The organism is Parabacteroides chinchillae, assembly GCF_900108035.1.
In the GTDB taxonomy this organism is placed as follows: Bacteria; Bacteroidota; Bacteroidia; order Bacteroidales; family Tannerellaceae; genus Parabacteroides; species Parabacteroides chinchillae.
Genome location: NZ_FNVS01000013.1, coordinates 1 through 57671, shown reverse-complemented (window position 1 = coordinate 57671; position 57671 = coordinate 1). Strand labels below are relative to the sequence as shown.

Below are 57671 nucleotides of genomic sequence, written 5' to 3'. Positions count from 1 at the left end.
TTTCCTATTCGTACGAACTATCTATTCCCTTATGAAGGACAGTATACCTTTAGCTTCAGGCAAGGTATGAGGAATGAAGCATTGCCGGGTATTCAGGAGATCGGTATGAGGGTAAAAAAAGCCGAATAAGATCAATGTTCTTTACGGGAAGCATCTAACCGAAGAAATATAAACAACAGGATAGTGAAACCCCACAAAGAAGATCCTCCATAGCTGAAGAATGGCAACGGAATACCAATTACAGGAGTCAGTCCTGTAACCATTCCCACATTTATCGCTAGATGGAAGAAAAAGATGGATGCAACACTATATCCATAAACGCGTCCGAATGTATTACCCTGTCTTTCGGCCAATACGATAAGGCGTAAAATAAATATTCCAAACAAAATAAGTACGGCAGCAGAACCCAGAAAACCCTGCTCCTCTCCTACAGTACAAAAAATAAAGTCAGTATCTTGTTCGGGGACATATTTCAATTTCGTCTGTGTTCCGTTCAAAAATCCTTTGCCGGAAAAGCCACCCGAACCAATTGCAATCTTTGATTGATTCACATTATAACCTGCACCACTAGGATCATCCTCCAATCCCAAAGATACTTTAATACGAACCTGTTGATGCGGTTCCAATATATTATCGAACACATAGCTCACTGAAAACAGGAAAGCTAAAGACCCTAATGCAAAAAGAGCTATCAAGACATAATGCCAGACCCAATTCCTTATCGACAAATATATCAAATACAACACCGATAATAACACAAGCCCTTCGGCTATAAAAGCAAAATTAACCGGAGTAAATATAGATACTATATATCCTACCAAATAAGCACATGCCGTGCCTGCCAATATACAAAATATGGCTTTGCCATCCTTCCGTTCAATTTGGATCAAAAGCATCGTTATAACTAAAATCATGCATGAAACCAATAGCTCGCCAACAGGAGTAATCCCTGTAATTACTTCTGAATATTTCATCCCGGCAACAAAGAAAACTACAGCACAAACTCCCGCCAAAAGTATATAGCCAGACATTCCTTCCCGATAAAGCATCAGAAAAAATGCCAGGTAAACCAAAGCAGAACCAGTTTCCTTTTGTAGCAGAATACAAACCATCGGTAAGAAAATCAGCAACAATGTTATCATGAAATTCTTAGGTGTAGTAAGCTTAAAGGCATACGTATTCATCAGTTTGGCGACAACCAAAGCCGTAGCAAACTTTGCAAACTCGGCAGGCTGCAAACGAACCGGCCCCAAAACAAGCCACGAATGCGATCCTTTTATATTAGGAGCAAGGAAGATAGTAGCTATCAACAAAAGAATTACAGCTATATAAATCAGATTGGCAAAAATATCGAAAAAGTTGCTATCCAACATGAGTATTACAAAAATGATCACAGCCGACAGACCAATCCAAATTAACTGCGAACCAGGACGACCTGACGGATCAAACAGCCCCACATTATCAAACTCATAACTGGCACCACAAATACTAAACCAACCGGCTATTACCATTACAACATAAAGTATAATAGTAAACCAATCAACCGACTTCCATATTTCTGTTTTTCTATAACTCACGATCCGGTAATGATAAAATATTAGGTGACACTACTGCATTGGCCATTGTTTCTTCCAGCAGTTTATCCGCTTCCGAAATAGTTCCGGTCAGGTACTTCTCCATCATCAATTTTCCTATAGGAACTCCATAAGTTGCACCAAACCCTCCGTTTTCAACATATACACAAATGGCAACTTTAGGATTCTGATAAGGAGCAAAACCGATAAACGCCGAATGGTCTTTTCCATGAGGATTTTCCGCCGTACCGGTTTTTCCACAGACTTCTATGCCCGGAATAGCAGCACGCGTACAAGTTCCACCTAGTACGGCATTGCGCATACCTTCGGCCACAATTTCATAATTCTTACGCTCTATCATTGTATAACGCTTATTGGTATAAAGCGTATCCAGCGGAGTGTCTTGTATTTCCTTCACCACATGAGGAGTAATAAAATGACCTCTGTTTGCTATAGTAGCAGCCAAATTACAAATCTGTAATGGAGTAGCAAGTATTTCTCCCTGGCCTATTGCAATCGAAATAATCGTACTGGAATTCCAACGTCCACGATAATATTTATCGTAATATTTACTATTAGGAACAAACCCTCTTTTCTCTCCCGGCAAATCAACTCCTAATTTATAACCGTATCCCATAGAAATAAGGTAGTTTTTCCATACTTCAAAAGCTTCTTGAACTGTAGAATACCGTTTACGGCTGTCTATCATATCATGTAATCCCCAACAAAAATACGAATTACAGGAAGTAGCCAGGGCATATGTAAGATTCAGTGGTGAAGCATGCCCGTGACAAGCTGGTTTTCCACCTCTAAACGTATAACCATGGGCACATGTGTATTGCGTTTCTTTTGTAATGACTCCTTCCTGCAGAAAGGTCAGAGCCTGAGTAGGTTTAAAGGTCGATCCTGGAGGATAAAGCCCCATGATAGCTCTATTAAGCAATGGTTTGTCGGGATTCCTTTCCAGCAATTTATGATTTTTACCCCTTTGGCGGCCGGATAACATTCCCGGATCATAAGACGGAGTTGAAACCATACATAATATCTCACCCGTCTCCGGTTCAATCATCACTATGCTTCCCCTTTTATTTTGCATTAACCTCTCCCCAAGCTCCTGTAATTCCATATCGATAGATAAGGTCAGATTCTTACCCGAGACCGGAGCCACGTCAAATTTACCCTCTTCATAACGGCCCTTGATGCGGCCATGCGCATCACGCAGCAGGATTTCCACGCCTTTCGTACCACGCAAAACGCTTTCATAAGACTGTTCTATACCACTGCGGCCGGAGTTGTCGCCCTGAACATAATAATCGTCATTTTCTATATCCTTGCGGTTTACTTCCCCAATTGTACCCAACACATGAGCTGCATAAGGATATTCATACTCACGGATTGTACGGTTCTGGATATAAAAGCCGGGGAATTTATATAATTTCTCTTGTAATACACCACACTCACGGGCAGATAACTGGTTCATAAAAACCTGTGGCACATACGATGAATAACCGGGATTCAACCGACGGTCTTTAACGTCTGCCATACGCTTGACAAACTGCTGCTTGGTTATCCCCAAGATATTACAAAAGTCCAACGTATCGAAGGGTTGTATTTCACGCATGATAAACATCACATCATAAGCCGGTTGGTTATACACCAGCATCTTACCATTCCGGTCGTACATAATTCCGCGGGAAGGGTATAGAGTTTTCTTCAGGAACGCATTACTATCGGCCCATGCTTTATAGTCGCTATCTATAATTTGCAAAAAGAACAGACGAACAATAAAGATGAGTACCAATAAAATAACAGCCCCGCCAATTACATAACGTCTGTTTTCGAGTGTGTACTTAGTATTACTCTCCACTTTTCTGAGACTCTATATTGAATGCTTCTACCGTACAAACTAACAATGTTGTCATTGCTACACTTGCAAAAATACGAAGGGCAAGAAACACCGGATCAAAGAATGTCAATGATTCTAATAAAAATAATGCCACATGCTGTATTATTATGAACGTAACAGCATATCTAAAAAAGCCGCCATATCCAAATGTTTTATATGACGGATATATACCTTCCGGAAGATCCTTCCCCATATAAAACCGTATCAGAGGCTCGCGTAGAAATCCGGCCAATGTACAAGCGGCAGCATGCATTCCCGGGGTATTCGAAAACATATCAATAGCAAGACCAGCCAAAAAAGAAAAAAACACGACTTTGGTTTGAGACATTCCCACCGGAAGTTTAATAATAAAATAAAGGTATAGAAATGGCGTTGCAATCCTAAGGAAGTGAATGTTATTCAAGACCAATACCTGAATTAAGACAAACACAACAAAATAAAATAAGCCTCGCAGTAGATTAATCATTTCTTTTCGCCTCTAATTCTAAACTTAGCTGTTCCGCCTGGCGGTAGTTCTTTATAATCCTGACATCGTTCAATGCCTGGAAATCTGTTGCCAATAATACTTCCAACGAATAGAAGTTATCATCATGTTGCTTCTTAAAATCCGAAACCGTACCTACAATAATTCCCGCAGGAAATACGGCCGAATAGCCACTTGTAACAATTGTATCTCCCTTATCAAACTGCACATGGCGCGGTAATTCGTCCAGATTTGCATAGCGGGAGTTACGCCCATTCCAGCTCAAAGAACCAAAATAGCTGCTTCCCAATACTTTGCAACTCAACCGGAACTTTGGATTCAACAAAGGAATCACCACTGCAAAATGATCCGAAACAGCGGATACAATCCCAACCACTCCACGCTCGGAAACGACTCCCATATCCCGGTCTATACCATCCTTACGCCCTTTATTTACCGTAATATAATTAGACAAATGCGTCACACTGTTGTTTACAACCTCTGCCATCACACAACTATATGGAAACTGTTCTGTCGAATCAGGCGCAAAGCCAGCGAAGGCAACTGTGTCTGCCATCATCATGTCCAAACGATCCTGCATTTCCAACATTTGAAGTTCCAACTGCCCGTTACGTTCCAACAACTCCTTATTAATCTCCCGGAGATTCAAATAAGAAGTTACATAGCCGGAAACAGAAGCAATGTGTCCTGTTACTACATTTGCCGAACTAAACATGATATTCCGTTGATACGCATTATTATGATAAATGAGTATCAAAGAAAGTACTTCGAGCAACAAAAACAGAAACCAATGCCTCTTCCTCACCAGGAAATCAAGCAGTTTACGCATAGTCTTTAACAGTTGACAGTTGACAGCTTACAAATGGCAGGTAGATAGTAAATTACTTGTCATTTGTAAGCTGTCAACTGTCAATTATCTAATAAGGAAATTAAATTTATCGATATTTTTCAGAGCCACTCCCGTACCTTTAGCAACTGCATGCAACGGGTCTTCGGCTATATGGAACGGAATATTGATCTTATCAGTCAAACGCTTGTCCAAACCACGCATCAAAGCTCCACCTCCGGCAAGATAGATACCATTACGTACAATATCGGCATATAATTCCGGCGGTGTTTGTTCCAAAGCACTTAAAATTGCAGCTTCCATCTTAGAGATCGATTTCTCCAAACAATGAGCTATTTCCTGATAAGAAACAGGAACTTCCATTGGCAAAGCCGTCATCTGGTTAGGGCCATGAACAACATAATCTTCAGGCGGGTTATCAAGAAACGTAAGCGCCGAACCGACATTTATTTTAATCAATTCAGCCGTACGTTCGCCCACCTTAACATTATGCTGACGGCGCATATATTCCATAATATCTGCAGTCAGATCATCACCGGCAATGCGGATAGACTTATTCGAAACAATTCCACCCAGAGAAATCACGGCAATTTCCGTCGTACCACCGCCTATATCTACAATCATATTTCCTTCCGGAGCTTCCACATCGATACCTATACCAATTGCAGCGGCCATCGGTTCGTAAATCATATACACATCACGACCACCGGCATGCTCGGCAGAGTCGCGCACGGCACGTATTTCCACTTCAGTACTACCGGAAGGTATACATACCACCACGCGCAAAGAAGGAGAAAACCAGTGATTTCTCTGGTTTATCATTTTTATCATGCCCCGCATCATCTGCTCGGCAGCATAAAAGTCGGCAATTACACCATCACGTAACGGACGAATCGTACGAATATTTTCATGCGTCTTTCCGTGCATTTGCCGAGCCTTTTCTCCTACCGCCAATACCTTATCTGTCCGACGGTCAAGAGCTACCACAGACGGTTGGTCTACCATAATCTTACCATTGCTTATAATAATAGTATTGGCAGTACCCAGGTCTATCGCTATTTCTTGAGTGAAAGAGAATAATCCCATTATAATAATTCTGTTAATGTGTCAATATGCCAATTCGAAATTTCATAATTGGCATATTAGTATTTGTTAATGTTTAAAGTGACGTATACCTGTTTTAACCATTGACAAGCCATGTGCATTGCAATACTCAACAGATAATTTGTCATTAATAGAACCTCCCGGTTGAATTACAGCAGTAATACCTGCATTATCAGCAATTTCCACACAGTCAGGGAACGGGAAGAAAGCGTCGGATGCCATCACAGCACCGTTCAAATCAAAGTTAAATGATTTAGCCTTCTCAATAGCTTGTTTCAGAGCATCTACACGCGAAGTTTGTCCGATACCACTCGCGCAAAGCTGCTTATTCTTCACCAATGTGATTGCATTAGACTTGCTGTTCTTCACCAGCTTATTGGCAAATAACAGGTCTTCTATTTCCTGCGTTGTCGGTTTTTTATCTGTCATCGGTTCCAGATCTCCGGCTACCTGAATACTCAAATCTTTTTCCTGCATCAAAACGCCGTTCAGTAATGAACGGAACTGCACCGGGCAAGTTTTACATTCCTTACGGATCAGAATGATACGGTTCTTCTTCTGTTTCAAAACTTCCAAAGCATCAGCATCATAAGCCGGAGCAATGATAATTTCGAAGAATATTTTGTTAATTTCTTCAGCCGCTTCTTTATTGATTGTTGTATTGGTTATTAAAATACCACCAAATGCAGAAACCGGGTCACCGGCCAAAGCATCTTTCCAGGCATCCGTCACATTTGCACGCGAAGCGATACCACAAGCGTTATTATGTTTCAGTATAGCGAAAGTCAACTCATCGAACTCATCAATCAAATTAACCGCTGCATCAATGTCTAATAAGTTGTTATAAGAAACTTCTTTTCCGTGAATCTGTTCGAACATATCGTTAAACTTTCCATAGAACTTGGCAGCCTGATGAGGATTTTCACCATAACGCAAGTGCATAGGCTCGTCTACACCTGCACGGAAGTAAGAGCCATCACATCCGTCAAAGTAGTTAAAGATAGCAGAATCGTAACCGGAAGAAACAGCAAATGCTTCTTTAGCAAACCAGCGGCGGTCTTCAATTGTTGTTTCCGCACCTTTTTCATTTAACAAATTCATCAAAGGTTGATATTGTGCTTTGGAAGCAACGATTACCACATCCTTAAAATTCTTTGCTGCAGCACGTATCAAGGAGATACCGCCTATATCTATTTTTTCAATGATAGCTTGTTCTTCTGCGCCGGAAGCAACAGTTTCTTCAAACGGATAAAGGTCTACTATGACCAAATCTATTTCCGGTATTTCATATTCTGCAATCTGAGCCTTATCTCCTTCATTATCTCTACGGTTCAAAATCCCACCAAATACTTTCGGGTGAAGTGTTTTCACGCGTCCCCCTAAAATCGAAGGATATCCGGTCAAATCTTCCACGGCATCACAAGGAATACCTAAAGACTCAATAAATGTTTGTGTTCCACCTGTAGATACAAAGCTCACGCCTTCATTGTGGAGTTTCTTTAAGATCTCATCCAATCCCTCTTTATGGAATACTGAGACCAATGCACGTTTCATTCGTTTCGTTGCAGCCATCTTTGTTTCGTTTACTTTAATGTTTTAGAGCACAAAATTAGTCATTAATTATTTGGGGCAAAAGAAATTTGAGTAAAATAATATTTAAGGTGTGAATTAAAAACAAAACCCTACTTTTGATCAGACTCATTATTCACCGGCTACTACTGCCCCTCATCTTCATTAAAAAGTTCAACATCAACATTTTTAATATTCCTATACACACATCTGCCTTTGTTATTTTTGTCTGCATAAACATTTTCTTATTGTTTTAACTTCCCAATAAACAGCACATTATTGTCATCTTCGGTAAGGCTATTATTTAATTTCATCAATTTATCCTTCATCTCAGGTGTCATTTTCTCTGATTTTGATAACGCTTTTTCTAATTGCTCTTTAAGCTCGTATGGGAACATATTGGCAATGCAATAGCCTCTGTTAAAAGTCACATAGGAAGGGCCATCAATATTTCCTAGCATATTAAATTTCAGGTTGGCATAACATCCCCGCAAATTGTTTTTATCGACTATAATCAGCGGATAACGGGGCACACTGCCATCCCAACTCGCTCCTTCACCAACTAATCTGGTAAAATAATGAGAAGATAATTCTGTGTAAATATGACGTAATATATTTTCGTCTTTCCATTTGACAGTAAAAACAGGTTCCAGAACATTATTTTGTTCACTATAATGATAGATAGAATCCATAATAGGCATCCAATGGAATAAAGAAAAATCCAATAAAGCTGTGTTTTGCGACTCATTTACCTCATTACTGTAATCCCCCGGATCTATAACAAAATGTCCGGCATCGATACTTTGGAGGATATTTCCCTCAAAATCCTGTCGCCAGACAACAAATGGTGTATCAATAAAAGGCAAGGCCATCATAGTCAATTCTTTTTTCTTTGCATTAATTCGGAAACGTCCTTTATGAACTGGAAAAGGGAAAGGAATGTGTTGTAGTGGTTTTCCCTCCAAATCAAAAACCAATAGTTTATTTGCCCTATAAGAAAGCAAATAAACCCTTCCGTTTTCTTCATCGATATAACTGTCATAGATTGCTATATAATATTCATCAGGTCCTTGACCAGCTGATGATATAGAGCGAATGTATTTGCCTTTCCGATTGAATAGTTTGTAATCTTTGAGGTTACTGTTATAAAGACCAATGTAATTTTCACTTACAGCAAAAGCATAGGAATGACCAACCAGCGCTTCTTCCGAATTTTCCAACCGGATTATCTCATAATCGGACAAAAAAAAGACTTAAGGGAACATTAAACGTATCTCTAACCGATGAAAAATCCAGCGTTATTAAAGAGTCTGTTTTATGTGCAATTACAGGACAGTCTGCCAATGTCAACCGTTCTTTTTGCTTGTTGTTACAAGAGAAAAAGAACGGAACAATAACGAATAAATAAAAGAGAATTTGGTTCTTCATAATCATTATCTCCATCTGTTTATTTTACACTTTTAAATTTTCTGACAAAATAGCTTTATTTAATAAGACCATTAATTCTTTCTTATTCTGAACAAAGGATATATCAAATTGATTGATTTCCCCCAAAGATAATAAAAAAACATTATCAACCAGCCTATTCCGAATATTTAGTAATAAAAAAAGAACAAGTCCACATCTGGTAATAAAAGAATATTTAAAGAAATCGCAACAACCCTCCCGTTTAATTCATCTCGATCTTTTTACAAAATCATCGGGAACATTTAAAAAAATCATCCCGATGATTTATTCCGGTATTGACATTGAAACGATTTTTAGCAAGGTCTCCATAATATTTTTCGTACCTTTGCAGCCTCTATAGCAAATTAATAGGTATTATAAGATATGATTACAGTAAACAATCTGGACGTACAGTTTGGAAAACGCATCCTGTTTCAGGATGTCAACATGAAATTTACACCGGGCAACTGCTACGGTATCATCGGAGCAAACGGTGCAGGAAAATCTACTTTCTTACGCGTTATCAGCAAGCAGCTCGATCCAACGCGCGGCACTGTTAGCTTGGGTCCGGGCGAACGTTTATCCGTATTAAGCCAGGATCACTTCGCTTTTGACGAATATACGGTAATGGACACTGTGTTAATGGGACATACTACCCTTTGGGAAATAATGAGTGAAAAAAACGCTCTTTACGAGAAACCGGACTTTAGCGATGCCGATGGCATCCGCGTTTCGGAACTGGAAGAAAAGTTTGCAGAAATGGAAGGATGGAATGCCGAAAGCGATGCTGCCAGCCTATTGAGCGGCTTAGGCATCAGCGAAGAGTTTCACTATAGCATGATGAAAGACTTAAGCGGTAAGCAAAAGGTCCGCGTACTTCTGGCGCGTGCACTTTACGGTCAGCCGGATAACCTACTACTGGATGAGCCTACCAACGACCTCGACCTGGAAACCGTAAGCTGGCTTGAAAACTACCTGTCAAATTTTGAACATACCGTATTGGTAGTAAGTCACGACCGCCACTTTCTGGACTCGGTATGTACGCATACCGTCGACATCGACTTTGGTAAACTGCAAATGTTTGCCGGCAACTATAGCTTCTGGTACGAATCGAGCCAGTTAGCGCTCCGTCAGCAACAGAACCAGAACAAGAAGGCGGAAGAGAAGAAAAAGGAACTGGAAGAATTTATCCGCCGATTCAGTGCCAACGTTGCCAAGTCCAAACAGACAACCAGCCGCAAGAAGATGCTTGAGAAACTGAATATCGAAGAGATCAAACCATCCTCACGCCGCTATCCGGGTATTCTGTTCTCGCCGAATCGCGAGCCGGGCAATCAAATTCTTGAAGTAAAAGGATTAAGCAAAAGCATCGAAGGCAAAGTCTTATTCAAGGATTTAAATTTCAACATAGAGAAAGACGACAAAGTCGTCTTCATCAGTCGCGACCCGCGTGCCATGACAGCCCTCTTCCAGATTATCAACGGGGAAGATAAAGCCGATGCAGGCACCTATCAATGGGGACAGACCATTACTACCACCTACCTGCCTCTGGACAACTCGGTGTATTTCAATTCCGATTATAATCTGATCGACTGGCTTAGCCAGTTCTCACCCGACACCAACGATGTATTCTTGAAAGGTTTTCTGGGACGTATGCTGTTCTCCGGCGAAGAATTACTAAAAAAAGTCAGTGTGCTATCCGGAGGTGAAAAGATGCGCTGCATGATTTCGCGAATGATGTTGACAGACGCCAACTGTATCATTCTGGACACCCCGACAAACCATCTGGACCTGGAGTCCATACAGGCATTCAACAATACGTTGCAAACATTCAAAGGAAATATCCTGTTCTCCAGTCACGACCACGAGTTTATACAAACCGTTGCCAACCGTATTATCGAGTTAACCCCGAACGGAATTATCGACAGGATGATGGACTACGACGATTACATTACCGATCCTGCGGTTGCCGAATTAAGGGAAAAGTTATATAAATGAAACGAAGGATATTATTTATCGTAGCCATATTCATAGCCTGGCTTCCGGTTTTTATGATACAAAAACCGTTCTTTATGGTTCACCATCATGAATTAGCGAACAGTAGTTCGCTAATCGATTACCTGCAGGTAATCTTTCATGGACTGAAGTTAGACTGCACCATATCCGGATATCTGACAGCCATCCCGCTGCTTCTGACAACAGGTTCGGTATGGCTGCACGGAATATGGCTCCGAAAATTACTATCCGCCTACTTTCTTATAATGGCAGCTCTCGTGGCTGCCATCTTTTCAATAGATATTGCATTATACGGTTTTTGGGGATTCCGTCTGGATGCAACCTTGTTCTTTTACCTGCAGTCGCCCAAGGATGCCATGGCAAGTGTGCCTGTCGGGTTGTTCATTATCCAGCTCCTCCTGTTTTTTGCCTATACATATATTATATATATCTATTTCAGGAAATGTATTCTTTCGTGGACGCCTGAAACAATGGTGCGCAAACGGATCATCGGGACAATATCATGTTTGCTATTGGGTGGCATTTTATTTATCCCTATCCGGGGAGGTGTCACAACATCTACCGCCAATGTCGGAATGGTCTATTTCAGCCAGAATCAGTTTCTGAACCATGCCGCCATTAACCCCTGTTTCAGTTTGGTTGCTTCTTTGTCCAAACAGCAGGACTTTGCAGCGCAGTTTAACTTCCTGCCCGAAGAGCGCAGGGAAGAGTTATTCAAGCAACTCACTTCCCCCCGCAGCAACAAGCAATTTCCCGATTCAATCTGCCCGGAAAAGCAACAGGTTTTAACCACTACCCGCCCCAATATCCTGATTATTCTTTTAGAGAGCTTCTCGGCCAACGCTATCGGAGCCGTCGGGGGTGAAAAAGATGTAACTCCCAACATAGACCGGTTAAGCAAAGAAGGGATTTTGTTTACCAACCTCTATGCAAATTCATTCCGTACGGACAGAGGGATCGTCTCGGTGTTGAACGGCTACCTGGCGCAGCCCACCACCTCGATCATGAAATATCCGGCCAAGAGCCAGACGCTCCCCTCCATTGCTAAAAGCCTGGATAAAGAAGGATATACGGCCGACATGTTGTATGGCGGAGATATAAACTTTACAAACATGCAAAGTTATTTCTTCAGCTCGGGCTACAGCAAAATCACGGCAGACCGCGACTTCCCCTTATCGAGCCGGTTAAGCAAATGGGGAACCAACGACGATATAACTTTTACATGGCTATACAATAACATCAAAGAAAGAGACAATACGAAGCCCTGGCTAACCACCTTTCTTACGTTGAGCAGCCACGAACCTTTTGAAGTCCCTTTCCACCATCTGAAGCACCCGTATCTTAACTCCGTAGCATTTACAGATAGCTGCCTGGGCAGCTTTATAGATAAAATGAAGCTGTTGCCGGCATGGAAAAACACATTAATTGTACTGGTTGCAGATCATGGATTCCGCTATCCCGAAGATGTAAAAGATTTCGAACCCCGCCGCTTCCACATCCCGATGATATGGCTGGGAGGCGCAATAAAAGAACCTATGGTGGTAGATAAATATGCCAACCAAACCGATCTGGCAGCCACATTGCTTAACCAGCTAGGATTAAAACACAATGAATTTGCATTCAGCAAAGACATTTTTGACCCATGTTATCCCGAATATGCCTTCTATACCTTTACCAACGGGTTTGGGTTCATAAACCGCACGGGATACTCGATCTACGATAACGAGAGCAACAAAATACTTATGGAATCGTCTTCCGACAACAGCAGCGAACGCACCGACAACGGAAAAGCCCTGCTGCAAACACTTTACGACGATCTGGGAAGCAGATAAACAAAAAGGAAGTTGAACACAAAAAGAGCGTAGATTAACGCAGATATTATTTTAAAGAAAATATATAATCTGCGTTAATCTACGCTCGTCTATGTCATCTGTATTCATGAGATGGCGGATCAAGTCCGCCTTAATATAGATGTATTAACGTGAGCCGCCAGCCCACCATACCGGTTCAGAATAAACATACTGGCCATTGCCAAAGGCTTCCTTTATATTCAAATTAGACAATACATCGGAACTACCATATGTATATCTCAACGGAAACTTAGTCTGGTTGTTCGGATTTGCCAACTCAACAAAGTTTTCGCCCATAGCTTTCATTCTACGATAATCATTATACGCCTCTACAGCTTCACCGGATGCGCCAAAGAATGCCAAATACTTCTGAACCATTGTTTCCTTTAATGGGTTTGCATCAAACAAAGGTTTTACGTTATCTGCAAAATAAGCATCAGCCACATCTGCCGAAAGGTCAACTTCACCTTCGATCCCCCAATCATAGATTGAAGACTCCAACGCAATCGCAGTATTAGCAAAACCAACAGCAATTGCTTCTTTCAAAGCTGCTTCAGCTTCCGTATTTTTCTTCAAACGGCAAAGAGCTTCTGCCTTGATGAATAAAAGTTCATGATAGCTCAACAGTTGGGTAGGAGCCGTAATAGCCCAGTCTGCCAATGAACAGTCATAGTTCATAGTACCCTGAACCGGATTACCATTAGGAGCTGCAAATATCTTGGCAGGATCGGTAGCCTGTTCCATCGGCTGTCCGTAATTATAATTCCAGCTTGTAGCAAATGATTGTGCCAAACGCGGGTCTTTACGATCCATCATTTTCTTAATCAAACTCTGGCTGGCACCTAAACCTGCACGGCTATACATGAAGTCGAACAAAGGATTCAACTGGTTGTTGCCATCATACACAGCAAATTTCATTTCCTCTCTAGATGAAGTAAATGATTTGGAAATATAATCCAATACCTCATTCAAAGTCTGTGTAGGATTTGCACTTTTAGATAAAAGGCGCATTGTGTAACGGGCTTTCAATCCATAAACAGCTTTCTGCCACAATGCCTTTTCAGCATCTATTTTACCATTGGAAGCTTTACCGTAAATCAAATCCTGCATACCCATAGATCCTGTAGCAGCGGCATCTGTTCCGTTCAGCAGTACAAAAGCATCATCCAAGTTTTGCATGATCTCCTTATATATTTCTTCCTGCTTGTCGATTGCCGGTTGCATATACAGCGGCGTACCCTGGTCCGTATATTCGCAAGCTTCTTTAAATGGTATATCGCCAAACAAGTCTGTCATAAGAGCATAGTTGTAAGCATAAAGTACTTTTGCAATACCTAAAGTTACATCGTTGCCCTCTTCAATACCACCTTCGGAACACTTTGCAATAACATCTTTAATGTCGCGGATATTCTGGTAAACGGCTCCCCACATATTATTATAAGTAGCTGCCAGGTTTGGTTCGCCACTACGGATCTCGGCATTATACGTTTGGTTGTCTATACCAACCTCATGCTCCATGTAGATAGAAGCATACGTAGAAAAGTCTCCACCAACTGCATTCAAAGCAGTACTGGTCATTACATCCGTCATAATAAATTTAGACGAAACAGTCTGCGGATGATTCTTATCTGCATTGATTTTATCCATCGTATCTTCAGTACAAGAAACCAACGGTAAAGTTATCAATGCGAAAGCAAATAATCTTTCTGCTATTTTATTTCTTTTCATTTTCCTTTTACCTAATTAAAATTTAACATTCATACCAAAACCATAACTTGAAGTCTGAGGCATTGAATAACGTTCAAAAGCACCTGTCATGTTATTATTACCCTGAGACGATTCCGGGTCGAAATTCGGGAACTCAGACCACAACAGAATGTTACGGGCAAATACGTTTACTGTAATAGACATCCATTTCTTCTCCAATACAGGATAACTCAAAGCAATCTCTCGTAATTTTAAGAAAGAACTATTATAAATAGAGGCTTCATCGATATTATTAATTGACTGGAAATAATTCTGCCATGCACTAGCTCCTTTAATTTCAATATCATTTTTAGAACCGTCTGCTTTTACACCGTCTACGATGAAAGATTCCGTATCACGGCCTTCAGTTGCTTTACTCATACCGAAGTAGTCCAGCAAACCGTTGGTTCCACCATACATCTGTCCACCCTTCTTCCAATCGAATACGGCACTCAAGCTAAACTTCCATACGCGGAGATCGGTATTGAAACCTAAAATAAAGTCAGGGGATACGCTTCCGATTACCTGGTCTTTTCCTGCCTGAGGAACACCATTCTCGTCAACAATCAGATTACCTTTATCGTCTCTTAAATAACCTACACCGTAGATAACAGGGAACTTATCTCCAATTCCGGCACGAACCTGAGGCGTTACGAAACCACCAAGGAAAATACTTTCCACACCAGGAGCCAGTTCGTCAACATAGTTGTCGATCTTTGTCCAGTTGGCTCCAATATTCCAGTCTACATTCTTAGTACGGATCGGGTTTACGTTAATAGTCAACTCGTGAGCGTTTGTATGAATACGTCCACCGTTTGTCAACAAATCCGAAGCACCTGTAGAACCGGCCAATGGAACCTGGAATATCTGGTCTGATACATTCTGACGAGAGAATGTATAGTTCAATGTCACCAGATTATTAAAGAAATTCAAATCTGCACCAAGTTCATATGAACGGGTGTTCTGAGGTTTCAAATTCGGGTCATAAATAACCGGATACGGAACAAAAGCTCCCATACCGTTAATAGGATAAACAACAGGATCAATCTGGTAGAAACCGCCACCATAAACAGGGGTGTAATAATAGTTTTCATAGTAATCGCCTGCCTGTCCTACTTCTGCATATGAAGCACGGATTTTTGCATAGTTTACAACTTCATTCTTCAGAGGTTCCAACTCTGTCAGGATAAAACCGGCAGAAACGGAAGGATAAAAGAATGAACGGTTATTACGCGGCATACTAGACACATAGTCGTTACGTCCTGTTACATTCAGGTATAACATATTACGATATGAAGCAGAAACACTACCGAAGAAACCAACTGTACGTTTGCTGCGCTGACGTTCCTGAGATTGCAATGTCGTTGCATTTTCAATATGGTTCCATCCCGGAAAATTGAATGAAGAACCAAATTCATAATATTTTTTTGTCTGGTTATGTACAACCTCATTACCCAAAATAGCATTCAATGTCCATTCCGGTGAAATAGTCCAGTCGTAATTAACAGTCAACAAAGAGTTGAAAGAGACATTACTCCAACCATAATCTTCAACCTGTCCATTCATATTGGCTCCTTTATTTCCGTAGCCCCAGATATCCTGATAATGAGTTGTATAAGAATCTACGCCAATCTGATATTTAGCATTCAACGTATGATTGTCTGTTCCAAATTTCGTTTTGAAATTAAGGAAGCTATTACCAAAGAAACGATTTGTCTTTTCAATAAACTCATTATTCTTTACAAACCAGGGAGCAATAGCAAACGTAGTACTACGGAATGAATTCTGTTCATATATACTTTGCGACGTATGAGAAGGAATACCATTCAAATCATAACTAACAGGCGTAGGATAAACTGTTGCAAGTAATGCATCGTTAGCAGCCGGCATCTTTTTAATCTTTGAATTAATATAATTCGCAGTCACACCTGTAGTCCATTGTTCATGCAATTTAATTTCTGAAGTTATTTTTGCATTGTAACGATCCATACCTGTTTCAGGAATAATACCATCCTGAGTAGACGAACCCAAAGAAAATGCATAAGACGCTTTCTCTGTAGCCTGTGCCACATTCAAAGAATTATTCCAGGTAACACCTGTTTGGAAAAATCCACCAATATTATCGTAAACCTGAGGAGTAGCCCAAGGATCTATTCCTGCAGCTGCACGCTGTGGTACATAATATTTACCTGCATACTTCTGCGTATCACCTCCGTTATACTTATTAGCAACGTTACCTCCATATGTAGGATCATTTGCAAGATCTGAAATTTTAGGACCCCAAGATGCAGAGTTATAAGGAGAATAAGTGCCATTTGTACCCTGAGCGAATGTCTGCTGCAATTGCGGCTTACGTCCGAGAACATCAAACGATACGTTTGTATTGAATGAAACCTGAGGTTTTCCTTTTTCAATACCCTTACCACTCTTTGTAGTAATTACAATAACACCATTAGATGCGCGAATACCATAAAGAGCTGAGGCTGCCTGACCTTTCAAGACATTAATGCTCTCAATATCATTCGGGTCGATATCTACTGCACGGTTTGCAATATCGGTACCGGTTACACTAGCTTCCGTATCAATATCTGCAGAAGAAGCGATAGGCATACCGTCGACAACGTACAACGGAGTATTATCTCCTGTAAAAGAACGGGCTCCACGAATTGTAATTTGAGAAGAGGCACCCGGCATACCGGAAGAAGGTTTAATATCCATACCAGAAACCTTACCTTGTAAAGCACCAGCCAGGTTAGAATTAGCTCCTTTCGTCAGTTTTTCAGCCTTTACGTCCTGAACAGCATAACCCAAGGCTTTTTTCTCACGAGAAATACCCATCGCAGTTACAACTACTTCATCCAAATTTTGAGTATCTGATTTCAGTTTCACCATTACATTAGAAGAAACCGGAACTTCTTGTGTAGTCATACCAATATATGAAACCACCAATATTTTCCCGTTTGCGGGAACTTCCAAAGAGAAATTACCATCGAAATCGGTTACGGTTCCAATAGTAGTCCCTTTTACGATAATCGATGCACCAATAACCGGCTCTCCATCTTCGACAGATGTAACATGTCCTGTTACTTTAGTCGCCTGAGCCATCGCCATACCTATGCTCATCACCAAGCACAGTAAAGCAAAAGTCAACTTTTTCATCATAAACACACTCTTATTTATTAAACTTATACATAGAAAACAATCTTTCTTAAATTTAGTTCTATCAGAACTATGTAAAAATTTTAAGATTTTATATCGAAATACCTATTTGCATTAAAAACGGCTGCAAAAGTAGAAAAAAACATCAATAAAAACAACAAATTATTATTCAATACCCTGTTTTGCTTCTTGTTTTTAACTTTGAGTGTGTCATAATGTCAATCAAGACAGCTTTTTTTCTGTTTGAAATGTTAAAACAACATCTTCTAAAGCATTAAACTTATATAATTTGTTCCATTTTGATAGTTTTTTATGGAACGTGATTATTTGTTTATTTTATCATAGATAAGGTTCTTAAATATCAGGTGAGTGCTTTTTTCATAATTTATATACCTCGTAAAATAAAGGTAAACCCAATTTGATACTAATTATATATTTAGGTTCTGATAGTACAATCCATTATTTCTTATTTGCAATTCATAATCACTCCATTACAATATAGATTGAATCTATAATTAAATAGTTCTGATAGAACTAATTCCAACAGAATTACAGATAGCTATTTTATATATAAGTTTAACAAATAATAGAGTGTGTTTATGATGAAAAAGTTGACTTTTGCTTTACTCTGCTTGATGATGAGCATAGGTATAGCAAGTGCTCAAACAAAGCAGGTTACCGGTACGGTTACATCTGCCGAAGATGGAGAGCCGATTATTGGCGCCTCTGTCATTGTGAAAGGTACCACAACAGGTACAGTTACAGATTTTGATGGAAAGTTCGAACTTACAGTTCCTTCTTCTGCTAAAACGTTAGAAATCTCTTATGTCGGTATGACAACTAAAGAAGAAACGATTAAACCGACAATGAAAATTGTTTTAGAAACTTCAGCACATAATTTGGATGAAGTTATGGTTGTAGCTTATGGTACTGCTAAGAAAAGTTCATTTACCGGTTCTGCATCTGTTGTAAAAAGTGAGGATCTGGCAAAAATCCAAACATCTGATATTACCAAAGCTTTGGAAGGTCAGGTTGCAGGTGTACAGCTAACCAATAGTAACGGCCAGCCAGGTGAAGGCTCAAAAATCCGTATTCGTGGTATAGGCTCTATCAATGCTTCCAGTGATCCGTTAATCGTTGTTGATGGTGTACCTTATGATGGAGACTTAAACTCTATTAACCAACAGGATGTTGAATCAATGACCGTACTAAAAGATGCTGCTTCTAACGCATTATACGGTGCACGTGGTGCAAATGGTGTAGTTCTGATCACAACAAAAAAAGGTAAAAACGGTAAAGCACGAGTTTCATTTGACATGAAATTAGGAGCTAACTCCCGTGCTATTCCCGAATATGACATTATGACCAGCCCCGTTACTTATTACGAAACTTACTGGACTGCACTGAAAAATCAGGCAGTCAGCTTAGGCAACGAAAATCCGGGTCAATATGCAAGCAATAACTTAATTAAAAAATTAGGTTATAACATCACCAATGTAGGCAACACTGAAGTTATTGACCCTACTACTGGAAAATTTAACCCTAATGCAAAAATCATGTATAAGGATGACTGGGCAAAAGAATTGTTCCAATCAAGTTTACGTCAGGAATATAACCTGAATATCAGCGGAGCTAGCGATAAAACCAGCTACTATATATCATTAGGTTATCTGGATGATAAAGGTTATATAGTTAATTCCGATTTCAGCCGTTTCTCTACTCGTCTTCGTTTGGAACAACAAGTTAATGACTGGTTCAAGGTTGGTGGTAACTTAGCTTATGCCCAGGCAGAACAAAACTCTCCTGATTTTGATGCAACTTCCGGTGTAAACATGTTCTATGCTTCCCGTGTCATTGCTCCTATTTATCCGATCTATGGATACGATAACGAAGGAAACAGATTATACGAAGAAAGCGGCCGTCCTGTATACGATTATGGAACAGGCACAAACAAACGTCCTATCTTGTCCATGTCCAACCCATTGGGTACACAAAATCTGGATCAGAATAAGTTTAAGAATGAAAACTTTTCAGGAAACCTTTTTGCTGAAATTTCTTTCTTAAAGGACTTCAAACTTACGGTTCGTGGTGGTATGGAAAACTATAGCAAACGTCAATTGGTTTATCAAAACGGACAATACGGACAGTTTGTAGCTCAAAATGGTATTTCTACAATACAGAACGAAAAGACCCAAAGTCTGAATATGTTGGAAACATTAACATGGGAACACTCTTTTGGACTACATTCTTTTAATGTTCTGCTAGGTCATGAAAACTACCAACGTAAATATGAATACTTGTGGGGTTCTAAGAACAATTTCATTTTCCCTTCTTCCAGCGAGTTAGATCAGGCTATCAGTAATCCTAACACCGGATCTGGTACAACTGAATACAATACAGAAGGTTACCTGGGACGTATTGAATATAACTACAATGACAAATACTATTTCTCTGCCAGCTATCGTCGTGATGCTTCTTCTAAATTCCATCCGGACAATCGTTGGGGTAACTTCTGGTCTTTAGGCGCATCTTGGAGATTAAACCAAGAAAACTTTTTAAAGGATGTTGAGTGGATCGATAACTTGAAATACAAAATCAGCTACGGTTCTCAAGGTAATGACGGTTTGTTATTCAATGGTGAAGAAATCCTTTATCCGTATATGGACCAGTTCCAGGTAGTAAACAGTGCCGGTAAGATCGCTGTTGTCAGGAACTATAAAGGAAACAAAGATATCAAGTGGGAAACAAACTACAACTTCAATACAGGTTTTGAATTTATGTTATTCCAAGGACGTTTGAACGGAGGTATCGACGTATTTACAAGAACTGCAAAAGATTTGTTATTCTATCGTCCCTTACCATTCTCTACAGGAAACAAGAGTTATCCTGACAATATCGGAGATATGCGTAACATCGGTTTCGAAATCGAGTTGAGCGGAACTGTTATGGAAAAAGATAACTTCAAATGGACAATGGGAGTTAATGCAACACACTATAAAAACAAGATTTTGTCTTTACCTCCTGAAAGAAAAGAGACGGGTATTGTTTCAGGCAACTTCCGTATGATGGAAGGTGGTTCTATCTATGATTATTACCTGAAAGAATACGCAGGTGTTGATCCTCAAGATGGAAGCGCAATGTGGTATAAAGATGTTACTGATGCAAACGGCAATGTAACAGGAAAAACAACAACCAAAGTTTATAGCGATGCAACAGATTACAATTTAGGTTCTGCCCTGCCTGCTATTTATGGAGGTTTCAACACTGCCGTACAATTCCATGGCATAGACTTATCTGTAAATTTAAGCTATCAGATAGGAGGTAAAGGTTACGACAGAATTTATGCAAACCTGATGAGCTCCGGAAGTGAAGGACAAAACTGGCACAACGATATTTTAAAAGCATGGACACCAGAAAACACAAATACAAATGTGCCGAGAGTCCAGAATGCCGAACAATATGCTAATACATATTCAAGCCGCTTCTTCACAAATGCATCTTATCTGAACCTGCAAAACATCACATTAGGGTATACGTTGCCTAAAACATGGATAAACGTACTTCAACTTGAATCTGTCCGTTTCTATTTTGTAGCAGATAACGTTGCTTTATTATCTAAACGCAAAGGTTTTGACCCACGCCAGAATTGGTCTGGTGAATCAGACTATAACTATGCAGCAATCCGTACTATTTCAGGAGGCTTGCAGGTTAGATTTTAATCCATAATCTCAGACAAATAAAAAAATGAAGAAAAAATATTATATAATTGCATTACTTGCAACAACGGCACTGTCATTCAGCAGCTGTTCCGAGGATTTCTTTGATGCAAATCCGGGAGACCGTGTAACAGAAGGACAATTAGAAGAAAATCCTAATCCGAATGCATTAGTAAACGGTATGAATGCCTTCATGATCCAGTTTAACTCATTAGAAAGAGAAAATGGAGAAGAACGTCATAACGACTTCGGATATATGGCAACAGCCCTCTCTATGGAACTTTGGGGGGATGATATGGTTCAATATACATCCAATTACGGTTGGTATTATGACGACTATCAATATTCTAACCGTGGATATGAATTCCTGGAAGCAGCACGTCACTGGAATTATTTTTACAAACTAATCCGTACGGCAAATGACGTATTAACTGGTATTGTTTCAGATACAGAAGATCCGGAAATGTTGGCAGCCAGAGGACAAGCTTATGCAATGAGAGCATTTGCCCACCACGTTTTAGTTCAATTGTATCAACATACTTACAAAGGCCATGAAGACGCACCCGGAATACCTATCGTTACAGAAGATATGACTTCCGAACAGTTAAATAATAATCCTCGTAAAAAAGTTTCCGAAGTTTATGCACAAATCGAAAACGATTTGAAACAAGCATGCGAATTATTGAAAGGATGGGAAAGGCCTTCTAGCGTATATATTAATTATGCAGTAGCTAAAGGATTTGAAGCTCGTGTACACTTGTGTAAAGAAGAATGGAAAGAAGCTGCCGAGGCTGCCGAAGAAGCCGTTGCAGGATTTCCCGTAATGGATAAAGCCGGGCTTAAGGAAGGCTTTGTTAGTATGGACAACAATCCATCATGGATGTGGTCTTCTGATGTTACTTCACAATCAAGCATTGCCATAGGAGGTATTACCAATTTCACATCACACGTTAGCTCAACAGCTTACGGTTATGCAACCGCCGGTGAAATGTATAAAAACATCAGTTCTGAATTATTTAATAAGATACCAGACACTGATGCCCGTAAAGACTGGTGGTGCAAATCCGACAGTTTGGTATTCGTTGTTGGAGCAGGTATGGTAAAATTACCCAAATATGCCAATTTGAAGTTCGGTTATTACGATACAGAAGGTAACAATTTCAACGATTTATGTTATATGCGTGCGGAAGAAATGCTGTTGATTGCAGCAGAAGGTTATGCCATGAGCGGAAACCTTCCGCAAGCCAAATCGATTTTGGAAGACTTCGTTCAGACTCGTCAACCGGACTACAAATGTACAGCAAACAGCGTTGCTGAAATGCAAAATGAAGTTTGGGTTCAACGTCGTATCGAGTTATGGGGCGAAGGTTTTGCATGGTTTGATTTGAAACGTTTAAAGAAACCTATCATCCGCAAATATGAAGGTACAAATCATAACGATGATGCCATGTTTGATTTCCCTGCAGAAGATCCGATCTTCAATTTAAGAATCCCTCGTACAGAAATTCAAAACAACGGAGGTATTTCTGAAACAGACAATAATCCGATGCCAAACGTTTAATCGGAAAAAATTATAAGAAAAGGGTAGAATAAAAATTCTATCCTTTTCTGTTTTATTACCCTCCTATATCTCTCTTTAATTTTATTTCTTCCAAGTCTCTCACAATAGTCATATCCATTATATCACTATATATTTCGGTTGTACGTACGCTTTTATGCCCTAACAGCTTCTGAACTGTTGTAATATTAGCTCCATTATACAAAAGTAACGTAGCATTTGTATGTCTTGCTACGTGAAAAGAGATTCGTTTATCAATTGACGCAAGTTGGCATATTCTACGTAATTGTTTATTAATATTAGAGTTTGCCGAGACAGGGACATTAAATAATGCCCTCGTGTTATTTCTATATCTTTCATAAATAGGTATAGATTTCCCGTCAAATAACAAAAAAAGTGGCAGACGTACACTCACATCCGTTTTAACCGACGAATATATAAGCCACAACTTATCATCTATACTCAAAAAATTTGCATTTGTAATACTTACCACATCTGAAAAACGTAACCCTGTATAGCAGCTAAACAGAAACATATCAAGACTTCTCTGCAAAGTTCCTCTCCCATACAAGTTCAGACATTCCAGTCTATTTAATTCTTCCGGTGTAAGATGAGTACGTTTTGTTTCCATATATTTAATTTTATATTTTCGGAAGGGATATCTTTGTAAATCAAATATATCTTTATTTATTGCAAGATTGATATAACGCTTCAAATGCTTCATGTGTTTAGCAATAGTATTTCTATGATACTTATGTTTCAACAGAAAATATTCGAAATCACATAAAAAATTAAAACTTAATTCATTAAAAGTTACCTCATTCTGATACAAAGACAACACATGCAATGTAGACATATGGTTCTTCAGAGTAGATGGTTTCAGATTACTGTGCATAATTTCATCCTTCATAAAAGAAGAAAACGAGGTTGGCACTATTTGCCGGGGTGTTTCCTTTAAATCTTTCAACGAAAAAACCTTTCCTCCGTGCATAGCATCCAGTTCTATCCTTTCCAGTTCAAATATATAATTATAAAGATATTGGTTTAAAGCCTCCATATTCGGATGGTTTTTAATTGCTCTTCTTTTATTATCCCATTGATTAGGCCTAATATATACTTTTGTAGAAAAGTACTTTTTTTGCCTATTCAAATAAGCCTCCACTTGAATCAACGCTTTCCCTTCCGCATTCAACTTTTTTTTCCGATTAAATACCAAATTGTAAATAACTTTTTCCATGATACACAATATTTTCTAATTAAGAACACGAAGAAACAACAATATGTTCTTTGTCTATAAAAAGGTTAGTAAAAAGTTTATCAACAAATTAAAAGACAAAAAAAAGAGGCCTCCTTTTTGGCGCCTCTTTCTTTAGATATAATACAAGATTATTAATTCTGATCTGTTTCCGAAATTTCAGGGTTACCTTCAATTTCCTTGGTTGGGATTTGTATCACCCTTATTTTTGAACTCCATGGAACCGGTTGGTCTCCACCTTCTGCAGTAATATTGCCTTTTGGATGATTTGTTCCCGCATAAGTACGATCTATTGTTTTTTCCAAACGGTTAAACTCAAAGAGAGATTGACCTTCACCCCATAATTCAATACGTTTATGTAAAAATATCTGGTTTATCAATTCATCAACGTTGGCAGACCATTTATACGGGCATTCGCCATCAGTTGAACGTGCTGCAGAAATTGTGTTCAATGTAGTTTGTGCTCCACTGATATTCCCTTGCCTTGCCTGAGCTTCCGCTTTAATATAATAAGCCTCTGCACAACGCAAATAAACCAAATCGCCCAGGAACTTCTTACTTGGGTCTACAAATTTAAACTGCATATACGGAATCTTATATGTTCCGTCTTTAAAACACTGTTTACGAATATCTTTCGCATCAATAGCATCATATAAACGTCTATCTACACATTTATACTGCCCCAAACTACCGGCATATCCCGGTGAAAGATTATCCATGATAGAAAAGAATGACGCATAGCTTGTTGTATTTTCAGATGTTACATCAACTGCCCACAACCATTCTATATTTGCCATATCTGCAAACCCTGCCGTATAATCACTTGTAGACATTAAAGATGTAGCAGCTATTACATCCGAAGCCATTTTTTCAGCTGTTGCATAATCTTCGTAATACATAGCGGCACGTGCATATAATGCTTTAGCAGCTAATTGTCCTACCCGGGTTTTATCATAATCGTCGCCTTCCAGTAAAGCAATAGCATTTGTATAATCTGCTTTAATCTGATCATAAACATCAGATACTTTGCCACGCGGATTACCTTCCAAACCTACGGTAGTATAGACTGGCACGCCGGGAAGATCCTTTACATCCGCCCATTTACCAGCTTTCTGATATATATTCACCAACGTAAAATAATGAAACGCACGCAATGCCAATGATTCGCCTTTTAAATGACGTTGTTCTTCATTTAATTCATTATCATTCGGATATATATCTATTATACTGTTCAAATCACGAATCTGAGCATAACAATACTTCCACTGGCGCAAGGAACGAGTATACGTTGCCGCACGATTATCCAAATTATAGTCAGCAGAAAACCACTGTTTATTGGTATAATGAACTATATCTTCAGTCATCATGTCGCATGAGATATCAATAGACCGCTGTCCGAAATCATCATGTCTGGATGCACCAAAACCGTATTGAACAGAACGTGAATAAACGCCTTGTACAATGGCATCACTGTTCATGTCTACAGTTTCCTGCAACTGATCTCCTTTTACATATTCATTATCTTCCGGTTCCAAAAAGTCAGAACAAGAAAGAGAGAAGGATGCAAATGTCCCTAATAATATTATTGATTTGAGTTTCATAATTATTTATCTTTTATAACGTTACGTTAATACCGAAAGAAATCGTACGGATTGGGGAATAATTAAATTCTGATGTACCATAATCATATTGACGAGGATCCAAACCTTTTCTATGTGAGAACAACGCCAGGTTATCACCGGCAAAGTAAACTCTTAGCTTATCAATAGTCAAAGTGCGCAACCATTTTTTCGGAAGCGAATATCCTAAAGTGATATTACGGATATTGAAGAAAGAGGCATTGGTCAGATAAAGATCCGAAATACCGTTGGCATCTTTATATCCCATCAACATTACAGGAACAGATGTATTAGTATTCGTCGGTGTCCAGGCATTGAGCAAATCTTTATGCATACCACGTCCCGATTCTCTCATCTGCATAGTAGATGCATAAATAGCATCATATACATCCCCTCCTATCTGATAACTGAACAAAGCAGACAAATCAATATCTTTCCAGGATAAAGAAGTTGAAAGACCTCCTGTTAAATCAGGAATGGCACAACCTACTTTCCGGCGGCTTGTGTTTGTATAAGCATCAGAGTTAACGATAGAAGTGCCTTTCAATGTACCATCTTCATTATATACATTCCACATTGCCTTACCATTTTCATCCAATCCTGCATATTCGGGTAAATATAAATCATAAATGGAACCGCCTTCAACCATTTTTGTATATCCTTGTCCAAGTATTCCTTCTTTACGGTTTTCTGCCGGCAATTCAAGAATTGTATTCTTCACATGAGTAAAATTCAGTCCTACGTTCCATCTCCAGTCTCTTGTTTTTATAATATCCACATCCGTTTCTATTTCAATACCTTTATTACTCATTTTACCTAAGTTTACCAGTAAAGTAGAAATACCGATTGAAACAGCCACCGGCTTATAGAACAACATATCTGTTGTTTTCTTATAAAAATATTCCAGATTGAAATGGAAACGATCCCACATAGTAGTTTCAAAACCAATATTAAAGTTCAGGTTCTTTTCCCATGAAATATCTTTATTACCTACATAGTATTGCTTAACAGATACATTTCCATTATTATTAGCCACTTCATATTGATCCATATAAGGAATATAATTTATATCCGTACCATTTGCATAATATAAATTATCATTACCCTGTGTACCAATACTTGCTTTTATTTTCAGGTCATTCAGCCAAGATGATGCATCTTGCAAAAAACCCTCTTGTCCGAGACGCCAAGACACACCAACCGAACCAAAATTACCCCAACGGTTATCAGGGTGGAAACGGCTGGAACCATCACGACGGAAACTGGCGCTTAAATAATATTTATCATCATATGATAAGTTTGCACGGAACAATATACCCGTCACACTATATTTCTTTAAATAAGAGGATAATTCAGCATAAACTACGGCATTAGAAAAGTCGGGGGCAGAAATTGTTGCCAGATTTCTTTTCTGACCATACAGATAATTCCATTCTTTCTTGTAGCTTTCAATACCGCCCATACCTTCAACAGACAGTTTATCAAATGTCTTTCTATAGTTTAAGAATACAGAACCTGTATAAGAGAACCATTTCTGATTTTCTTGTTCAACATAACCACCATTAGCTGCAGCATCACCATATAAAGGATTCGTTAAATAAGCACCGTTTTTATAGGTAGTATTCACATCAAAGTTACCACGAATAGACAAGCCGTCATAAACTTCTGCTTCCAAAAATGCAGATGCCGATACATTGTCCAGTGTGATCCGGTTAACATCATAATCCAAGACACCTGCAGGGTTTGAAGCTCCTGCATAAGGACGAGAATAACCATATTGTCCCTGATCTCCATAGTCGTAAATATCTTTGCCGTTTTTATCTTTTATAATTGCACCTGTTTTAGGATCATGCAAATAAACCGGATAAATAGGAGCAATATTACGAGTCCATTGGAAATAGTTTACATATGAACCTCCGGATGTTGTCGGATAATTCTGTATTGTATGGGCATAAGCCAGGTTTGCACCGGCCTTTAACCATTTGGTCAAGTTTCTTTCATAACGTACACGACCACTGTAACGATCAAACCCTGAACCTTTTGCATAAGATTCATCTCCTAAATAACCTAAGCTGATGAAATAAGTCTGCTTGTCGTCACTACCACCAAGACTGAAGTTATATTCCTGACGCAAAGAATTTCTAAACAAAGCGTCGCTCCAGTCATCGGTATACAACAAACGGGCATTAGGATTTATTTTGCCATCAGCTCCTATTAATTCAGACCAGGGCACATTATAATTATTATATCCACCTAAAATAGCTTGTAAAGAGTTTGCCGGATCATCACTTCCTAAAGTTGATACCACATCACTCGGGCTCATTCCTGTAGCAATCAATTTATTGTATTGCGCTTTCCAAGATTGTTCATAGTAAACACTACGATCGGTTATCATATCATATTCAGGAACCGAACGACTGTTTACTCCCCATTTCATATCCAAATTAATACCTAATTTGGTTTTATTGCCTCTTTTCGTTGTAATAAGAATTACACCATTGGCACCACGAGCTCCATACAAAGAGTTTGCTGCCGCATCTTTCAACACAGTCATACTCTCAATATCAGCAGAATTCAATGTACTGATCGGGCCATCGTAAGTAGCGCCATCTACAATATAAAGAGGATCCTTTCCTGCATTAATAGAACCGATACCACGTATACGAACTGTTGGGTTTTCACCCGGCTGGCCTGTTTTTGAAACAATCTGTACACCAGCTGCACGTCCGTCCAGCGCATTTGTAATTGTTGCCGATTGAATTTGCTTGATATCATCTGCTTTTACCGCAGACGCAGAACCGGTAAACGATTTCTTCGTTGTTGTTCCGTAAGCAACAACCATCACCTCATCCAATGCCTGGGACGAACTATTCAACACTATTTTCATGTGAGGCTGGATTGGAAGCTCCTTCATTTCCATTCCGACATATGAAACTACCAGAGTCTTTGCAGAACTTGGTACATTTAGAGTAAATGCACCGTCATAATCCGTTACAGTACCAGTAGTAGTACCCTTTACCATTACAGACGCTCCAATAATTGGTTCACTGTCTTCTGCCGAAATAACAGTACCTGTTATTTTCGTCGTCTGAGCAGTCGCCAATCCAATACCTAACATTAGGCATAATAAAAGATAAGTCAACCTTTTCATAGACACACTTTTTTGTTTAACTTATGAATAACTAATTTGCAATCTTTGATGTTTATATTTAAAGCAATATTAAATAATCGGAATGAGGCAAATGTAATAATAAATTTATTACAACAATAAAAATCTAACATAAAAATACAAACAAAGTTGGCTTTAATTACTAAAATACAAGGAATATAGGGTTTTTATAATAAAGCATCATTTTTAAAAATCACAAATACCGGGATATTTTAGTCTTAAATTTGTCTATTTTTAATCTTTATAATTCACATATAAAAACGAATGGATATGTAAATATTATATTCTATTAATTAATAAAGCAAGGCGCTATAATCCTTCAGAATCAGAAGATATATCAAATACCTATATTTAATCTGTATTTCTACTTGATTGTTTCCAAAAAAATTAGAATTTACATTATGTCTTATTTTCACAGAGTAAATCCATATTTATTTCTGTGCTTATGAAGTAATTCATGCTATACATTATATTAATTTTATCATACGGACTTTTTAAGTACCTGATCCTATATATTTATTCTTTTGTCCCTGGTCAAAATTAATTTCGCCCTAGGTGAAAATTAATTATTAGCCAGGTAGAAATTAATTTTGAGCAAGCTTAAATGAATATATATTCCTATACTTTTCTCTAAATTGTCTGAGTGCTGAAAATAAAAGCAAGGAAGAAATAAGCAAAATATAATCAGATAATAGTTTTATACGATATGAAAAAATTTGTTCTGCAAAAACTAATTATGTTCTGCAAAGACTCTGGTGATCTCTTATGTTGGTATGATAACTCGCGAAGTCCCTGTTCAACCAACCTTAAACATTGTTTTACAAGCCGGATCGCAGAACATTGAAGAAGTAGTAGTTACTGCAATCGGTATGAAAAAGCAGGAAAAAGCCTTGGGTTACGCAGCTTCTACCATCAAAAGTGACGATCTGGTAGCAGCAAAATCCGGTTCTGTTATGACCGGTTTGACTGGTAAAGTTGCCGGTATTAACATCACAAATGCCGGAGGTACCGGCTCTGCACAAAAGGTTATCGTTCGTGGTATCAGCTCTTTTGATGCTAACCAACCTTTATATGTTGTTGATGGTGTACCTATTATGAACGAATTTTCCGGCAGTGGTACTGAATCGACAGCACTAAATAATACTGTAGACTTCGGTAATGCTGCAAATGATATTAACCCGGAAGATGTAGAATCTGTTACAGTTTTAAAAGGTGCCTCCGCTACAGCACTATACGGCTCGCGTGCAGCAAACGGTGTGATTATGATCACAACCAAACGCGCCAGCTCAGAAAAACTCACTGTAACTTACGACGGAACTTTCATGGGGTCTAATGTGTTACGCGTTCCGCAAACTCAAAACAGATTCGGTCAGGGTTGGCCGGACTGGAGCCCTATGGAAAACGGATCATGGGGTCCCGTATTAGACGGACGTGAGCACGCTTGGGGTGCATTCTCTGACGGAACACCAGGGAATCTGACACCATTAACAAAGCCATTCTCTTATGTAGAAAACAACATGCGTGATTTTTATCAAACAGGCTTTGAAACCAACAACAACGTTTCCGTTCGTATGGGTAATGATAAACTGGGTTTGGTTGCTTCATACGGTAATGTAACATCTACAGGCGTAATGCCGATGGACGCCGACAAGTATCAACGTAACACTATTTCTTTAAGAGGTAATGCCAAGTACAAACGTTTCTATTCTGAAATTAACTTCAACTATGTTCGCAAAGACATTACCCGTCCTAGTACAGGACAAGGCGGACAAGGTGCAACCATGTTCCAGGAAATTCTTCAGCATGCTACCGATGTAAGCATCTCTGACATGAAAGATTACAATAACCCGTACTATAATACGGATAACTTCTATACGGCTTACGCAACAAACCCGTATTGGGTATTGGCAAACAACAAAAATCAATTTCAAGACGACCGCATTTACGGTAAGATAGAAGTTGCATTTGATATTATGGAAGGTTTAAAAGCCGTAGGACGTTTAGGAGGTGATTTCTCAAATTCCCGTCAACAAAAATGGAACCAGAAAGCAACCTACTCTCCCGGTTCCTGGAGTAGTATAGGCGGAAAGAAAGAAGAAGCCGGATCTTATACCGAACGCCGCGAATACAGCGGACAAATCGATGCTACAGCCTATTTGAATGCCGATTACAAAATTGGAGAAGACATAAATATTAATGGTCTGATTGGATGGAACTTAAACACCCGTACATTCTCTTATATAGATTCGTATCTGTACGGATTACAACAAGAAGATTGGTTCAACCTGGAAAATGGAGCAGACAAACCTATTACAACAACCCGTGAAGAAAACCGCCGTTTGATCGGTTTGTTCGCTCAAGCCGAATTTGGATATAAGAACTTCTGGTTTGTTAATGCATCATTGCGTAACGACTGGTCGTCAACATTACCTAAAGGTAAAAACAGTTTCTTCTACGGAGGTTTAAATACTTCTTTAATTTTAACCGAATTGTTCCCTGAACTGCAAAGTGATGCTTTGAACTTCCTGAAAGTTCGTGCAGCCTGGGGTAAAACAGGTAATGATGCACCGGTGTACAGAACATCCAGTTATTATATCCCGACACAAGTCAGTTTAGGCTTTGGTAGTTTATACCTGCCTATCAACAGCACAATGGGTATGACTGAATACAATGTCATGCCCAACACGGGACTGAAACCCGAAACAACAACCGAATTGGAATTTGGTTTAACTACCCACATGTGGAACAACCGTATCAATTTCGATATCGCTTATTATAATAAGGATACAAAAGACCAGATTATTTCTGCCGCTTTAGCTCCCGAAACCAGATACACGAGTATGACCCGTAATGTGGGTAAGGTTAACAATCACGGTGTAGAAATTGCATTCAGTGTTATTCCTATCCAGACAAAAGACTGGGAATGGGAAATTGGAGCTACATTTACAAAAAACTGGAGTGAAGTAAAAGAACTCTGGGACGGTGTAGACGAATATGTATTGAAGAGTGGATATGATGTAGACCTTGTTGCCAAGGTAGGCGAACCTTTAGGTATATTCAAAGTGCCAAAGGTTGCAACAACGGATGACGGTAAGGTCATTGTTACAAGTGCTGGTCTTCCCCAGATTGCTGCCGGAGAAAAGGACATTATCGGTTCTTCTACCCCCAACTTCCTGATGGGCTTTAACACACGTCTGAGTTGGAAAGGATTTACTTTAGGTGCAGTTCTCGATTGGAGAAATGGCGGCTATTTCTATTCTTATACTTCACAATTGCTGACCTTCTCCGGAAACTCAACGATGACTGCTTATAACGATCGCCAGTCATTCGTTATTCCTAATTCCGTAAAAGTTGTGAACGGACAATATGTAGAAAACAATATACCTGTTAGCCGTTCAAACATGTACAATTACTGGAATAATGCATCTAACAAAGACCAGTTCCGCAATTGGGTATTACCAAAAGACTATCTGAAATTAAGAGAAATAACCTTATCTTATAGTTTCCCTAAAAGTATAATTAAGAAAACTCCGTTGACAGCATTACAAGTAAGCTTAATAGGACGTAACTTATTTATGTGGACACCTAAAAAGAACAACTTTGTAGACCCCGAATCAACCAACTATGGTAACGATATCCGTTCTGAACTTGGTGAATTTGCAGCTGCTCCAACAACACGCACATTTGGTGGTGGTGTGAAAGTAACATTTTAAGTAACTAGATAAATAAAAGACAATATGAAAAGATTGAATTTATTATATACAGGGTTGATTAGTTGTCTGCTTCTGTCTAACACAGCCTGCAGCGATTATCTGGATATAAACGATAACCCCAACTATCCGGCAGAAGTATCTTATACATCTCTGCTTCCTTCCGGTATAGCATCAACCGCTTCCGTATTAGGTAGCATTTATGAACTGTATGGCGGCATGTGGTCTCAGCATTATATGCAAGGGCAAACATCAAACCAATATAACACTATTTGCAATTACAGTATCACCAACTCGGCAGATGGACGTTTATGGTCTATCCCTTATTCAATATCTTTGCCCGATCTTGACCTGGTTATAAAGAAAGCTGAAGAAGAAAAAGCCTGGAATTATTGGGCGGCAGCAAAGGTTATGATGGCTTTCAACTATCATTTCCTGGTCGACACATACGGGTCTATCCCTTTCACTGAAGCATTAAAAGCCGACGAAGGTATTTTGAATCCGAAATTTGACGACAGTAAAACAGTTGTTTATCCCGGATTAATTGCCATGCTGGACGAAGTTATCGCTAAGTCCGGAGAGTTATCCGCCCCATCTCTTCCATCTCTTTCAACTCAGGACTACATCTTTGGAACCTCTAAAGGTACGGACATGTCTAAATGGGTTTCTTTTGCAAAGAGTTTGAAACTAAAACTGTTGATGAGAGATTTCAATGCCAATAAAGCAGCCATAGAATCTCTGCTGAATGAAAATGATTTGCTGACAGTCGATGCAAAAATGGATCTCTTCATGGATTTGGAAAACAAATCAAATCCGTTGTATGAAAACGACCGCCGTAAGTTGAATACCAATAACAACATTCGCGCATGTGCAACCCTTTGCGAATACATGAAAAAATTCAACGATCCCCGTTTAAATGACTTCTTTAATCCTAATGAAGATGGATCCGGCACAACCTCATTAAAATGCGGAGACAGGCCTACAGAGCTAAAGACAAACCAAGTATCTATCGTTGTTCTTGAGCCAACCGATCCGGTTTATTTAATGTCTGCTGCAGAAGTTGCATTCCTGAAAGCTGAGGCTTATACCCGCCTGAGCAACGCAGATAAAGCCAAAGAAAACTACAACAAAGGTGTTACTTTAGCATTCGAACGTTGGGGCAAAGACGCTTCATCTTTCATTGCAGACGGTGGTGCTTATGCATTCAACAGCAAAGATCAACAATCTATGCTAACAAGCATCTTGACTCAGAAGTGGATTGCTGCAACCCGTTGCCAGGCTTGGGATTCATGGTTCGACATCAATCGTACCGGAATACCTGCGCTGGGAACAACTTTCCCCGACGAAGAAGGGTATGTATGGGGAAATCTGACACCTTGTATCGGTTCAGCTCTGGGAGCCGGCGAATATCCTCGTCGTCTGCTTTACCCAAAAGGCTCATCTGATTATAACACAAACACACCTCCAGTAATTCCTTTGCAGGAAAAACAATGGTGGCATAAGTAACAAATATAGCACGTTATTATTAATGTATTAAGAGAATCAATATGAAACAGATCAAAAAGATATTAATAGCATTACTGGCAGTAATCACTTTTACTGCATGTGAAACTTATGGTGATTACGAAACCGAATATTCCGTAATCTATCCTTTATGCGGAGAATGGGTTGTAAACGTTTACGATGCAAGCGGTCAGGCTATAAAAGAAAAAGTAACCTGCAATACGTATAACACCTCTGACAACGCGACCGATAAAATGTGGATAAAAATGGGGGCTGCAGCAAATAATTATGGTATTCTTAGTAAAGTAAACTGTAACGTAGCAGCAAAAGATTTCGGCGGAGAAAACATCCAGAATCTGGTAGATTCACAAGACGGAGCAACATCTGCATCAACAGTCTCTGTTACTAACGGTAAAGTTACTTTAAATGGTTACGACACTCCTACAGGGCACAAGGCAGATGCTATCGAATTTACAATGACAAATTCAAAGTACCCGGGAGAAACATTAACAATTAAAGGCTTCCGTAAGACCGGTTGGGCTGGCGAAGATTACTAACACACACTCTCTCTTAAACAAAACAGGGCGTTCCGTTGTCGGACGCCCTGTTTTATTATTTACCTATCCGATTATTCAGGAAATATTGCTGCATTGGACAAAAACATAAATAATAAAGAAAAAAAGATCGCCCCAATACCGAGACGATCTTTTTTTCTTATTTTACTAAAACCAAATCCGGTCTTACTTATTACTTAGCATAACTTACAGCTCGTGTTTCACGGATAACCGTAATCTTAACCTGACCCGGATATGTCATTTCATCCTGAATCTTCTTTGCAATTTCGGTAGATAAGTTTTCGGTGTCTTTATCGTCAATCTTATCTGCTCCTACAATAACACGAAGTTCGCGTCCTGCCTGAATTGCATAAGTCTTAACAACACCCGGATAAGACAACGCCAGCTGTTCCAGATCGTTCAAACGTTTGATATAAGCTTCAACAATCTCACGACGAGCACCTGGGCGAGCACCGGAAATAGCATCGCAAACCTGTACAATAGGTGCCAGCAACGTCTGCATCTCCACTTCATCGTGGTGAGCACCTACAGCATTGCAAATATCCGGTTTCTCTTTATATTTCTCACATAACTTCATACCCAATATTGCGTGTGGCAATTCCGGTTCATCATCAGGCACCTTACCTATATCATGCAACAATCCTGCACGTTTTGCTTTTTTCGGATTCAAACCCAACTCAGAAGCCATCACTGCACATAAATTCGCTGTTTCACGGGCATGCTGCAACAAATTCTGACCGTAAGACGAACGGTATTTCATTTTACCTATCATTCGTATCAGTTCCGGGTGCAAACCATGTACGCCCAAATCAATTACAGTACGCTTACCGGTTTCAACGACTTCGTCCTCAACCTGTTTTTTCACTTTCGTCACAACTTCTTCAATGCGTGCCGGATGAATACGTCCATCCTGTACTAACTGATGCAGAGCCAAACGTGCTATTTCGCGACGAACCGGATCAAAGCCGGAAAGGACAATTGCTTCCGGAGTATCATCCACAACAATCTCAATACCTGTTGCAGCTTCCAAAGCACGAATATTACGACCTTCACGACCAATTATACGTCCTTTTATTTCATCTGATTCTATATGGAAAACAGTAATAGAGTTTTCTATTGCAGTTTCCGTTGCCACACGTTGAATAGATTGTATTACTATTTTCTTGGCTTCTTTATTAGCCGTCATTTTAGCTTCTTCTACAATCTCGCTGATAAAGGAAGCTGCCTGGGATTTTGCTTCATCTTTCAACGATTCTATCAGGCGTTCTTTTGCTTCGTCTGCCGATAATCCGGAAAGAGTTTCCAGATGTTCTACCTCTTTTTGATGAAGTTTTTCAAGTTCCTGCTTTTTCTTTTCTATGATTTCCAATTGAGATGCCAAATTCTCTTTTACAACTTCAACTTCCGAATTCTTACGTTGAAGTTCTTCCTGGCGCTGATTGATTGTCAGTTCTTTCTGTTTCAGTTTTGTTTCTACAGATTGGATTTTAGCATTGCGTTGAGATACTTGCTTTTCCAGATCAGCCTTTAAATGCAAGAATTTCTCCTTTACTTCAAGCAATTTATTTTTCTTTATTACCTCAGCCTCCTTTTCCGCCTCATGAAGTATGGAATCATACTTGGACTTCAAAAGGAAACGCATACCAACCCATACTAGTAATCCTCCTACTAAGAAGGTTACCATTGATATGATTATATACACTCCCATTTAACTAATAATTTTAATTCATTATTTTATATACAAAAAAAGCACTACGATTACACGGTAACTTCCGTGTAAAGCAGTGCGGAAAACTACTCCTTACAGTATGACATACAATTTATTTCTCTTTCAGATACGACTCCAACTCTGCTGTAAGTTGTTGTATCTTCTCCGTAAAAGGACTTGTATCATTCTTATCTCGCAACTGTAAATTCTGCAATGCCAGATGAACAGCCGCCATGGCTAACAAATCTTTCATATCACTTCCAAAACGTGAATGATAAAGAGAAACCACCTCACGGACACGAACTTCCGCTTTCCGGTAAATTTCTTCATCTTTACGTTCTATCGTAAGTGGATAACTCTTACCTGCTATATTTAAATGTATACCTAATGGGTCATCCATCGCGTCTATTCATTTAATAGTGCAATGCATTTGTCTACTTCCCGCACTAATTTTGATAATCGCATCCGGGCACCTCTTGCCTCTCCTTCACTTACGGAAACAACCCTGGCCGTTAGCATATTATCACACTTGGCATTTAATTCGTCAATCTTTTCTTTCACCTGCTGTAATTCTACATCCTTGACTTCCAAAGCCTTTTCCAGTTCGTTAATTTTACGCCTTTGCTTCTCACAAAGTGCTATCAAATCACGAACCCTTACTTCAAAGACAGCGAGCAATTTATTATGATCTTCGGTCATTTCACACCAAATTCTAGACAAAAGTAAACTTTAGAATTGAATTAAGCAACAATCTGCTCCTTTTTTTGACAGAAAAGGATAAACAAAAGGCTGTCTAATCGGTATCAGACAGCCTTCTTTAAATCTTTCGTCTATTTCACTTATTAAACCAGCGAAACAAATACTTCACCTTCAACTTCTTCAAAAGCTAATTTGCCTTCTTTGGCTAACCAACCAAATGCAGCATATAAATCTTTCTCTGCTTTGATCTTAGTTGCTTTCTTAATTGCCTTAACACTCATTTTGCCGCCTCCGTTTAAGATATTCCAAACCAGACCTGCATTTGTACCAATCAATTCAATCATTTCTTTGATTTCTTTTTGTTTACGTGGCAAATTTAGGGATTAATCAATTAAGACAAAAGGAAATAGATGTTTTTTAGCATAAAAATAATACATTTTCACCTTTCAATGCAATAATTAATACCATTATAACACTATTTTAACTCTATTATTTAAAGAAATAAGCTCCGATTCAATTTTTATTGCTGAAACATATCTTTTTAACAAGTTGGCTGCATAACTCCCAGCCTCTATCAGCCCTTCTTTTCCGGCATATCCATTTATAATCATTAACAGGCTTTTGGTTGTCATTTCTATTTTAGTCCGTTCTTCGTCACTGGTCGGAGTTCCGATACCTCCTACGTTATCGCGATATACAGGCAAACCCGCAATATTTAATTCGCCGCGTCCAATACCATGATACATTTCTCCTTCTTTTCCAACGCCCAAAATAAGATTTCCGTCTATTTTACCGGCATCAAATCCCCCGATAGAATATCCGCTTTTAATAGATACAAGATTTATTAAATCGACAAGCGTATCAACCTTATACAGACCTAATCCGCGCAAAATACGCCTACGCAAAGCCTCTGCCGACGGACGATATCGATTCGGATCTTTACCCAATTTCTTATATGCCTGGCGTGTGGCCAATATAGGAAGCCATTTGTTTATTTCTTCCAGTTTAGTGGTTGAAGAAACAATACTTTCCATTTGATTAATTTCTTCCCACAGCAATGGATCCGATTCCGTATTTCTTACCTCACAAGCTATTGCCAATACATGCAAATCAGGACAAGCTAAAGTTATTTCCTCAGAAATTGAAATTTGAATCATAGGTTTATCAGTCTTTAATCATTATTCCGGATAATATCCTGCCACTCTTTATTCCCAGTCGGCGAGCAGAAAAAAAATCATTATAATGCGTATATGTACATATTCCGGCGACCTCGATCTGCGAAGAAGGAATGCCTGCGTCCAACAACTGCATACGATTTGCTTCCCACAAGTCAATATGGGCTTTACCTGTTATCGGATTTCTATAAGCAATACGTTCCACGTCCACACCCGATTGTATAAAAGCATCCAATACTTCATCGCCTACTTCAAACGATTCTTTGCCAATAGAAGGTGCGATACCTGCAAAAACAGACAATGGATTACAACCATATTCATCAACTAACACAGACACCGTTTTCGCCACAATCTGTTGTACCGTTCCACGCCAACCGGCATGAACTGCCGCCACAACCTTCTTATCTGCTGCATAAAGTAAAACAGGCACACAATCAGCCGTAGAGACAGCAACGCATATACCGGCCACATCAGTAACCAAAGCATCCGCTCCGTCTAAAAAAGCAGTTTGTTCTTTTCCGGGAAGAGATAAGAAAGATTCATCCAATGAGCATATTTCACATCCATGAACCTGATGTGGGAAAAAAATACATTCGGAAGAAATTCCAATTCCTCTCGAAAGAAATTCCAAATTCATCCGAACAGAACCCAAATCATCACCGGAGTACATTCCCGGATTCATCGTTGCATAATTCCCCTTACTCACGCCTCCGTGCCGGGTCGTAACAAAATGAAAAGTGTTGCAGAACCCGCTTAATCCGGAAAACTGCAACACTTTCAATGTATCATTTTTCAGTATCTTCATCTTTGTCCCAATCATAGTCCTCATAATCTTCTTCGGGATCATCGTCATCTTCAGGAAAAACATAATCATCATCGTCATCATCCAGAAGTATTGCATTTACATCAATATTCTTATGAACTATACGTTCTACATCATGGAAGTTTTCTTTGTTCAACTCTTTCCATAATATATCTTTCAATTCTGTAATACCCATTCCCGTAACAGAAGAAATGAACACATGGGGAATACCTTCCGGCAAATCGGCAGAAAGTGCCTCTATCAGCTCATCGTCCAGCATATCACTTTTAGTAATAGCCAGCACGCGGCGTTTATCCAATAGTTCAGGATTGTATTTTACCAGTTCGTTATGAAGTATTTCATACTCCTTCTTTATATCGTCAGCATCCGCAGGAACCATAAACAGAAGTAACGAATTACGTTCTATATGACGAAGGAAACGCAACCCCAAGCCTTTGCCTTCACTGGCACCTTCTATAATACCGGGAATATCTGCCATTACAAACGAACGGTTATCACGATAACTTACAATACCTAAATTAGGCTCCAGTGTTGTAAAAGGATAGTTTGCAATTTTGGGTTTTGCAGCCGAAACGACAGAAAGCAAAGTTGATTTACCTGCGTTCGGGAACCCAACTAAACCAACATCAGCCAACAGTTTTAACTGAAGAATTATTTTTCTCTCCTGAGCCGGTTCACCTGGTTGCGCATAACGGGGAGCCTGATTGGTAGAAGTCTTGAAATGACAGTTACCTAATCCGCCCCGTCCGCCTTTCAGCAGCATAACCTCCTGACCGTCTTCTGTCACATCGCAGATAAACTCTCCGGTATCGGCATCATAAACAACAGTTCCACAAGGGACTTCAATGGTACGATCTTCGCCATCCTTGCCGTAACTGCGTTTTGCACTCCCACCTTCACCATTTGTCGCCATTATATGACGTTCAAACTTCAAGTGCAGCAGCGTCCAGTAATTCCGGTTTCCACGAAGATACACATGACCTCCTCGCCCTCCGTCGCCTCCGTCGGGACCTCCTTTCGGAATATATTTCTCGCGACGAAAGTGGGAAGATCCTCTTCCACCCTTTCCCGAGCGGCAATAGATCTTTACATAATCTACAAAGTTTGATTCGGCCATAGTCTTTTTATTTATTATACGTTCTTTACTGCATCTTTGATACGTCCGAATATTTCTTCGATCGTACCCATACCGTGGATAGCAACATGCTTACCTTCTCCGATATAATAATCAGCTAAAGGTGCCGTTTGTTTATGATAAACGTCCAATCTGGACTTAATTGTTTCTAAATTATCATCCGAACGACCCGAAACTTTTCCACGTTCCAGCAAACGGTTAATCAATTCCGGTTCGTCAACTTGCAGGTTCAACATAACAGAGACATCTGTTCCACGTTTGTTCAACATTTCTTTCAATGCTTTTGCCTGTGGAATCGTACGGGGAAAACCATCAAAAATAACACCTTTTGAAGCTTTCTTGCTATCAAGGACTTTTGCCAGCATATCAACAATCAGTTCATCAGGAACCAACTGTCCTTTTTCGATATAACCTTTGGCAACCTTGCCCAGTTCTGTTTCATTCTTCATTTCCGAACGTAACACATCACCGGTAGAAATATGATCCAAACCATATTCTTTAATAATCAACTCGCTCTGTGTCCCCTTTCCTGAACCGGGAGCACCAAAAATGACAATGTTCAACATAAAAAACTTTGTTTTAAATCGACAGTTGACAGTTGACAAGCGACAATCATCAGTCTCTTCCCTCCACTGCAATGCCAACATTTTCTACAATATTATTATTACTCTCTCTTTTTCTATTAATCCACTTATCACCCTACTTATCGACAGCCAGTTTATAGATGTCTCTATATGACCGCCCGGCTTCATCATAATCCAGACCGTGACCTACAATAAAATCATTCGGGATCTCCAATCCTATATAATCCGGTTTCAGGTCACATTTCAAAGCATCCGGTTTAAACAGCATGGTAGCCAGTTTCACACTCGAGGCGCCTTGTTCGCGAAGTTTATTCATCACATGCTGCATCGTATAACCCGTATCGATAATGTCTTCCAAAAGAATCAGAGGGCGATTTTTAACATCCACCCGTATCGGCATAATTTCATTTATCGTTCCTGTTGTAGAAGTACCGCGATAGGAAGAATAACGGGCAAAAGTCAATTCATACGGACCGTTTAAATAACTCATCAGTTCCGAAACAAACATGAAAGCCCCATTCAAAATACCAACAAACAGAGGGTCTGTATCTTTTATATCAGCTTCTATACGTTCTGCCATCCGGCGGATAGCATCTTTTATTTCATTTTCAGAAATAAAGAGTTCAAATTCTTTGTCTTTTAGGCGGATTCTGTCCATATACCGATTAAATTACGAGACGGCAAAGTTATAACTTTTTCGGGGATGCACAAAAAAGAGTAGCAACATAGCAAAGTTTATTATACTTTTGTAAACAGAATAATCACTTGAGATTACATAATTATGATTAAGATTTTTGCAACCGACAAAGTAAAGGAGCTCGATCAATATACAATCCTGAATGAGCCCATCAGCTCCATCGATCTGGTAGAACGTGCAGCTACAGTATTTCTTCATGAATTTTGCCGCCGGTTTTCCAAACAAACACGTATTGTCATATTTGCCGGGCAAGGCAATAATGGTGCCGACGCATTAGCCATAGCCCGTTTGTTGACTGATGAATCATACAAGGTTGAAACATATTTATTCAATCCTACAGGCATTTTATCGCAGGATTGCGAAATGAATAAACAACGCCTCCGGGATATGGAAGATGCAGACTTTACAGAAGTAATTGCCGATTTTGATCCCCCTACGCTGGATGAACACGATATAGTTATTGACGGGCTATTCGGTTCGGGACTGAACCGTCCGCTCACCGGAGGGTTTGCTGGAATGGTAGACTATATCAACCACTGCGAAGCAACAGTCGTTTCTATAGACATACCTTCCGGACTATTCGGAGAAGACAACCGGAAAAATGAACCCAAAGCCATCATAAAGGCGGATTACACCTTTACATTCGGCTTCCCAAAACTAGCGTTCTTTTTACCCGAAAATGCCGTATATGTTGGGAAATGGAAGGTTTTGGACATCGGCCTTCATCCTGACATCATAGAAGAAACCCAGACTCCATTTGTATTGGTTACCGAAGACGATGTAGCCCAGGTATTTACTCCCCGCGAACGATTTTCTCATAAAGGAACGTTCGGACACGCCTTATTAATAGCCGGAAGCAAAGGAAAAATGGGCGCTGCTCTTTTAGCAGCCAGAGCTTGCTTGCGTAGTGGAGTAGGACTACTAACCGTACACATACCCCAACGAGGCGAAACCATATTCCAAACAGCATTTCCGGAAGCAATGCTAAGTTTTGATCCGAATACAGACCGTTTCACAACAATACCGGAAATATCAACATACACGGCTATCGGCATCGGCCCGGGATTAGGACAGCACATGGAATCAGGAGCTGCAATGGAGCGTTTATTACAATCTGTCGAGAAACCAATGGTTCTGGATGCGGACGCACTGAACCTGTTGGCTTCCAACAAAGACTTACTGGAACGTATCCCTGCCCGCAGCATTCTGACACCTCACCCTAAAGAGTTCGACCGCATGGCAGGAGAAAGCAGTTGTTCATACGAGCGTCTGCTAAAAGCAAAAACATTCGCTATCGATCACAAACTCTGCATTGTTCTGAAAGGAGCATATACGGCGACATGTACCCCGGAAGGAAACATATATTTCAACAATAGTGGAAATCCGGGTATGGCAACTGCCGGCAGCGGAGATGTCTTAACCGGAATTATCTTAGGTTTATTAGCCCAAGGCTTTGAACCGGAAACAGCCGCCGTAACAGGCGTATTCCTGCACGGAACAGCCGGAGATCTGGCAACAGCCTACCGTTCGGAAGAAAGCATGATTGCCGGAGACATTACCGACATGTTAGGAAAAGCCTTTAAGCAATTGAGATAACAATACAAATTCAATACAAAGCTAGTATTAACAGGCAACAACTCCTTTTTGCATACTGTTAATATTAGCTTTACATAAAAATTACCTACATCTACACCCAAATTGATCATAGTCTCTTATTTTTTCAATTTCATCATCACAATGACAGGATTGTCCTCTGAAGTAATTTCACCTAAACCATCAATATATATTTTATCCGCATTTCTATTATAAAAATAAGAACTCGGTATCACAATATCAACCAAATAATCATCATACCAAACCTCATGGGCACAATCAAAAAAATAAGAACTAATATATACATTTTCAGGAAAATCAGTTATATCATTTTTTATTTGCTTCACGTGATATACTTTATTATCTTCCTTTAATCTTATATACATCCTATAATCTTGCTCCCGATACATTCTTGCGTCTCCAGTTTCTTTAAAATAATAAGAAAAAGACATAATATCCGAATTGTTTATATTAAGAACCGGAAAAGATGCCAATCCGTCCAACTGTCTAATATATTCAATCTGTTTCCCCAATGGCTCCAACCCTACTGAATTATCCATGCCATATTTGCCAAAATCTACTGTAATAGCAGGAGACACTTCCGTCGTATCCAATTTATAAAATGTATTATCATACATAAATGAAACAAACAGTTCATCTTTATCATTCCTAGCAAAGCTTTCTATGTTCGCACAAAATGAAGAGCCATTAGTTTCTATTGCCTTATCAAAAAACACCTTCTTGTTCCTCTCACGGTCAAGAATTACTAAATTTGCATTTACCTTTTTTCCATTTATTACATCATCAAGATGTTGTGGAGAAAAATAATAAATTCCATCTTTTTCTTTACACGAATTACATCTGACATGAGGGAAAGGATGCGATTCTAATAAATCAAATGATATATTTGAATATTTTAATTTCATATCTTCTTTTCCTCCATAATCAATCAATTCTATATATTCTTCATTTTCATCGATAAACACAGGCCCTATAAATCGATATTCACCAGGTCCTTCTCCTCGTTTATTTAGCTTCGTTACAAATTTGCCCGTTTTATCAAAAAGGAAGATCATCTGTTGAGTAATATCAATCGCATAAATATATTGTTCCCGAATAACAATCTCCCTGATTCTCCCCATAAAATCGTCAGAATCCGTTTGTAATCGTATACATTTCACTGAATCCACGAACTCGGATAAATTAACACTTTTCTCTGCTTCATAAGGATTTACAGATATAATCTCCTGAGCACTTTCATTTACCATCTTCCTTTTACAACCGCAAAGACCAGTTATAACAATAACACTTATCAGAATTTTTTCCACACTCATAATACACGCCATAAATACATTTTACAATGTGTTTGCATAATTTTACACACAATGATACATAAATAATATAATAAAAACAAAAAATCTGTCCAAAATATATTCAATTATCTCTCCTTCTTTCTCTCTCAACTCATAGTTATAACTTTCCTGAATCATAACTATGAATTTAAACAACCATAACTATGAGTTGGGAGAAGAATCCAAACTGTTCTAAAACGATCTAGGAATGAAGTCAAATGACCATGATGATTTGTAAAAAAGCGCCATTATAATAAGTAAGAACTCTGTTTGTGCTTGTCAACACCGAAAATATTTCCTAGTTTTGTGCAATCATTCACAGACTTAAATAGATTTGGAATATGAAGAATCTTATCATTATAGCAAGTTTACTGCTTACCGTACCAGGAATGGCACAAACAAAAGTGATAAAGAAAAACGCCGTCAAAGCCAATAATTTCGGTATCACTTATTCATTACCTAAAACCTCATTGGTTATAGATGCAGAAGTGACCAAAGTAACCTGCAAGGCCGGACCTTATTACAAATATGCAGAAAAGTATCTGGGCGTAAAGGACGCTGTAACCGAAGACAAAGTATATTATGAACTAGGCAAAATAAGCCTTATCAACAAAGGTTTACCCGATGCCGACAACACCTACATTGTTGAGTTTAAGCAAAACACCGTCGCTCCTTACGCTTACCTGACAGAAGACGGCTTGCTCTGTTCTATCAATGCCGAATATACGCCGACCGAATCGGAGCTGGACGTAATAAAAAATAAGAAAACCGCATCCCAGAAAGTAGCAGATGCGTCTGTATATTCGGAAGAACTGCTTATGGCTGGTTCTACAGCTAAACAAGCGGAAGTTGCAGCCAAACAAATCTACCGTATACGCGAAAGCCGTATGAATATCCTTACCGGGGAAGCAGATAACCTTCCACCCGACGGTGAAGCTATGAAACTGGTTATCCAGCAACTGGAAGAACAAGAAAAAGCCCTTTCCAACCTGTTTACCGGAATCTTGACAAAAGAAACAGATCATTATGAAGTAAGTATAATACCTAACGACGACCTGGACAAAGAAGTCCTTTTCCGCTTCTCCGATCAATTAGGAATCATAGATGCCGATGATTTGGGAGGTACACCAGTCTACATGAACCTGAAAGCAACCGAACGCGCACCGCTCCTGGACGCCAAAGAAGCAGAAAAGAAAGATAAATCCCTTAAAGGTATCGTTTACAATGTACCGGGAAAAGCCAACGTCGAAATCTTTATGAATAAAAAGCCCCTATTCAAAGGAGAAGTACAAATCACACAATTCGGTAGCCGCGAAGGCCTGGCGCCTGTGATGTTTGAAGATAAAAAAGCACCGGTCAAAATTTATTTCTATCCCGAAACCGGTGCCATTAAACAGATTATTCAATAATTTATAAACCTAATAGTATCTAAAACACATGTTACAAGGACAACCTAAAGGACTATTTGCCCTGGCCTTAGCCAATACTGGCGAACGCTTTGGCTATTACACTATGCTTGCAATTTTCACGCTCTTTTTGCAAGCCAAATTTGGCTATTCGGCAGCCGAAACCTCTACCATTTTCGCCAGCTTTCTGGCTTTCGTTTACTTTACCCCGCTTATAGGTGGTATGCTGGCCGACAAATTCGGCTACGGGAAGATGGTTACCAGCGGTATTATCATCATGTTTGTAGGTTATATGCTGCTCGCTATTCCAACCGGAGCAGAAACAGGAAAAGCATTGATGTTTGGCTCATTGGCACTGATTGCTTGCGGAACAGGTCTTTTCAAAGGGAACCTTCAGGTGATGGTAGGAAACCTTTACGATGCCCCTGAATACAAGAGCAAACGCGACCAGGCTTTCAGTATTTTTTACATGGCTATCAACATAGGTGCAATGTATGCCCCGACTGCAGCAACCAAGATGACAGACTGGATGCTTGCCAAATACAACTTCTTCTACGAATCTCAGATACCTTCGCTGGCTCACCAGTTTTTGAACGGAACCATTTCTGCAGAAAACAAAGAAGTACTTGCCGGGCTTCAAGCAGCACAACATTATACAGGAGATATGGCTTCTTTCTGTAACGCTTATATCGAACGTCTGTCGGAAGCCTATAACTACGGTTTCGGTGTTGCCTGCGTTTCGTTGATTATCTCTATGGCTATTTACACGGCTTTCCGCTCTACATTCAAACATGCAGATGTAAATACAAAACAGGCTCAGGCTGCTACAACGACCAATACACATCAGGAAGAATTATCACCTGCCGAGACAAAACAACGTATCGTTGCTCTGTTGCTGGTATTTGCCGTTGTATTATTCTTCTGGATGGCATTCCATCAGAACGGTTTGACAATGACATTCTTCGCACGCGACTATACGGCCAATCAGGCTACCGGCCTGGATCGTTTAGGATTCGATGTGCTGAACCTTACCTTCCTGGTAGTAGCCATTTACGGTGCGTTCTCTATATTCCAATCACAAAAGAAACTGATCTCTATCATCGTAACGGTAGTTGCATTGGTAGCTTTAGGTATCAACTACATGTCGATGCCGGAAACAATGACAATTCTGCCTCAGCAGTTCCAACAATTTAACCCTTTCTTTGTTGTCGCTTTAACCCCCGTATCGCTTGCGATATTCGGCTATCTGGCCAACAAGAAGAAAGAGCCCTCCGCACCCCGTAAGATCGGAACAGGTATGTTGATTGCCGCTTGCGGTTTCTTAATCCTGGCAATCGGTTCTATGGGCTTACCTACACCGGATGCTTTAGCTGCAGATAGCAAATTACAGGTATTGGTTTCTCCCAACTGGTTAATCTCGACCTACCTGGTACTGACATTTGCAGAGTTATTGCTCTCGCCGATGGGTATCTCCTTCGTATCCAAAGTAGCACCTCCTAAATATAAAGGTGCCATGATGGGCGGTTGGTTCGTGGCAACCGCCATTGGCAACTACATGGTTGCCATCATCGGTTACCTGTGGGGAGGTATGGAATTATGGATGGTATGGAGCGTACTTATCGTTCTGTGCTTACTGTCCGCACTCTTTATGTTTTCTATCATGAAGAAACTGGAAAAAGTAGCTAAATAAAAAATAGAATGAACCTGTCAACTGTCAGCAATCAACTGCCAACCAACGGCACTTTCCGTTTCAGACGATGGAGCCGTAAAGGATATGCCGTATTCTTTAGTCTGGGGCGGGCAGTTACAATCGGACAGTTGTCGGCAAGCGTATCAGACCGGTTTTTGGCAAAGAATACATCCCAGCATTCCGTTGCCGACCTTTTTGAAAATGGTTGCCAGGGAAAAGACGACAGCATCAGCATCCAAAACGAATGGGTTGCCGAGGAAATTACAGGTCTTCCGCAAGCTATTGCAAACTGCTTGTTGTCAACAGAAATACTATTAGCCAATGTTGCGCTAACAGTATGCAATAAACAAAACAATATTCACTATTCCAATATAACGGAAGGCAGCCGGCACAACGCCGGTTTCCTTCCGTTTTTTTATGCCTATAATCCAACAAACATATGACAATCGAATCACTGAAACAACACGTACTGGACGGTCATCTGCTCAATGAAAAGGAAGCACTCTTCCTAGCGTCCTCTCCCGACAAAAAGGCTTTATACGAAGCCGCCCGTCAAATCACCCGCCACTTTATGGGCAACAAGTTTGACACCTGTTCCATCGTTAACGCCAAAAGCGGCAACTGTAGCGAAGACTGCAAATGGTGCGCTCAGTCGGGACACTATAAAACAGAGGTGACACTCTACCCCTTGCTGCCGGCAGAAGAATGCGTCCGCCACGCTGTCCATAACCGCCAACAAGGTATCGGACGCTTTGCCCTCGTAACCAGCGGAAAGCGTGTAAGTGACAAAGAGATGGAAACGATTACCGGTACCATCCGCCAGATTAAGCAACAGAGCGACATCAAATGTTGCGCTTCCATGGGACTACTCACCCATAATCAACTACAAAAGCTGTACGACAGCGGTGTAGAGAACTACCACTGCAACATCGAAACGGCTCCCTCCTACTTTCGCAAGCTCTGTACCACCCATACTACAGAACAAAAGATGGAGACCATCCGGGCTGCACGCCAGATAGGCTTCCGCATCTGCTCCGGCGGCATTATCGGTATGGGAGAAACAATGGAGCAGCGTATCGAGATGGCACTTTTCCTCCAACAGGAAGGTATCCTTTCCATCCCTCTCAACATGCTTCAACCCATTCCCGGCACACCATTAGGCGAAACACCACGGCTCAGTGAAGAAGAGTTCCTCACAACCATTGCCCTTTTTCGTTTCATCAATCCGAATGCCTACCTGCGTTTCTCCGGCGGACGTGCATTACTGAGCGAAGCCACTCAACGCAAAGCCCTTCGCACAGGCATCAACTCCGCCATCATTGGCGACCTGTTAACTACCATCGGCAGTAAAGTAGAAGCAGATAAAGTACTATTCACTTCCGAAGGCTATTCACTCACCGAAAACACAGACTGGGCACAATGACAACACAAGAACTACTACAATACGACCGCGATCATATCTGGCACCCTTACACATCTACAATTGATCCGCTGCCCGTTTATCCGGTAGCCGGAGCCGAAGGAGTAACTATTACGCTAGCCGACGGGAGGCAGCTTATTGATGGCATGTCTTCGTGGTGGGCAGCTGTGCATGGCTACAACCATCCCTTACTGAACGCCGCCGCCGAAGAGCAATTAAAGAAGATGAGCCACATCATGTTTGGCGGCTTCACCCACGAGCCAGCCGTTGAACTGGCCTCGTTACTGCTCCCTTTGTTACCGCCTTCAATGGATAAAATATTCTTCGCCGACAGCGGGTCGGTAGCCGTAGAAGTTGCCATGAAGATGGCTATACAGTATTGGCAGTCGCAAAACAAAGCGGCAAAGAGTAAGTTTGCCACCATTCGTAGCGGCTATCACGGCGACACATGGCATGCCATGTCCGTATGCGATCCCGTCACCGGGATGCACGGTATCTTCTCCGGCAGTCTGCCCATACAATACTTTTTGCCACAACCTCCGGTTAAATACGAGGATAAATGGAACGAAGAAGCCATGTCTCCACTGAAAGACCTGCTCGAAAAGCACGCCGGAGAAATAGCCGCCCTTATCCTCGAACCCATCGTGCAAGGCGCCGGAGGCATGTACTTCTATTCGCCTGCTTTCCTTGTCCGTGCCCGCGAATTGTGTAATCAATATAATGTATTGCTGATCTTCGACGAGATAGCCACCGGCTTTGGCCGTACCGGAAAGCTTTTTGCCTGGGAACATGCCGGCGTGGAGCCTGACATTATGTGTATTGGCAAGGCATTGACAGGTGGCTATCTGACACTTTCTGCTACTATAACCACCCAATCCATAGCTGATACGATCTGTAGCGGTGAAGCAGGCTGCTTCATGCATGGTCCTACCTTTATGGGTAATCCGCTGGCATGCGCTATAGCCTGCGCATCCGTGCGTCTTCTGTTGGAAAGCGGATGGAAAGAAAAAGTAGATGCCATACAAGCACAACTATGTCGCGAGCTTGCCCCGGCTAGCGGTCTGGACACTGTGCGTGAAGTGCGTGTATTAGGTGCCATTGGTGTAATCGAAATGAAAGACCCTGTAAACATGGCTGTCCTTCAAAAACGTTTTGTAGACGAAGGTATCTGGGTGCGTCCTTTTGGAAAATTGGTTTACCTGATGCCTCCCTTTATCATCCGTCCCGAAGAGTTGAGGCGGCTTACTTCTGGGGTTATTAAGTCTCTGAAGTAACCTTTCAGAATTGTTCTGTCACTTTTGGCTTGACCCAAAAGTAACCAAAAGGTCAAGGCTACTGCCGGCTTGCTGCTTCGTGCCTTTCATTCGCTGAACCGTCCGAACTCGCTTCGCTCAAATTGGTTACTCTGTCACTTTTGGCTTGATCCAAAAGTGACCAAAAGATCAAGGCTACTGTCGGCTTGCAGCTTCGTGCCTTTCATTCACTGAACCGTCCGAACTCGCTTCGCTCAAACAGCGGACGCTTCGGGCGCTCATTCAAGGCACTACGCTACGCTCACCGACAGAGGCCGGAAACAAGGGAGCAACGCTCCCTCTAAGGATGGCCGATATCGATAGCTTTGAAAGTTACTGTTGTTGATAGCTTAAAAGGTTATCCTATTGGTTTTAATGCTTCCGTCGGGTATTGATTAAAGATGGCTTTAGCCTGGTTTCAATTGCCGTCGGTTTCAACCGACGGATAGTAGAGCCATCCTCTTTCAAGGGCTTTAGCCCAATTGAGAAGGATTGTTAAAAGTAGATTTCCAGAAAGAAATTTGGCTAAAGCCATAAAAGAGCAAGCCGTATCGGCCATCCCTAAAGAAAGCTGCGCTTAGCTTAGCTTTCTTGTTTGCGGCATCAGCGGCCGGGCGTTAAGCGCAGGTAAAAGACGCAGCGTTAAAACCGGCGGCTGTCTGAGCGTAGCGAGTTCCGCCGGTTCAGCGAAGTCTTTTGCCGGAGTAGCCCGGACGGTGCAGCCTTGACTTTTTGGTTACTTTTGGGTCAAGCCAAAAGTAACATAGAAACAGCTTGCGCAGCAAGCATAAAACAGCAGGCATAAAGATGTAGCTGCAAAAGATATAAAACAGAAATAAAGCACAATATGAAAGATTACAACAAATCAATCAACGATTTGAAGGCAAGCGGTTCCCTACGCCGACTGCCGGAAGTGGAACACGAAGGGAAATACATTCTGAAAGAGGGACAACGTATGTTGAACCTCTCGTCAAACGACTACTTGGGACTGGCATCACGTTCAGACCTTCGCAATGACTTCCTGGACAAGCTAAAGGTTACAAAGCTACCCTTATCGTCCACTTCATCACGACTGCTAACGGGCAACTACACTATCTACACAGATATGGAAACCGATATGGCAAAACGTTTCGGACGCGAAGCCTGCCTGCTGTTTAACAGCGGCTACCATGCTAACACCGGAATCTTACCCGCCCTGGCAGACAAGCAAACGCTGATTGTTGCAGACAAGCTCGTTCACGCCAGCATTATAGACGGTATCTTACTAAGCGGTGCAGCTTTCCAACGTTACAAGCATAACGATTATGCACATTTGGAAAGGCTACTGGCAAAAGAATCACCGGCATACGAACAGGTTATAGTCGTAACGGAAAGCATATTCAGTATGGATGGCGACACGGCAGACCTCAACCGGTTGGTTGAACTGAAAAAGGCATTTCCAAACATCATCCTCTATGTAGACGAAGCCCATGCCATAGGTGTCCGTGGAACTACCGGACTGGGACTTGCCGAGGAACAAAATTGTATTCAGGACATCGACCTGCTGGTAGGCACCTTTGGCAAGGCACTTGCCTCAATGGGCGCTTACCTGCTATGTAGCAACGTGATTCGCGAATACCTGGTAAACACCATGCGGCCGCTCATATTCAGCACCGCCCTCCCGCCGGCACAGATAGCCTGGACGAAGTACATCTTCGACCTGCTACCATCCTTCGCTACAGAACGGAAGCAATTACATAAGGTAAGCAACCTGCTGCGTGAAAAACTGAAAGGTTCAGGAGGAGAAATCAGCGCCAGCCATATCATCCCATACATAGTTGGAGAGAACAGCGATTGCATACTAAAGGCTGAAGAATTGCAACGCAAAGGTTTTTATTGTCTGCCCGTCCGTCCGCCAACAGTACCAAAGGGGACGGCGCGTATCCGTTTCTCGCTCACCGCTGCTATAGAAACGCAAGCTATAGACCAACTAACCTCTATAATCCACAACATCTCTTAAACAAACAGGAGCCATGGAAATAAAGAAAACAAGAAATAACGGAGCAACCAAACTTGTCCTTTGCCTTGCAGGCTGGTCTGCCACCCCCGAAGCCTTCGGCCATCTGGAAGCCGGAGAAGATACGGACGTATGGATTTGTTACGACTATCGTGACCTGTCTTTTACCGGAGAATTAGACCGTTACCGGCAAATCGATCTGGTTGCCTGGTCGCTGGGGGTTTGGGTAGCTGCAAATGTAATAAGCCCGGAAACAGTTTTGCACTCTGCCACAGCTATCAACGGCACAGGACTTCCCATAGACGATACATACGGTATTCCCACCGCCATTTTCCGGGGAACCTTAGAGAATGTAAACAACGAGGGCATGAACCGTTTCAACCGCCGTATGTGCGGCAGCCGCGAATTACTGGCAACATACCAGCATTTTCCAGCACGTCCGGCAACTGAGTTAAAAGAAGAATTACTTAACCTCTATAACAACATAAGCAGAGACAAGCACCCCGGCGGAATAGATTGGACTAAAGCCTTTGGCTCTACCCACGACATGATATTCCCTACCGGCAACCAACGCAATTACTGGCAGGGGCTATGTCCTTTCACCGAGATTGACGCCCCGCATTATCCTTTTAAAGTATGGAAACAATGGAAAGAGATAACCAATCGATAGAACCGGCATGTATCCGGCAACGCTTCACCCGCGCACTGAACAGCTACGACCGGCATGCGGTAGCCCAACAACGAATCAGTGCCGAAGCAGCAAAGATACTGTCTCTCCATCTGCAACCGTTCGGACGTTGCCTCGAAATAGGATGCGGCACAGGAGGCTTTACCCGTCACCTGCAACGAATGCTACCCAACGCAGACTGGGTACTGAATGATTTATGCGGAGAGTCGCTGGCTATCGCCGCCACACACTGCAACCATTCTCCGCAATCCATAATTGGAGATGCCGAAAACACAGAGCTTGGCATCGGTTACGATCTGATAGCATCCACTTCCGCTTTTCAATGGTTCCACGATCCGCTGAATTTTATTAAGAAGCTGGCCGGGATGCAAACAAAGGGCGGAGTATTGCTGTTCAGCACCTTTTCGCCCGGTAATCTGCAAGAAGTAAAAGAGGCGGCAGGCAAAGGCCTATCCTATCCTTCCGGCAAACAGTGGGAAGAATGGCTTGCCCCGTTCTATAATATAGAGGTTTGCCGCGAAGAAGCGATACGGCTTACCTTTGGCAGTCCTCTCGAAGTACTGCGCCATCTCAAATACACGGGAGTAACAGCAACACACAACGGACAATGGACGCGGGGTATGCAGGAAGACTTCGTCCGCCGCTACAAACAACAGTTTTCAACGGACAATAACCAGGTAACCCTGACCTATCGCCCGCTCTATCTGCTGGCTAAAAGACTATAAAATAATACCTAATGTATCGAAAACAACTAGAACTACCATTGCAAAGTGTTTGGAGTTATAACTCTCGACACTTTGCAAGCATAACTCTCGACACTTTGCAAGCATGACTCTCGACACTCTGCAAGCATGACTCTCGACACTCTGGAGCCATAACTCCAAACACTTTGCAGAGTTATCATACCAACAAATTTCTACAAACTTAAAAGATAAACATGATGAAAGGAACCGTATTATTCGTATCAGGCATAGACACCAACGTAGGCAAAACCTATGCCACCGCAATCATGGCGCGCCAGATGGCAGCCGAAGGCAAATCGGTCATCACCCAAAAGATGATCCAGACAGGAAACGTAGACGTATCGGAAGACATCGTAATGCACCGCCGTCTGCAAGGCATCCCTTTTACAGAGGAGGATAAAGCCGGGCTAACCTGCCCTTACATCTTTACTTATCCCTGTTCCCCGCACATGGCAGCAGCAAAAGACAACAAAGAAATAGACCCGGACGTTATAACCGCCGCCACCCGCATACTGCAAGAGAAGTATGAATACATCTTGCTTGAAGGAGCCGGCGGACTGATGGTACCCATCTGTGGCAACACACTTACAATAGATTACATCCGGGAGATGGACTATCCGCTCATCCTTGTCACTTCCGGCAAACTGGGAAGTATCAACCATACCCTGCTCAGCCTGTATACCTGCAAACAATATGGGGTAAAGGTGCACACGCTGGTGTACAACCTTTACCCCCGCACGGATGAGTTGATCGAACAAAATACACTGGAATATCTGCGCCAATATATGGCGCGAGAGTTTCCGGAAGCCAAAGTGACAGTGCTCGACGCTATCGGTTAAATATGCAGTTGCAGGCCGATCGAGACCGGATAAAGCTCCGGCCCTTTATGCCGTTCAAAGATACCGACCGGCGAATATTTCATATAAAGGCCTATCCAGTCGAAACCGGCTTGCAGCAAGATATCCATCGATACCGGACGCAGGTTCATGCCGCCATCCATCTTCTCCTTATGCTTATCGCCATGTGCATCTTTGTAAACCACCTTGGAGGAAGACATCGTTTTAAATACTCCCACCACACCGGCAGAGAAGAAGTAAAGCGTTTTATTCCTTTGCCGTTTCTGCCATTCGAGCAAAAGTGGGATGGTAATGCTGGTAGTGTTTAATTTACTTGCGCTGTAGACAATTCCGTCAGGAGCCGGGACAAGGGAGGTTACTCCATCGACTTCTTTAAAGTATTTGTTCGAATCCAGACGATAACGGTTCCAACGCATCCCGGCACCGGTCACCACCGCCCAATTATAGCGAGAGAATGGGAAGCTCCACTCCAGGAAGTTCAGATTATATTCGAGTGACTTACCGCTTCGTAGCGACACTCCATTGGCGTCATTCACATGTAAGTTGCCATCGGCAAAATTGCAGAAGCCCATGCCAAAGCCTGCCCAGTGTGCAGAGAAGTTCTTATCCCACGTAGGCACCGGAATGTTCAGAGACTTGATATGCTTGCGGCGTTCATAGCTTTGTCCGTCGCGGTAATGGCCTTCAAACACCATTTCCCGGTCAACCGAATCGCCTTCTTCGGTCAATTCATAGACTCTCACCTTCAGACGGTCGCCATTGTCTTTCACTTCAATTTGCTTGTTCTTTACTATAATAATCGTGTCGGTAGCCGAAGGCTGTAATCCTGTGTTTGCAAAAGCCGGGGCAGACAAACAGGCAGCCAATAAGATTAGTACGCTTTTCATCATGTATATGTTTTATTCGTTTATAAATCTTTTTTGGTGAATAGAAGAGTAATCAGGTCATCGCTGTCCAGTTCCCCTTCTATATAGACCAGAGTAATGACTCCTTTCTTGTTGACTTTGAATAGTACAAAACGATTCATGTCTTCTTTGTTGCCGGGTAGCTGATAGTAAGCGGAAACTACACCGCCGTCATCGGTTACCTCCTTGATCTTTCGGGCACCTTTCTGATCGGCCTCAAGACAACGGCGAACAAATCTAAGGGCTTCGTCATCCTGTTTGATAGTGATACTCTTATAACGGGTAAGGCCATAGGTTTCGAGCATCTCGTTTGAAAGCTCCACCATAGTGACATTCCTTTTCATACCGTAGCGGGAGAAGACTTCTTGTATCTTTAAATCTTTCTGCATCTCGGCAGCCCGGATATTGGCCGGTTGAAGACTACAAAGCATTGCAACGAAAAGCAATGTGATCAGATATTTAAACTGTTTCATAAGGCAGTATTGTTTTATTCGTCATCACTGAACAGAGAGCCCAGTTCCTGTAATTGACTATTTACTATCTCGCGGGGAAAATTATCGCCGTCATCATCCGGAAAATACATCTCGGCCGGGGTTGCCACTTCCTGAAGCGCCTCAATAGCGAAAGCACGCACTTTGTGGATGTCGGTATAACAACGGCCATTTATCACCACATAGTTGTCTGCACAAAAGCGGGGATCCAGCGGATTCAACAAACGCCCGATGCCCAGTACCAGCAGGATACAAGCCGCAATACCCGATACAGCGTAGAACACACCCCTGCGTCTCAACGGTCTTTTTGCCACAGCAACCCTATGTTGTTCCGCTGACGGCGCAGAATGTTTTGCAATCTCTTCGCCAAAGTAAGCAAAGATAGGTTTGTAAACAGCCAGCCTTTCGGGTACATCGTCCGAAGCGAAGAAGGCACGCAACCGGGCTTCTTCGGCAGCAGATGTTGCACCTTCAAAATATTTATCCAATAATCCGTCTATATCCATATCTTTATCGTTGACCATTCAACATTAAGTATTGTTCTCGTATCTTTTTCCGTGCCCTCGAAAGATTCACGCGGATCGCTTCGGGCTGCGCTCCGGTTATCCCGGCTATTTCAGCAATCTCGTAACCTTCCACATCTTTCATCCGTATGATAGTTTGCTGCAACGCAGGCAATCCGGCTATCAAGTGTCTGATGCAGGCCACTGCATCCTGTTGCTCCAGCTGTTCTGCGGGATTCATCGTCCCGGAGTCAAGTAACAGGTTATCCGGTTCATCCCCCTGGGGTCTACGTGTTCTTAACCTGTCAAGAGTAAGATTACGGACAATCATCATAACCAGAGCTTCCACATTATCGTATTCATCCAGCCGGCCACGCATATTCCACAATTTGAGAAAAGCCTCTTGCACGATATCTTCGGCATCATCGGAGTTCTCAACTATTTTCCTCGAGAGGTTAAACATTTTCCCGCGGAGTGGCAATATGGTTATTTTGAATGTCTCTAGTTCCATTTCTGATATTAAGACGACAAAGGAAAGAAAACATAACACAAGACTGAAGTTTTTTTATTACGATAGTGGCAAAAAACTTTCACCCGCCAGATTTGTTACTAAACGATGACGTTACATTATCTTTCGATAAAGACGGGCAGCTAATAGAATAGCAAGCTGTAGTGGGATACATATTCAGGATACGCAAACAAGCGCAGATTTACGCAGATATTTTTCCTTACCGCACAAGAAATCCCTATCTTTGCCCCCGCAACATCTCATAAACAAGATGAAATACATTCCTTATATAAGACATATATCTGCGGAACATGTATGTTCCGCAGTCCTTCTTCATGAAGAAGGAAATTTTGCAAAAAAAACGTAACCTTTCCTCCACCCGCCTTTTTCACGTAAAAAACAATCAAAACATAGCAGGCTGCAAGGGCAGCCTGCCCAAAACGTGTGTCCGTACCGCACGGAAAACCTCCGTACACCTACAAAAGTATCACCAACGCACCGGCGAAGCCTCCGTACACCTACAAAACCATTACCGGAGTAGCTGCGGCCATTTTGTAGGCCTACAAAACCATTACAGACGAGCCGGCAGCCATTTTGTAC

General features: G+C 41.0%; 45 protein-coding genes (1 of these 45 running past the window's edge). 19 read left to right on the top strand and 26 right to left on the bottom strand.

Annotation, left to right across the window (positions count from 1 at the left end; genetic code table 11):
• Window positions 1–129 carry the 3' portion of a gliding motility lipoprotein GldH gene (locus C4S38_RS11090; RefSeq protein ID WP_099464932.1) on the top strand. It extends 384 nt beyond the left edge of the window, so only the last 129 of its 513 coding nucleotides appear in the window; its start codon lies off the left edge, out of view; its stop codon occupies window positions 127–129.
• 2 nt (window positions 130–131) lie between these two features.
• On the opposite strand, the gene rodA is transcribed toward C4S38_RS11090, so the two are convergent.
• The 7 genes from rodA to C4S38_RS11055 all read right to left on the bottom strand — a co-directional run bounded on the left by rodA (window position 132) and on the right by C4S38_RS11055 (window position 8728).
• The gene (gene rodA / locus C4S38_RS11085) at window positions 132–1577 is read right to left on the bottom strand and encodes a rod shape-determining protein RodA (RefSeq protein WP_103983797.1); all 1446 of its coding nucleotides are present in this window, start codon (window positions 1575–1577) and stop codon (window positions 132–134) included.
• Entirely contained in the window at window positions 1567–3441 is a 1875-nt protein-coding gene (gene mrdA, locus C4S38_RS11080) for a penicillin-binding protein 2 (RefSeq protein ID WP_103983796.1), read from the bottom strand. Before mrdA ends, rodA begins: the two co-directional genes overlap by 11 nt.
• The gene (mreD, locus tag C4S38_RS11075; protein ID WP_099464929.1) at window positions 3431–3946 is read right to left on the bottom strand and encodes a rod shape-determining protein MreD; all 516 of its coding nucleotides are present in this window, start codon (window positions 3944–3946) and stop codon (window positions 3431–3433) included. Before mreD ends, mrdA begins: the two co-directional genes overlap by 11 nt.
• Window positions 3939–4793, bottom strand: a complete 855-nt coding sequence (gene mreC, locus C4S38_RS11070) for a rod shape-determining protein MreC (RefSeq protein WP_103983795.1) — start codon at window positions 4791–4793, stop codon at window positions 3939–3941. Before mreC ends, mreD begins: the two co-directional genes overlap by 8 nt.
• An 84-nt stretch (window positions 4794–4877) precedes the next feature.
• On the bottom strand, window positions 4878–5897 hold the full coding sequence (locus C4S38_RS11065; RefSeq protein ID WP_099464927.1) for a rod shape-determining protein: 1020 nt from the start codon (window positions 5895–5897) through the stop codon (window positions 4878–4880).
• A gap of 66 nt (window positions 5898–5963) precedes the next feature.
• Complete coding sequence (gene purH / locus C4S38_RS11060; RefSeq protein ID WP_103983794.1) at window positions 5964–7487, bottom strand: bifunctional phosphoribosylaminoimidazolecarboxamide formyltransferase/IMP cyclohydrolase; 1524 nt, start codon at window positions 7485–7487, stop codon at window positions 5964–5966.
• 242 nt (window positions 7488–7729) lie between these two features.
• On the bottom strand, window positions 7730–8728 hold the full coding sequence (locus C4S38_RS11055) for a 6-bladed beta-propeller (RefSeq protein WP_449406718.1): 999 nt from the start codon (window positions 8726–8728) through the stop codon (window positions 7730–7732).
• Between the two features lie 586 nt (window positions 8729–9314).
• On the opposite strand from C4S38_RS11055, the gene C4S38_RS11050 reads away from it, so the two are divergent.
• Both C4S38_RS11050 and C4S38_RS11045 read left to right on the top strand, forming a co-directional pair.
• Window positions 9315–10928: an ABC-F family ATP-binding cassette domain-containing protein gene (locus C4S38_RS11050; RefSeq protein WP_099464924.1), complete on the top strand. Its 1614-nt coding sequence runs from the start codon at window positions 9315–9317 to the stop codon at window positions 10926–10928.
• The gene (locus C4S38_RS11045; RefSeq protein ID WP_103983793.1) at window positions 10925–12778 is read left to right on the top strand and encodes an LTA synthase family protein; all 1854 of its coding nucleotides are present in this window, start codon (window positions 10925–10927) and stop codon (window positions 12776–12778) included. The genes C4S38_RS11050 and C4S38_RS11045 overlap by 4 nt, the downstream gene beginning before the upstream one ends.
• A gap of 144 nt (window positions 12779–12922) precedes the next feature.
• Here the strand turns inward: C4S38_RS11045 and C4S38_RS11040 are convergent, their stop codons facing one another.
• Window positions 12923–14524 carry a SusD/RagB family nutrient-binding outer membrane lipoprotein gene (locus tag C4S38_RS11040; RefSeq protein ID WP_103983792.1) on the bottom strand — a complete coding sequence of 534 codons (1602 nt, stop codon included), beginning with the start codon at window positions 14522–14524 and terminating at the stop codon, window positions 12923–12925.
• A gap of 15 nt (window positions 14525–14539) precedes the next feature.
• Entirely contained in the window at window positions 14540–17704 is a 3165-nt protein-coding gene (locus C4S38_RS11035; RefSeq protein WP_103983791.1) for a SusC/RagA family TonB-linked outer membrane protein, read from the bottom strand.
• Window positions 17705–18300: 596 nt separating this feature from the next.
• Between C4S38_RS11035 and C4S38_RS11030 the strand changes: the two genes are divergently transcribed.
• Window positions 18301–21420 carry a SusC/RagA family TonB-linked outer membrane protein gene (locus C4S38_RS11030; protein ID WP_317044662.1) on the top strand — a complete coding sequence of 1040 codons (3120 nt, stop codon included), beginning with the start codon at window positions 18301–18303 and terminating at the stop codon, window positions 21418–21420.
• A 25-nt stretch (window positions 21421–21445) separates the two neighbouring features.
• Window positions 21446–22978: a RagB/SusD family nutrient uptake outer membrane protein gene (locus tag C4S38_RS11025; protein WP_103983790.1), complete on the top strand. Its 1533-nt coding sequence runs from the start codon at window positions 21446–21448 to the stop codon at window positions 22976–22978.
• Window positions 22979–23033: 55 nt separating this feature from the next.
• Here the strand turns inward: C4S38_RS11025 and C4S38_RS11020 are convergent, their stop codons facing one another.
• The 3 genes from C4S38_RS11020 to C4S38_RS11010 all read right to left on the bottom strand — a co-directional run bounded on the left by C4S38_RS11020 (window position 23034) and on the right by C4S38_RS11010 (window position 29000).
• Window positions 23034–24212, bottom strand: a complete 1179-nt coding sequence (locus tag C4S38_RS11020; protein WP_103983789.1) for a site-specific integrase — start codon at window positions 24210–24212, stop codon at window positions 23034–23036.
• A 152-nt stretch (window positions 24213–24364) separates the two neighbouring features.
• Window positions 24365–25831 carry a RagB/SusD family nutrient uptake outer membrane protein gene (locus C4S38_RS11015; protein WP_103983788.1) on the bottom strand — a complete coding sequence of 489 codons (1467 nt, stop codon included), beginning with the start codon at window positions 25829–25831 and terminating at the stop codon, window positions 24365–24367.
• 13 nt (window positions 25832–25844) lie between these two features.
• Window positions 25845–29000 carry a SusC/RagA family TonB-linked outer membrane protein gene (locus tag C4S38_RS11010; RefSeq protein WP_103983787.1) on the bottom strand — a complete coding sequence of 1052 codons (3156 nt, stop codon included), beginning with the start codon at window positions 28998–29000 and terminating at the stop codon, window positions 25845–25847.
• A gap of 770 nt (window positions 29001–29770) precedes the next feature.
• Here C4S38_RS11010 and C4S38_RS11005 point away from each other — a divergent pair.
• Genes C4S38_RS11005 through C4S38_RS10995 form a run of 3 tightly spaced genes read left to right on the top strand, consistent with a single transcriptional unit; the run spans window position 29771 to window position 34788 of the window.
• The gene (locus C4S38_RS11005; RefSeq protein WP_200817967.1) at window positions 29771–32731 is read left to right on the top strand and encodes a SusC/RagA family TonB-linked outer membrane protein; all 2961 of its coding nucleotides are present in this window, start codon (window positions 29771–29773) and stop codon (window positions 32729–32731) included.
• 24 nt (window positions 32732–32755) lie between these two features.
• On the top strand, window positions 32756–34234 hold the full coding sequence (locus C4S38_RS11000; protein ID WP_103983785.1) for a SusD/RagB family nutrient-binding outer membrane lipoprotein: 1479 nt from the start codon (window positions 32756–32758) through the stop codon (window positions 34232–34234).
• Between the two features lie 41 nt (window positions 34235–34275).
• On the top strand, window positions 34276–34788 hold the full coding sequence (locus C4S38_RS10995) for a lipid-binding protein (RefSeq protein WP_103983784.1): 513 nt from the start codon (window positions 34276–34278) through the stop codon (window positions 34786–34788).
• Window positions 34789–34978: 190 nt separating this feature from the next.
• Here the strand turns inward: C4S38_RS10995 and rny are convergent, their stop codons facing one another.
• From rny to C4S38_RS10950, 9 genes are all read right to left on the bottom strand, one after another.
• Window positions 34979–36514: a ribonuclease Y gene (rny, locus tag C4S38_RS10990; RefSeq protein ID WP_103983783.1), complete on the bottom strand. Its 1536-nt coding sequence runs from the start codon at window positions 36512–36514 to the stop codon at window positions 34979–34981.
• Window positions 36515–36626: 112 nt separating this feature from the next.
• Window positions 36627–36914: a cell division protein ZapA gene (locus C4S38_RS10985; RefSeq protein WP_103983782.1), complete on the bottom strand. Its 288-nt coding sequence runs from the start codon at window positions 36912–36914 to the stop codon at window positions 36627–36629.
• Between the two features lie 5 nt (window positions 36915–36919).
• Window positions 36920–37234, bottom strand: a complete 315-nt coding sequence (locus C4S38_RS10980) for a hypothetical protein (RefSeq protein ID WP_234999355.1) — start codon at window positions 37232–37234, stop codon at window positions 36920–36922.
• A gap of 122 nt (window positions 37235–37356) precedes the next feature.
• Window positions 37357–37557: a winged helix-turn-helix domain-containing protein gene (locus tag C4S38_RS10975; RefSeq protein WP_103983781.1), complete on the bottom strand. Its 201-nt coding sequence runs from the start codon at window positions 37555–37557 to the stop codon at window positions 37357–37359.
• A 123-nt stretch (window positions 37558–37680) separates the two neighbouring features.
• Window positions 37681–38370, bottom strand: coding sequence for a B3/B4 domain-containing protein (locus tag C4S38_RS10970; protein ID WP_103983780.1), 690 nt, complete (start codon window positions 38368–38370; stop codon window positions 37681–37683).
• A gap of 7 nt (window positions 38371–38377) precedes the next feature.
• Entirely contained in the window at window positions 38378–39193 is an 816-nt protein-coding gene (gene pgeF, locus C4S38_RS10965) for a peptidoglycan editing factor PgeF (RefSeq protein ID WP_234999354.1), read from the bottom strand.
• Complete coding sequence (gene obgE / locus C4S38_RS10960) at window positions 39174–40328, bottom strand: GTPase ObgE (protein WP_099464906.1); 1155 nt, start codon at window positions 40326–40328, stop codon at window positions 39174–39176. The genes pgeF and obgE overlap by 20 nt, the downstream gene beginning before the upstream one ends.
• Before the next feature lie 14 nt (window positions 40329–40342).
• A complete protein-coding gene (locus C4S38_RS10955) occupies window positions 40343–40912 on the bottom strand; it encodes an adenylate kinase (RefSeq protein WP_103983778.1) in 570 nt (189 codons plus the stop codon).
• 133 nt (window positions 40913–41045) lie between these two features.
• Entirely contained in the window at window positions 41046–41588 is a 543-nt protein-coding gene (locus C4S38_RS10950; protein WP_099464904.1) for a phosphoribosyltransferase, read from the bottom strand.
• Between the two features lie 123 nt (window positions 41589–41711).
• Between C4S38_RS10950 and C4S38_RS10945 the strand changes: the two genes are divergently transcribed.
• A complete protein-coding gene (locus C4S38_RS10945; RefSeq protein WP_103983777.1) occupies window positions 41712–43223 on the top strand; it encodes an NAD(P)H-hydrate dehydratase in 1512 nt (503 codons plus the stop codon).
• Between the two features lie 116 nt (window positions 43224–43339).
• Here the strand turns inward: C4S38_RS10945 and C4S38_RS10940 are convergent, their stop codons facing one another.
• The gene (locus C4S38_RS10940) at window positions 43340–44554 is read right to left on the bottom strand and encodes a 6-bladed beta-propeller (protein ID WP_160034719.1); all 1215 of its coding nucleotides are present in this window, start codon (window positions 44552–44554) and stop codon (window positions 43340–43342) included.
• A gap of 359 nt (window positions 44555–44913) precedes the next feature.
• Here C4S38_RS10940 and C4S38_RS10935 point away from each other — a divergent pair, with 359 nt between their 5' ends.
• From C4S38_RS10935 to bioD, 9 genes are all read left to right on the top strand, one after another.
• Window positions 44914–45981, top strand: a complete 1068-nt coding sequence (locus C4S38_RS10935; RefSeq protein WP_103983775.1) for a DUF4831 family protein — start codon at window positions 44914–44916, stop codon at window positions 45979–45981.
• Window positions 45982–46009: 28 nt separating this feature from the next.
• Window positions 46010–47668 (top strand): peptide MFS transporter, encoded by a 1659-nt coding sequence (locus C4S38_RS10930; protein ID WP_103983774.1) that lies wholly within the window; start codon window positions 46010–46012, stop codon window positions 47666–47668.
• Window positions 47669–47676: 8 nt separating this feature from the next.
• On the top strand, window positions 47677–48111 hold the full coding sequence (locus C4S38_RS10925) for a hypothetical protein (protein ID WP_103983773.1): 435 nt from the start codon (window positions 47677–47679) through the stop codon (window positions 48109–48111).
• The gene (gene bioB / locus C4S38_RS10920) at window positions 48108–49091 is read left to right on the top strand and encodes a biotin synthase BioB (protein ID WP_103983772.1); all 984 of its coding nucleotides are present in this window, start codon (window positions 48108–48110) and stop codon (window positions 49089–49091) included. Before C4S38_RS10925 ends, bioB begins: the two co-directional genes overlap by 4 nt.
• Window positions 49088–50362 carry an adenosylmethionine--8-amino-7-oxononanoate transaminase gene (gene bioA, locus C4S38_RS10915; protein ID WP_103983771.1) on the top strand — a complete coding sequence of 425 codons (1275 nt, stop codon included), beginning with the start codon at window positions 49088–49090 and terminating at the stop codon, window positions 50360–50362. Before bioB ends, bioA begins: the two co-directional genes overlap by 4 nt.
• Before the next feature lie 865 nt (window positions 50363–51227).
• Entirely contained in the window at window positions 51228–52379 is a 1152-nt protein-coding gene (locus C4S38_RS10905; RefSeq protein ID WP_103983770.1) for an 8-amino-7-oxononanoate synthase, read from the top strand.
• Between the two features lie 13 nt (window positions 52380–52392).
• Window positions 52393–53046: a DUF452 family protein gene (locus C4S38_RS10900; protein ID WP_103983769.1), complete on the top strand. Its 654-nt coding sequence runs from the start codon at window positions 52393–52395 to the stop codon at window positions 53044–53046.
• Entirely contained in the window at window positions 53022–53789 is a 768-nt protein-coding gene (gene bioC / locus C4S38_RS10895) for a malonyl-ACP O-methyltransferase BioC (protein ID WP_103983768.1), read from the top strand. Before C4S38_RS10900 ends, bioC begins: the two co-directional genes overlap by 25 nt.
• Window positions 53790–54004: 215 nt before the next feature.
• Complete coding sequence (bioD, locus tag C4S38_RS10890; RefSeq protein WP_103983841.1) at window positions 54005–54646, top strand: dethiobiotin synthase; 642 nt, start codon at window positions 54005–54007, stop codon at window positions 54644–54646.
• Here bioD and C4S38_RS10885 read toward each other — a convergent pair.
• Genes C4S38_RS10885 through C4S38_RS10870 form a run of 4 tightly spaced genes read right to left on the bottom strand, consistent with a single transcriptional unit; the run spans window position 54643 to window position 57074 of the window.
• Complete coding sequence (locus C4S38_RS10885; RefSeq protein ID WP_103983840.1) at window positions 54643–55551, bottom strand: outer membrane beta-barrel protein; 909 nt, start codon at window positions 55549–55551, stop codon at window positions 54643–54645. The two genes, bioD and C4S38_RS10885, sit on opposite strands and share 4 nt — an antisense overlap.
• A 20-nt stretch (window positions 55552–55571) precedes the next feature.
• A complete protein-coding gene (locus C4S38_RS10880; RefSeq protein WP_099464894.1) occupies window positions 55572–56042 on the bottom strand; it encodes a hypothetical protein in 471 nt (156 codons plus the stop codon).
• 14 nt (window positions 56043–56056) lie between these two features.
• Complete coding sequence (locus C4S38_RS10875) at window positions 56057–56566, bottom strand: hypothetical protein (RefSeq protein WP_103983839.1); 510 nt, start codon at window positions 56564–56566, stop codon at window positions 56057–56059.
• A 4-nt stretch (window positions 56567–56570) separates the two neighbouring features.
• Window positions 56571–57074 carry an RNA polymerase sigma factor gene (locus C4S38_RS10870; RefSeq protein ID WP_103983767.1) on the bottom strand — a complete coding sequence of 168 codons (504 nt, stop codon included), beginning with the start codon at window positions 57072–57074 and terminating at the stop codon, window positions 56571–56573.
• Between the two features lie 332 nt (window positions 57075–57406).
• Here C4S38_RS10870 and C4S38_RS16085 point away from each other — a divergent pair.
• Window positions 57407–57671, top strand: a 265-nt coding sequence (locus tag C4S38_RS16085) for a hypothetical protein (RefSeq protein WP_234999353.1), incomplete at its 3' end; no start/stop codon positions are given.

Bases quoted from the DNA above. Each gene is read 5' to 3' on its own strand.
- bioA (WP_103983771.1), top strand. From the start codon at position 49,088: ATGACAACACAAGAACTACTACAATACGACCGCGATCATATCTGGCAC.
- C4S38_RS10930 (WP_103983774.1), top strand. From the start codon at position 46,010: ATGTTACAAGGACAACCTAAAGGACTATTTGCCCTGGCCTTAGCCAAT.
- C4S38_RS10925 (WP_103983773.1), top strand. From the start codon at position 47,677: ATGAACCTGTCAACTGTCAGCAATCAACTGCCAACCAACGGCACTTTC.
- C4S38_RS11035 (WP_103983791.1), bottom strand. From the start codon at position 17,704: ATGATGAAAAAGTTGACTTTTGCTTTACTGTGCTTGGTGATGAGCATA.
- C4S38_RS11040 (WP_103983792.1), bottom strand. From the start codon at position 14,524: ATGAAAAGAAATAAAATAGCAGAAAGATTATTTGCTTTCGCATTGATA.
- C4S38_RS11030 (WP_317044662.1), top strand. From the start codon at position 18,301: ATGATGAAAAAGTTGACTTTTGCTTTACTCTGCTTGATGATGAGCATA.
- mreC (WP_103983795.1), bottom strand. From the start codon at position 4,793: ATGCGTAAACTGCTTGATTTCCTGGTGAGGAAGAGGCATTGGTTTCTG.
- C4S38_RS10880 (WP_099464894.1), bottom strand. From the start codon at position 56,042: ATGAAACAGTTTAAATATCTGATCACATTGCTTTTCGTTGCAATGCTT.
- bioC (WP_103983768.1), top strand. From the start codon at position 53,022: ATGGAAAGAGATAACCAATCGATAGAACCGGCATGTATCCGGCAACGC.
- mreD (WP_099464929.1), bottom strand. From the start codon at position 3,946: ATGATTAATCTACTGCGAGGCTTATTTTATTTTGTTGTGTTTGTCTTA.
- C4S38_RS11020 (WP_103983789.1), bottom strand. From the start codon at position 24,212: ATGGAAAAAGTTATTTACAATTTGGTATTTAATCGGAAAAAAAAGTTG.
- rny (WP_103983783.1), bottom strand. From the start codon at position 36,514: ATGGGAGTGTATATAATCATATCAATGGTAACCTTCTTAGTAGGAGGA.
- purH (WP_103983794.1), bottom strand. From the start codon at position 7,487: ATGGCTGCAACGAAACGAATGAAACGTGCATTGGTCTCAGTATTCCAT.
- C4S38_RS10905 (WP_103983770.1), top strand. From the start codon at position 51,228: ATGAAAGATTACAACAAATCAATCAACGATTTGAAGGCAAGCGGTTCC.
- C4S38_RS10950 (WP_099464904.1), bottom strand. From the start codon at position 41,588: ATGGACAGAATCCGCCTAAAAGACAAAGAATTTGAACTCTTTATTTCT.
- C4S38_RS10935 (WP_103983775.1), top strand. From the start codon at position 44,914: ATGAAGAATCTTATCATTATAGCAAGTTTACTGCTTACCGTACCAGGA.
- pgeF (WP_234999354.1), bottom strand. From the start codon at position 39,193: ATGAAGATACTGAAAAATGATACATTGAAAGTGTTGCAGTTTTCCGGA.
- C4S38_RS10995 (WP_103983784.1), top strand. From the start codon at position 34,276: ATGAAACAGATCAAAAAGATATTAATAGCATTACTGGCAGTAATCACT.
- C4S38_RS11025 (WP_103983790.1), top strand. From the start codon at position 21,446: ATGAAGAAAAAATATTATATAATTGCATTACTTGCAACAACGGCACTG.
- C4S38_RS10985 (WP_103983782.1), bottom strand. From the start codon at position 36,914: ATGGATGACCCATTAGGTATACATTTAAATATAGCAGGTAAGAGTTAT.
- C4S38_RS10900 (WP_103983769.1), top strand. From the start codon at position 52,393: ATGGAAATAAAGAAAACAAGAAATAACGGAGCAACCAAACTTGTCCTT.
- C4S38_RS10970 (WP_103983780.1), bottom strand. From the start codon at position 38,370: ATGATTCAAATTTCAATTTCTGAGGAAATAACTTTAGCTTGTCCTGAT.
- C4S38_RS10885 (WP_103983840.1), bottom strand. From the start codon at position 55,551: ATGAAAAGCGTACTAATCTTATTGGCTGCCTGTTTGTCTGCCCCGGCT.
- C4S38_RS11065 (WP_099464927.1), bottom strand. From the start codon at position 5,897: ATGGGATTATTCTCTTTCACTCAAGAAATAGCGATAGACCTGGGTACT.
- bioD (WP_103983841.1), top strand. From the start codon at position 54,005: ATGAAAGGAACCGTATTATTCGTATCAGGCATAGACACCAACGTAGGC.
- C4S38_RS11015 (WP_103983788.1), bottom strand. From the start codon at position 25,831: ATGAAACTCAAATCAATAATATTATTAGGGACATTTGCATCCTTCTCT.
- C4S38_RS10945 (WP_103983777.1), top strand. From the start codon at position 41,712: ATGATTAAGATTTTTGCAACCGACAAAGTAAAGGAGCTCGATCAATAT.
- obgE (WP_099464906.1), bottom strand. From the start codon at position 40,328: ATGGCCGAATCAAACTTTGTAGATTATGTAAAGATCTATTGCCGCTCG.
- C4S38_RS10940 (WP_160034719.1), bottom strand. From the start codon at position 44,554: ATGAGTGTGGAAAAAATTCTGATAAGTGTTATTGTTATAACTGGTCTT.
- C4S38_RS10875 (WP_103983839.1), bottom strand. From the start codon at position 56,566: ATGGATATAGACGGATTATTGGATAAATATTTTGAAGGTGCAACATCT.
- C4S38_RS11045 (WP_103983793.1), top strand. From the start codon at position 10,925: ATGAAACGAAGGATATTATTTATCGTAGCCATATTCATAGCCTGGCTT.
- C4S38_RS10870 (WP_103983767.1), bottom strand. From the start codon at position 57,074: ATGGAACTAGAGACATTCAAAATAACCATATTGCCACTCCGCGGGAAA.
- C4S38_RS11050 (WP_099464924.1), top strand. From the start codon at position 9,315: ATGATTACAGTAAACAATCTGGACGTACAGTTTGGAAAACGCATCCTG.
- C4S38_RS11000 (WP_103983785.1), top strand. From the start codon at position 32,756: ATGAAAAGATTGAATTTATTATATACAGGGTTGATTAGTTGTCTGCTT.
- C4S38_RS10955 (WP_103983778.1), bottom strand. From the start codon at position 40,912: ATGTTGAACATTGTCATTTTTGGTGCTCCCGGTTCAGGAAAGGGGACA.
- bioB (WP_103983772.1), top strand. From the start codon at position 48,108: ATGACAATCGAATCACTGAAACAACACGTACTGGACGGTCATCTGCTC.
- C4S38_RS10975 (WP_103983781.1), bottom strand. From the start codon at position 37,557: ATGATTGAATTGATTGGTACAAATGCAGGTCTGGTTTGGAATATCTTA.
- C4S38_RS11010 (WP_103983787.1), bottom strand. From the start codon at position 29,000: ATGAAAAGGTTGACTTATCTTTTATTATGCCTAATGTTAGGTATTGGA.